At 48.7% G+C, this 56,673-nt stretch carries 69 protein-coding genes and 1 other annotated feature (1 of these 70 only partly in view); of the genes, 1 reads left to right on the top strand and 68 read right to left on the bottom strand.

The window, feature by feature from the left end:
- From A372_RS0110120 to A372_RS0109820, 61 genes are all read right to left on the bottom strand, one after another.
- Nucleotides 1-22: the beginning of a DUF2264 domain-containing protein gene (locus tag A372_RS0110120; RefSeq protein ID WP_019420727.1), read on the bottom strand. 1,199 nt of this gene lie to the left of the window's left edge; 22 of the gene's 1,221 nt are visible here — the first part of the coding sequence; the start codon lies at nt 20-22; its stop codon lies off the left edge, out of view.
- A gap of 156 nt (nt 23-178) precedes the next feature.
- Complete coding sequence (rpsI, locus tag A372_RS0110115) at nt 179-571, bottom strand: 30S ribosomal protein S9 (RefSeq protein ID WP_019420726.1); 393 nt, start codon at nt 569-571, stop codon at nt 179-181.
- Between the two features lie 21 nt (nt 572-592).
- Nucleotides 593-1,030 carry a 50S ribosomal protein L13 gene (gene rplM / locus A372_RS0110110; protein WP_019420725.1) on the bottom strand — a complete coding sequence of 146 codons (438 nt, stop codon included), beginning with the start codon at nt 1,028-1,030 and terminating at the stop codon, nt 593-595.
- A gap of 227 nt (nt 1,031-1,257) precedes the next feature.
- Nucleotides 1,258-2,058, bottom strand: coding sequence for a tRNA pseudouridine(38-40) synthase TruA (gene truA / locus A372_RS33710; protein WP_019420724.1), 801 nt, complete (start codon nt 2,056-2,058; stop codon nt 1,258-1,260).
- Between the two features lie 97 nt (nt 2,059-2,155).
- On the bottom strand, nt 2,156-2,521 hold the full coding sequence (gene rplQ, locus A372_RS0110100; protein ID WP_019420723.1) for a 50S ribosomal protein L17: 366 nt from the start codon (nt 2,519-2,521) through the stop codon (nt 2,156-2,158).
- A gap of 33 nt (nt 2,522-2,554) precedes the next feature.
- Nucleotides 2,555-3,499, bottom strand: a complete 945-nt coding sequence (locus A372_RS0110095) for a DNA-directed RNA polymerase subunit alpha (RefSeq protein ID WP_019420722.1) — start codon at nt 3,497-3,499, stop codon at nt 2,555-2,557.
- 137 nt (nt 3,500-3,636) lie between these two features.
- Nucleotides 3,637-4,032 (bottom strand): 30S ribosomal protein S11, encoded by a 396-nt coding sequence (gene rpsK, locus A372_RS0110090; protein WP_019420721.1) that lies wholly within the window; start codon nt 4,030-4,032, stop codon nt 3,637-3,639.
- 16 nt (nt 4,033-4,048) lie between these two features.
- A complete protein-coding gene (gene rpsM / locus A372_RS0110085; protein ID WP_019420720.1) occupies nt 4,049-4,417 on the bottom strand; it encodes a 30S ribosomal protein S13 in 369 nt (122 codons plus the stop codon).
- A gap of 18 nt (nt 4,418-4,435) precedes the next feature.
- The gene (gene rpmJ / locus A372_RS0110080) at nt 4,436-4,549 is read right to left on the bottom strand and encodes a 50S ribosomal protein L36 (RefSeq protein WP_003333770.1); all 114 of its coding nucleotides are present in this window, start codon (nt 4,547-4,549) and stop codon (nt 4,436-4,438) included.
- Nucleotides 4,550-4,649: 100 nt separating this feature from the next.
- The gene (gene infA / locus A372_RS0110075; protein WP_006676514.1) at nt 4,650-4,865 is read right to left on the bottom strand and encodes a translation initiation factor IF-1; all 216 of its coding nucleotides are present in this window, start codon (nt 4,863-4,865) and stop codon (nt 4,650-4,652) included.
- Between the two features lie 2 nt (nt 4,866-4,867).
- The gene (locus tag A372_RS0110070) at nt 4,868-5,179 is read right to left on the bottom strand and encodes a KOW domain-containing RNA-binding protein (RefSeq protein WP_019420718.1); all 312 of its coding nucleotides are present in this window, start codon (nt 5,177-5,179) and stop codon (nt 4,868-4,870) included.
- Between the two features lie 10 nt (nt 5,180-5,189).
- A complete protein-coding gene (gene map / locus A372_RS0110065; protein ID WP_019420717.1) occupies nt 5,190-5,942 on the bottom strand; it encodes a type I methionyl aminopeptidase in 753 nt (250 codons plus the stop codon).
- A 5-nt stretch (nt 5,943-5,947) separates the two neighbouring features.
- Nucleotides 5,948-6,592 (bottom strand): adenylate kinase, encoded by a 645-nt coding sequence (locus A372_RS0110060; RefSeq protein ID WP_019420716.1) that lies wholly within the window; start codon nt 6,590-6,592, stop codon nt 5,948-5,950.
- A gap of 145 nt (nt 6,593-6,737) precedes the next feature.
- Nucleotides 6,738-8,036, bottom strand: coding sequence for a preprotein translocase subunit SecY (gene secY, locus A372_RS0110055; protein WP_019420715.1), 1,299 nt, complete (start codon nt 8,034-8,036; stop codon nt 6,738-6,740).
- Nucleotides 8,036-8,476, bottom strand: coding sequence for a 50S ribosomal protein L15 (rplO, locus tag A372_RS0110050; RefSeq protein ID WP_019420714.1), 441 nt, complete (start codon nt 8,474-8,476; stop codon nt 8,036-8,038). The genes secY and rplO overlap by 1 nt, the downstream gene beginning before the upstream one ends.
- 91 nt (nt 8,477-8,567) lie before the next feature.
- Nucleotides 8,568-8,753 (bottom strand): 50S ribosomal protein L30, encoded by a 186-nt coding sequence (gene rpmD, locus A372_RS0110045; RefSeq protein WP_019420713.1) that lies wholly within the window; start codon nt 8,751-8,753, stop codon nt 8,568-8,570.
- Nucleotides 8,754-8,766: 13 nt separating this feature from the next.
- Nucleotides 8,767-9,264, bottom strand: a complete 498-nt coding sequence (gene rpsE, locus A372_RS0110040) for a 30S ribosomal protein S5 (RefSeq protein WP_019420712.1) — start codon at nt 9,262-9,264, stop codon at nt 8,767-8,769.
- Nucleotides 9,265-9,291: 27 nt separating this feature from the next.
- Complete coding sequence (gene rplR, locus A372_RS0110035; protein ID WP_019420711.1) at nt 9,292-9,660, bottom strand: 50S ribosomal protein L18; 369 nt, start codon at nt 9,658-9,660, stop codon at nt 9,292-9,294.
- Between the two features lie 64 nt (nt 9,661-9,724).
- Nucleotides 9,725-10,267, bottom strand: a complete 543-nt coding sequence (rplF, locus tag A372_RS0110030; RefSeq protein WP_019420710.1) for a 50S ribosomal protein L6 — start codon at nt 10,265-10,267, stop codon at nt 9,725-9,727.
- A gap of 33 nt (nt 10,268-10,300) precedes the next feature.
- Complete coding sequence (rpsH, locus tag A372_RS0110025) at nt 10,301-10,699, bottom strand: 30S ribosomal protein S8 (RefSeq protein ID WP_019420709.1); 399 nt, start codon at nt 10,697-10,699, stop codon at nt 10,301-10,303.
- A gap of 32 nt (nt 10,700-10,731) precedes the next feature.
- Entirely contained in the window at nt 10,732-10,917 is a 186-nt protein-coding gene (locus A372_RS0110020; RefSeq protein ID WP_005544535.1) for a type Z 30S ribosomal protein S14, read from the bottom strand.
- An 87-nt stretch (nt 10,918-11,004) separates the two neighbouring features.
- Nucleotides 11,005-11,547, bottom strand: a complete 543-nt coding sequence (rplE, locus tag A372_RS0110015; RefSeq protein WP_019420708.1) for a 50S ribosomal protein L5 — start codon at nt 11,545-11,547, stop codon at nt 11,005-11,007.
- Between the two features lie 27 nt (nt 11,548-11,574).
- Complete coding sequence (rplX, locus tag A372_RS0110010; RefSeq protein ID WP_019420707.1) at nt 11,575-11,925, bottom strand: 50S ribosomal protein L24; 351 nt, start codon at nt 11,923-11,925, stop codon at nt 11,575-11,577.
- 39 nt (nt 11,926-11,964) lie between these two features.
- The gene (gene rplN / locus A372_RS0110005; RefSeq protein ID WP_019420706.1) at nt 11,965-12,333 is read right to left on the bottom strand and encodes a 50S ribosomal protein L14; all 369 of its coding nucleotides are present in this window, start codon (nt 12,331-12,333) and stop codon (nt 11,965-11,967) included.
- Between the two features lie 35 nt (nt 12,334-12,368).
- Entirely contained in the window at nt 12,369-12,635 is a 267-nt protein-coding gene (rpsQ, locus tag A372_RS0110000) for a 30S ribosomal protein S17 (protein ID WP_019420705.1), read from the bottom strand.
- A 62-nt stretch (nt 12,636-12,697) separates the two neighbouring features.
- Nucleotides 12,698-12,898, bottom strand: a complete 201-nt coding sequence (gene rpmC / locus A372_RS0109995; protein ID WP_019420704.1) for a 50S ribosomal protein L29 — start codon at nt 12,896-12,898, stop codon at nt 12,698-12,700.
- Nucleotides 12,888-13,322, bottom strand: coding sequence for a 50S ribosomal protein L16 (gene rplP / locus A372_RS0109990; RefSeq protein WP_019420703.1), 435 nt, complete (start codon nt 13,320-13,322; stop codon nt 12,888-12,890). The genes rpmC and rplP overlap by 11 nt, the downstream gene beginning before the upstream one ends.
- Before the next feature lie 2 nt (nt 13,323-13,324).
- Nucleotides 13,325-13,990: a 30S ribosomal protein S3 gene (rpsC, locus tag A372_RS0109985; protein WP_019420702.1), complete on the bottom strand. Its 666-nt coding sequence runs from the start codon at nt 13,988-13,990 to the stop codon at nt 13,325-13,327.
- 13 nt (nt 13,991-14,003) lie between these two features.
- Nucleotides 14,004-14,336, bottom strand: a complete 333-nt coding sequence (gene rplV, locus A372_RS0109980; RefSeq protein WP_019420701.1) for a 50S ribosomal protein L22 — start codon at nt 14,334-14,336, stop codon at nt 14,004-14,006.
- 34 nt (nt 14,337-14,370) lie between these two features.
- Nucleotides 14,371-14,649: a 30S ribosomal protein S19 gene (gene rpsS, locus A372_RS0109975; RefSeq protein WP_019420700.1), complete on the bottom strand. Its 279-nt coding sequence runs from the start codon at nt 14,647-14,649 to the stop codon at nt 14,371-14,373.
- 71 nt (nt 14,650-14,720) lie between these two features.
- Nucleotides 14,721-15,551 carry a 50S ribosomal protein L2 gene (gene rplB, locus A372_RS0109970; RefSeq protein ID WP_019420699.1) on the bottom strand — a complete coding sequence of 277 codons (831 nt, stop codon included), beginning with the start codon at nt 15,549-15,551 and terminating at the stop codon, nt 14,721-14,723.
- A 33-nt stretch (nt 15,552-15,584) separates the two neighbouring features.
- Nucleotides 15,585-15,875, bottom strand: coding sequence for a 50S ribosomal protein L23 (gene rplW, locus A372_RS0109965; RefSeq protein ID WP_019420698.1), 291 nt, complete (start codon nt 15,873-15,875; stop codon nt 15,585-15,587).
- On the bottom strand, nt 15,875-16,498 hold the full coding sequence (gene rplD, locus A372_RS0109960) for a 50S ribosomal protein L4 (RefSeq protein WP_019420697.1): 624 nt from the start codon (nt 16,496-16,498) through the stop codon (nt 15,875-15,877). The genes rplW and rplD overlap by 1 nt, the downstream gene beginning before the upstream one ends.
- Nucleotides 16,499-16,523: 25 nt before the next feature.
- Complete coding sequence (rplC, locus tag A372_RS0109955; RefSeq protein ID WP_019420696.1) at nt 16,524-17,147, bottom strand: 50S ribosomal protein L3; 624 nt, start codon at nt 17,145-17,147, stop codon at nt 16,524-16,526.
- Between the two features lie 84 nt (nt 17,148-17,231).
- The gene (gene rpsJ, locus A372_RS0109950) at nt 17,232-17,540 is read right to left on the bottom strand and encodes a 30S ribosomal protein S10 (protein ID WP_006037947.1); all 309 of its coding nucleotides are present in this window, start codon (nt 17,538-17,540) and stop codon (nt 17,232-17,234) included.
- 830 nt (nt 17,541-18,370) lie between these two features.
- The gene (locus A372_RS0109945) at nt 18,371-19,732 is read right to left on the bottom strand and encodes a globin-coupled sensor protein (protein ID WP_019420695.1); all 1,362 of its coding nucleotides are present in this window, start codon (nt 19,730-19,732) and stop codon (nt 18,371-18,373) included.
- 247 nt (nt 19,733-19,979) lie between these two features.
- Entirely contained in the window at nt 19,980-21,173 is a 1,194-nt protein-coding gene (gene tuf / locus A372_RS0109940) for an elongation factor Tu (protein WP_019420694.1), read from the bottom strand.
- 101 nt (nt 21,174-21,274) lie between these two features.
- Nucleotides 21,275-23,350 carry an elongation factor G gene (gene fusA, locus A372_RS0109935; protein WP_019420693.1) on the bottom strand — a complete coding sequence of 692 codons (2,076 nt, stop codon included), beginning with the start codon at nt 23,348-23,350 and terminating at the stop codon, nt 21,275-21,277.
- A gap of 62 nt (nt 23,351-23,412) precedes the next feature.
- The gene (gene rpsG, locus A372_RS0109930; protein ID WP_019420692.1) at nt 23,413-23,883 is read right to left on the bottom strand and encodes a 30S ribosomal protein S7; all 471 of its coding nucleotides are present in this window, start codon (nt 23,881-23,883) and stop codon (nt 23,413-23,415) included.
- 40 nt (nt 23,884-23,923) lie between these two features.
- Complete coding sequence (rpsL, locus tag A372_RS0109925; protein WP_019420691.1) at nt 23,924-24,343, bottom strand: 30S ribosomal protein S12; 420 nt, start codon at nt 24,341-24,343, stop codon at nt 23,924-23,926.
- 136 nt (nt 24,344-24,479) lie between these two features.
- Nucleotides 24,480-24,737, bottom strand: a complete 258-nt coding sequence (locus A372_RS0109920; protein ID WP_019420690.1) for a ribosomal L7Ae/L30e/S12e/Gadd45 family protein — start codon at nt 24,735-24,737, stop codon at nt 24,480-24,482.
- A 260-nt stretch (nt 24,738-24,997) separates the two neighbouring features.
- Nucleotides 24,998-28,618: a DNA-directed RNA polymerase subunit beta' gene (rpoC, locus tag A372_RS0109915; protein ID WP_019420689.1), complete on the bottom strand. Its 3,621-nt coding sequence runs from the start codon at nt 28,616-28,618 to the stop codon at nt 24,998-25,000.
- Nucleotides 28,619-28,781: 163 nt separating this feature from the next.
- A complete protein-coding gene (gene rpoB, locus A372_RS0109910) occupies nt 28,782-32,324 on the bottom strand; it encodes a DNA-directed RNA polymerase subunit beta (RefSeq protein WP_019420688.1) in 3,543 nt (1,180 codons plus the stop codon).
- A gap of 390 nt (nt 32,325-32,714) precedes the next feature.
- Nucleotides 32,715-33,320: a class I SAM-dependent methyltransferase gene (locus tag A372_RS0109905; protein ID WP_019420687.1), complete on the bottom strand. Its 606-nt coding sequence runs from the start codon at nt 33,318-33,320 to the stop codon at nt 32,715-32,717.
- Between the two features lie 139 nt (nt 33,321-33,459).
- The gene (gene rplL / locus A372_RS0109900) at nt 33,460-33,825 is read right to left on the bottom strand and encodes a 50S ribosomal protein L7/L12 (RefSeq protein ID WP_019420686.1); all 366 of its coding nucleotides are present in this window, start codon (nt 33,823-33,825) and stop codon (nt 33,460-33,462) included.
- Nucleotides 33,826-33,897: 72 nt separating this feature from the next.
- Entirely contained in the window at nt 33,898-34,401 is a 504-nt protein-coding gene (rplJ, locus tag A372_RS0109895; RefSeq protein WP_019420685.1) for a 50S ribosomal protein L10, read from the bottom strand.
- A 60-nt stretch (nt 34,402-34,461) separates the two neighbouring features.
- Nucleotides 34,462-34,628 (bottom strand) — a sequence feature (ribosomal protein L10 leader region).
- Between the two features lie 113 nt (nt 34,629-34,741).
- Entirely contained in the window at nt 34,742-35,434 is a 693-nt protein-coding gene (rplA, locus tag A372_RS0109890) for a 50S ribosomal protein L1 (protein WP_019420684.1), read from the bottom strand.
- A 63-nt stretch (nt 35,435-35,497) separates the two neighbouring features.
- A complete protein-coding gene (gene rplK, locus A372_RS0109885; RefSeq protein ID WP_019420683.1) occupies nt 35,498-35,923 on the bottom strand; it encodes a 50S ribosomal protein L11 in 426 nt (141 codons plus the stop codon).
- A 76-nt stretch (nt 35,924-35,999) separates the two neighbouring features.
- Nucleotides 36,000-36,533 (bottom strand): transcription termination/antitermination protein NusG, encoded by a 534-nt coding sequence (gene nusG / locus A372_RS0109880; RefSeq protein ID WP_019420682.1) that lies wholly within the window; start codon nt 36,531-36,533, stop codon nt 36,000-36,002.
- Between the two features lie 23 nt (nt 36,534-36,556).
- Nucleotides 36,557-36,748: a preprotein translocase subunit SecE gene (gene secE, locus A372_RS0109875; RefSeq protein WP_026010982.1), complete on the bottom strand. Its 192-nt coding sequence runs from the start codon at nt 36,746-36,748 to the stop codon at nt 36,557-36,559.
- A gap of 38 nt (nt 36,749-36,786) precedes the next feature.
- The gene (gene rpmG, locus A372_RS0109870) at nt 36,787-36,936 is read right to left on the bottom strand and encodes a 50S ribosomal protein L33 (RefSeq protein WP_019420680.1); all 150 of its coding nucleotides are present in this window, start codon (nt 36,934-36,936) and stop codon (nt 36,787-36,789) included.
- Nucleotides 36,937-37,389: 453 nt separating this feature from the next.
- Entirely contained in the window at nt 37,390-38,046 is a 657-nt protein-coding gene (gene sigH / locus A372_RS0109865; RefSeq protein ID WP_019420679.1) for an RNA polymerase sporulation sigma factor SigH, read from the bottom strand.
- Between the two features lie 235 nt (nt 38,047-38,281).
- Nucleotides 38,282-38,821: an NYN domain-containing protein gene (locus tag A372_RS0109860; RefSeq protein WP_019420678.1), complete on the bottom strand. Its 540-nt coding sequence runs from the start codon at nt 38,819-38,821 to the stop codon at nt 38,282-38,284.
- Nucleotides 38,822-38,832: 11 nt separating this feature from the next.
- Nucleotides 38,833-39,573: a 23S rRNA (guanosine(2251)-2'-O)-methyltransferase RlmB gene (gene rlmB / locus A372_RS0109855; protein ID WP_019420677.1), complete on the bottom strand. Its 741-nt coding sequence runs from the start codon at nt 39,571-39,573 to the stop codon at nt 38,833-38,835.
- Nucleotides 39,574-39,630: 57 nt separating this feature from the next.
- Entirely contained in the window at nt 39,631-40,167 is a 537-nt protein-coding gene (locus A372_RS33705; protein WP_019420676.1) for a Mini-ribonuclease 3, read from the bottom strand.
- Nucleotides 40,164-41,597 (bottom strand): cysteine--tRNA ligase, encoded by a 1,434-nt coding sequence (gene cysS / locus A372_RS0109845; RefSeq protein ID WP_019420675.1) that lies wholly within the window; start codon nt 41,595-41,597, stop codon nt 40,164-40,166. Before cysS ends, A372_RS33705 begins: the two co-directional genes overlap by 4 nt.
- 36 nt (nt 41,598-41,633) lie before the next feature.
- On the bottom strand, nt 41,634-42,404 hold the full coding sequence (gene cysE / locus A372_RS33700) for a serine O-acetyltransferase (protein ID WP_019420674.1): 771 nt from the start codon (nt 42,402-42,404) through the stop codon (nt 41,634-41,636).
- Nucleotides 42,405-42,886: 482 nt separating this feature from the next.
- Nucleotides 42,887-44,341 carry a glutamate--tRNA ligase gene (gene gltX, locus A372_RS0109835; protein ID WP_019420673.1) on the bottom strand — a complete coding sequence of 485 codons (1,455 nt, stop codon included), beginning with the start codon at nt 44,339-44,341 and terminating at the stop codon, nt 42,887-42,889.
- 81 nt (nt 44,342-44,422) lie between these two features.
- Nucleotides 44,423-44,905, bottom strand: coding sequence for a 2-C-methyl-D-erythritol 2,4-cyclodiphosphate synthase (gene ispF / locus A372_RS0109830; protein ID WP_019420672.1), 483 nt, complete (start codon nt 44,903-44,905; stop codon nt 44,423-44,425).
- 24 nt (nt 44,906-44,929) lie between these two features.
- Nucleotides 44,930-45,625, bottom strand: coding sequence for a 2-C-methyl-D-erythritol 4-phosphate cytidylyltransferase (ispD, locus tag A372_RS0109825; protein WP_019420671.1), 696 nt, complete (start codon nt 45,623-45,625; stop codon nt 44,930-44,932).
- A 43-nt stretch (nt 45,626-45,668) separates the two neighbouring features.
- On the bottom strand, nt 45,669-46,760 hold the full coding sequence (locus A372_RS0109820) for a PIN/TRAM domain-containing protein (RefSeq protein ID WP_019420670.1): 1,092 nt from the start codon (nt 46,758-46,760) through the stop codon (nt 45,669-45,671).
- 211 nt (nt 46,761-46,971) lie between these two features.
- Between A372_RS0109820 and A372_RS0109815 the strand changes: the two genes are divergently transcribed.
- Nucleotides 46,972-47,367, top strand: a complete 396-nt coding sequence (locus A372_RS0109815) for a hypothetical protein (protein WP_019420669.1) — start codon at nt 46,972-46,974, stop codon at nt 47,365-47,367.
- 213 nt (nt 47,368-47,580) lie between these two features.
- Here A372_RS0109815 and pssA read toward each other — a convergent pair whose 3' ends face one another.
- The 7 genes from pssA to A372_RS0109780 all read right to left on the bottom strand — a co-directional run bounded on the left by pssA (nt 47,581) and on the right by A372_RS0109780 (nt 55,863).
- Nucleotides 47,581-48,309, bottom strand: a complete 729-nt coding sequence (gene pssA / locus A372_RS0109810; protein WP_019420668.1) for a CDP-diacylglycerol--serine O-phosphatidyltransferase — start codon at nt 48,307-48,309, stop codon at nt 47,581-47,583.
- 54 nt (nt 48,310-48,363) lie between these two features.
- Nucleotides 48,364-49,437: a DNA integrity scanning diadenylate cyclase DisA gene (disA, locus tag A372_RS0109805; protein WP_019420667.1), complete on the bottom strand. Its 1,074-nt coding sequence runs from the start codon at nt 49,435-49,437 to the stop codon at nt 48,364-48,366.
- Between the two features lie 16 nt (nt 49,438-49,453).
- On the bottom strand, nt 49,454-50,821 hold the full coding sequence (radA, locus tag A372_RS0109800; RefSeq protein ID WP_019420666.1) for a DNA repair protein RadA: 1,368 nt from the start codon (nt 50,819-50,821) through the stop codon (nt 49,454-49,456).
- Between the two features lie 366 nt (nt 50,822-51,187).
- Nucleotides 51,188-53,641: an ATP-dependent protease ATP-binding subunit ClpC gene (clpC, locus tag A372_RS0109795; protein WP_019420665.1), complete on the bottom strand. Its 2,454-nt coding sequence runs from the start codon at nt 53,639-53,641 to the stop codon at nt 51,188-51,190.
- Between the two features lie 22 nt (nt 53,642-53,663).
- Complete coding sequence (locus tag A372_RS0109790) at nt 53,664-54,737, bottom strand: protein arginine kinase (protein WP_019420664.1); 1,074 nt, start codon at nt 54,735-54,737, stop codon at nt 53,664-53,666.
- 55 nt (nt 54,738-54,792) lie between these two features.
- A complete protein-coding gene (locus A372_RS0109785; protein ID WP_019420663.1) occupies nt 54,793-55,344 on the bottom strand; it encodes a UvrB/UvrC motif-containing protein in 552 nt (183 codons plus the stop codon).
- A 57-nt stretch (nt 55,345-55,401) separates the two neighbouring features.
- A complete protein-coding gene (locus tag A372_RS0109780) occupies nt 55,402-55,863 on the bottom strand; it encodes a CtsR family transcriptional regulator (RefSeq protein ID WP_019420662.1) in 462 nt (153 codons plus the stop codon).
- Between the last annotated feature and the right edge of the window lie 810 nt (nt 55,864-56,673).

Here is a 56,673-nt window from a genome sequence, read left to right as displayed (position 1 = left end):
TGTCCTGACCTTCTCGCTTCATTCTCTTCGCCCCCATCCCTCATATCCCCGAAATAAGCTACCTTCGACGTTTATTATATCGGATGATGGCGCGTTGTGAACATGATATCTGTTATACGCAAAAAAACCCTCTTGCGACCGTAGTCGTAAGAGGGTTGATTCCGTTCGTAATCCAATCTTAACGTTTCGAGAACTGAGGCGCACGACGAGCTGCTTTAAGACCGTATTTTTTACGCTCTTTCATACGTGGATCGCGCGTCAGGAAGCCTGCTTTTTTCAAAGCCGGACGAAGCTCTGGATCAGCTTTCAGCAATGCACGGGAAATACCGTGACGAATTGCGCCAGCTTGACCAGTGATACCGCCGCCATGAGCCAGAACCAACACGTCATATTTGCCGAGTGTTTCTGTAAGGTTCAACGGTTGCTTCACGATAAGCTTCAAAGTTTCCAAACCGAAGTATTCATTAAGGTCGCGTTTGTTGATAACGATGCGGCCTTCGCCCGGTACTAGGCGAACGCGCGCTACCGAATGCTTACGACGACCTGTCCCATAGTATTGTACTTGTGCCATGAAACTGTCCTCCCCTTTCTATTATCCGCGAAGTTCGTAAACTTCAGGTTGTTGTGCTTGATGTGGGTGCTCTACGCCGGCATAAACTTTAACACGAAGTTTCATTTTATTGCCCATGCGCGTTTTTGGCAGCATGCCTTGAACAGCGAGTTCCACCATACGCTCAGGTTTTTTGTTCAACATTTCTTGAGCGCTTGTCACTTTCAAACCACCTGGATAGAAGGAGTGACGGTAGTACATTTTGTTTTGCAATTTCTTGCCAGTCAACACGATTTTGTCAGCGTTAACGATGACAACGAAGTCACCTGTATCAACGTGAGGCGTAAATGTTGTTTTGTGTTTGCCGCGAATCAATGCAGCTGCTTCACTTGCCAGACGACCAAGCGTCTTACCTTCAGCGTCAATAATGTGCCATTTGCGCTCAACTTCAGCTGGCTTGGCCATGTATGTGGTACGCATGAAATATCCTCCTCTGATGACATTTGACGCAACAGTAAGTTGCGTTACAAATTCATTGTTAACGTTCATTCCATTGTTGCATGTCTATATTCGTTCAACTCAATGTTATGTCTTGTTAAAAACTGCTACAAGCAGTGTGATTTCTTTATCGGGGCCGTGGGAAGCCTAAAGAAACACAAATGTTATTTTACAATATTAAAGCGATTTTTGCAAGGGATTTTTTCGATTCACTTGGATGCGTTGTTATCCGTGTGAAACTGTTCTTCTCCATTGTAATCCACGTGCCAGAGTGTAAGTCCGTGGGGTACTGCAGTTGGACCGGCGGCTTTTCGACTCTTGGCTTCCAAAATGCGTGGAATATCAGCCGGAATGAGCTTTCGTTCGCCAACCCGCAAGAGTGTCCCTGCAATGATGCGCACCATATTGTATAGAAATCCGTTTCCGGTCAGTTCCAAATGAAGGCGGCCCCTGCCCTCTTCCCCTGTCTCACTTGGCTCAATATCCAACCGAGCGGTGTAAAGGGTACGCACATTGGACGTTTTCGTCGATTTCGGCGAAACGAAAGAAGTAAAGTCATGCTCTCCAACAAAATAGCGGACTGCCTCTTGCATGGCTGTCATATCAAGAGGTCTGTGATAATGGAATTCATAATTCCGGCGGAACACATCCGGTTGCCGTTCTGCACATATGGAGTAACGATACGTCTTGCGTTTCGCCGAGTAGCGAGCGTGGAATGACTGCGGCGCTTCCCAGGCTTCTCGAATGACGATGTCATCAGGTAATCGTGAATTCAACGCCAGACACCAGCGGTCGACAGGAATCATCGATGCGGTCGTAAAGTTGAACACTTGACCGTACGCATGAACTCCTGCGTCTGTGCGGCCAGATGCCATAATGGACGTCTGTTCGTTGGTCAGCATGTATATCGCGCGTTCGATGCGGCCTTGAACCGTATCCAGCTCCGGCTGAGCTTGAAAACCGCAGTAAGCTGTCCCGTCATAGCTTAATACCATTCCAATGTTACGCATTGGTTGTAACCCTCCCGATAAAAAGAAAAGCTCCTCAGGGGGAGCCTTCCTTCACGCCGCAAAATGCGTCGTTATCGTACGTGTGACATCACCGCGATTACGCGCGGTCAACCAGTTCCAAATACACCATAGGCGCGGAGTCGCCACGGCGAGGACCAAGTTTCAAAATGCGCGTATATCCGCCCGGACGCTCAGCATAACGTGGTGCTAGCTCCGAGAACAGCTTTTGAATTGCGTCTTGTTCGCCATTCAACGTTTCGCGGCGCACGAATGCAGCCACTTGACGACGAGCATGCAAATCACCGCGTTTTGCAGACGTGATTAGTTTTTCAGCGATGGAACGAACTTCCTTCGCTTTCGCTTCTGTCGTTTGAATGCGCTCATACAAGAACAAGTCAGTTACCAAGTCGCGGAACAATGCTTTACGGGCACTGGAATCGCGACCTAACTTTTGGTATGCCATTGCTATTTCCCCTCCTTCTAAGCCAAGTCCCGTTTAGTCTTCCATGCGTAAGCCCAATCCGAGTTCTTCGAGCTTCTCTTGAACTTCCTCCAAAGACTTGCGGCCCAAGTTGCGAACCTTCATCATATCTTCTTCGGTCTTCGTAATCAGCTCTTGAACCGTATTGATGCCTGCACGCTTCAAGCAGTTATAGGAACGAACGGAGAGATCGAGCTCTTCGATAGTCATCTCAAGCACTTTCTCTTTCTTGTCTTCCTCTTTTTCGACCATAATTTCTGCGTCTTTCGCTTCATCCGTCAATCCGACGAAGAGCATCAGATGCTCCGTCAAAATTTTCGCGCCGAGGCTCACCGCTTCTTCTGGTCGAATGCTTCCATCCGTCCACACTTCAAGGGTTAACTTGTCGTAGTTGGTTACTTGACCTACACGCGTATTTTCAACGCTGTAGTTTACACGCGAAATCGGTGTGTAAATCGAATCTACCGGGATAACCCCGATAGGTTGGTCTTCCCGTTTGTTTCGATCCGCAGGAACGTAACCACGTCCACGATTTGCGAAGATTCGCATGTGGAGTCTGGAGCCTTGTGCTAATGTCGCAATGCGGAGATCCGGGTTCAAAATTTCCACATCGCTATCCGCTCGAATATCGCCAGCCGTTACAACCCCGTCGCCTTCCGCATCGATTTCGAGAACTTTCTCTTCATCAGAATGGATTTTCAGCGACAAGGACTTCAAATTCAAGATAATTTCAGTAACGTCTTCATAGACGCCTGGAATCGTCGAGAACTCATGTAAGACGCCGTCGATTTGAACAGACGTCACTGCCGCGCCCGGCAACGAGGAGAGCAGAATACGGCGCAGGGAGTTGCCCAGCGTTGTTCCGTATCCTCGCTCTAATGGTTCTACGACAAATTTGCCGTATGTGCCTTCCTCATTGACGTCAACGGTCTCAATTTTCGGCTTTTCGATCTCAATCACTGTATAACCCTCCTTCAAACGTCGCTGGCGTTTATCAACGTCAAACACCTAAGGTCGGTCGATTCATGCAGTATGCCTAAACAACCATTATTCCCAACAGGCGCTAGCTTAATACTACACGCATCGGTGTGCCATCATTAAACGCGACGACGTTTTGGTGGGCGGCAGCCGTTGTGCGGGATTGGCGTTACATCTTTGATCATGCTAACTTCCAAACCTGCAGCTTGCAAGGAACGGATGGCAGCTTCACGACCTGCGCCTGGTCCTTTAACCATAACTTCAACCGACTTCATGCCATGTTCCATTGCTGCTTTAGCAGCGGACTCAGCAGCCATTTGAGCTGCGAATGGCGTCGATTTACGAGAGCCTTTATAGCCCAAACCGCCGGAACTAGCCCAAGAAATTGCGTTGCCGTGTGGATCCGTGATAGTTACGATCGTGTTGTTAAACGTAGAACGGATGTGTGCCACACCGGTCTCAATATTTTTACGGTCACGACGTTTAGTACGTACGACTTTTTTTGGTTTAGCCATTGCTACTTATCCCCCCTTACTTCTTCTTGTTCGCTACCGTACGACGAGGGCCTTTACGTGTACGAGCATTTGTCTTAGTACGTTGTCCACGAACAGGCAATCCGCGACGATGACGGATACCACGATAGCATCCGATTTCAACCAAACGTTTCACGTTCAGAGAGATCTCACGACGAAGGTCACCCTCAACCTTTACCGTTTTGTCAATCAGCTCACGAATTTTGTTCACTTCGTCTTCCGTCAAATCGCGAACGCGAGTATTAGGGTTAACGCCAGCCTCAGTGATTACTTTTTTAGAAGTTGTTTTACCAATACCAAAAATGTATGTCAAGGCGATCTCAACGCGTTTATCCCGTGGCAAGTCTACACCAGCTATACGAGCCATTTACGCTACACCCCCTTCTTATCCTTGTTTTTGTTTGTGCTTTGGATTCTCACAGATTACCATAACATTGCCCTTGCGTCGAATGACTTTGCATTTTTCGCAAATTGGCTTAACAGAAGGTCTTACCTTCATGCTGAATACCTCCCAGTTCTCAAGTTGCACGTCAAACCGTCTTCTGACGCGTCGAACGGTCTGCAAGTGCATGCAAGCGCTGCTCGGAACGAGCCGAGTGCTACTTCCGATAAGTGATGCGACCTTTGCTCAAATCATATGGCGACAGTTGCACGACCACTTTGTCCCCCGTCAGGATACGGATGAAGTGCATCCGCAGCTTTCCGGAAACGTGGGCAAGAATTTGATGACCGTTCTCCAACTCAACCCGAAACGTCGCATTCGGCAACGGCTCAATGACCGTACCTTCCACTTCAATTACGTCTTCTTTGGCCACCGTCATTCTCCTCTCTGTTCAGCATGCTGAGCGGCTTGTTCCTCGGCAAACTTCGATATAACGTAACGAAGCTTGCTATTGGTTACCCGACCGCTTTCATTTAAACTTTGGACAACTTCATGACTCATTGCGGTTTGCAATTCGAGATGAAGCAAGTTTTTTCGTTTAGGCTGGTCAAACTTACGTTTGTCCCCATCCGCTATCTTGACGTAGCGCGATTCTTCAATGCCAATGATGACTGCATACTTGCTGGCATCACGACCTCGAAGCACCTTGACGAATTGGCCGAGACGTGGTTCTCGCACTTCATTCATGTAAGTTCACCTACTCAACCAGCTTCGTCAAAATTTCGCAACCGTCCGGCGTCACAGCTACTGTATGCTCGAAATGAGCGCACAGCGTCCCGTCCACCGTCACGACCGTCCAGTTATCCGCGAGCGTCTTGACGTGTCGTTCTCCGGCAATGACCATCGGCTCAATCGCCAACGTCATGCCCGGTTTGAGCCGCGGGCCGCGATCCGGGATACCGTAGTTCGGGATTTGCGGCTCTTCATGAAGCTCCGCACCGACCCCGTGCCCGACGTACTCCCGCACGACGGAAAAACCTGCATCTTCGATAACGCGTTGAATCGCGTGGGATATCGTGTACAGACGAACGTCTGGCTTTACCAAAGCGAGTCCCGCAAACAGCGATTGCTCGGTTACGTCAAGCAACTGCTGAGCCGACTCCGAAATGGCACCAACCCCGTAGGTCCAAGCCGAGTCGCCATGATACCCGCGGTATTCCGCACCGATATCGATGCTGATGATGTCGCCTTCGTTTAATTTGCGTTTGCCGGGAATGCCGTGTACCAGTTCTTCGTTAACTGATGCGCAAATGCTGCCAGAAAAACCATTATAGCCCTTGAACGAAGGTGTCGCTCCTTGACTGTGAATGAACGTTTCTGCGATTGAATCGAGTTCACGAGTCGTTATGCCCGGCTCAATCGATTTAGCCAGAAGACGATGCGTTTCCGCTACAATTCGTCCAGCTTCCCTCATGAAGCCTAGTTCCACTTCGGACTTACAAATGATCATTTGGTTTAACCTCGCAGTAAAGATACGATTTCAGATGTCACCGTATCAATTTCCTTCTCCCCGTCAACCTGACGCAACAAACCTTTGTTCTCATAATATTCGAGCAAAGGAGCCGTTTTGTTGATATATTCGTCAAGACGCGTGCCAACCTTCTCTTCGGAATCATCAGAACGCTGGTACAATTCGCCCTGGCATTTATCACAAACGCCCTCTTGTTTTGGCGGGTTAAACATGACATGGTACGTCGCGCCGCAAGATTTGCAAATGCGTCGTCCCGTAAGACGTGCCAGCAGCAAATTGCGGTCAACACTCAGGTCGATGACGTGATTCAGCTTGCGATTCAATTGTTCCAAAATTTCATCCAGAGCTTCGGCTTGCGCCAAAGTACGCGGGAATCCATCCAACAGGAAGCCTTGTTCACAATCCGGCTGCGCGAGACGTTCGCGCACGATGCCGACCGTAACGTCATCTGGAACGAGCAGACCTTGATCAATGTATTCTTTCGCTTTCAATCCGATGGGTGTGCCCTCGCGCATTGCTGCACGGAACGCGTCACCGGTCGAAATGTGTGGAATGCCGAATTGTGTAACGATACGTTCGGCCTGCGTTCCTTTTCCTGCCCCAGGAGGCCCCATGAATAGAATGTTCATCGAATGTCACTCCCTTTACTGTAAGCACAGGCTTAACTTCGTCGGAAGTGGGGTGCTTCGATGCCATTCGTTAAGCCTCTGCCCTACAAGAAACAGCACAATAGGTGCCGATGAGCCGTTCTTGGGCTTCATCAGTACCTATCGCCTATTTGTTGATGAAACCTTTGTAATGGCGTTTAATCAATTGGCTCTCAATTTGCTTCATCGTATCCAGCGCAACGCCGACGATGATGAGAATTGAAGTACCACCGATTTGAACGGAACGCGGCAATCCGGCAAGTGCTCCGAAGAACACAGGCAAGATAGAGATAAGCGCCAGGAACAGTGCACCTGCCAACGTAATGCGGGACATAACCCGAGTCAAATACGTAGCAGTCGCTTTCCCAGGACGAATGCCCGGGATGTATCCGCCGTTCTTTTTCATTTGATCCGCCATTTGTTGCGGGTTCAATTGAACGAACGTGTAGAAGAACGTGAACCCGATAATCAACAGCACGTACAAGACCATGCCAAGCGGCTTGTCATAGTACATGTGGGTGATTACCCATTTGGCCCACGGCTTATCCGCCCAGAACTGCGCAATCGTAATTGGGAACATCAACAGCGATACTGCGAAGATGACCGGAATAACGCCAGCGCCATTTACTTTGAGTGGAATATGCGTGTTCTGCCCGCCGTACATTTTGTTACCAACAACACGTTTTGCGTATTGCACCGGGATTTTGCGGTTACCTTGCTGAATGAAGATAACACCGACCACTATCAACACGATGAACAACGCGATTAGAATCATTTTGACGATGTTCAGGAACATTTGTCCGCTGCCATCGATAAATTGCGAACGATAAATCTCGCCGATATGCGTAGGGACTCCCGCAACGATACCCGCAAAGATTAGGATCGAGATGCCGTTCCCGATGCCCTTCTCTGTGATTTGTTCACCAAGCCACATCAAGAAGGCCGTACCGGCAGTCAGTACAATGGCGATTACAATATAATCCGCAAATGTGGCTCCCGGAACCAATTCCATGCCATACATACGGTTAAATCCAATCGCTGTACCGAATGCTTGAATCAATCCCAAAATAATCGTGCCGTAGCGCGTAATCTGGGCTAGCTTACGTTTGCCGACTTCTCCTTCTTTCGCCCATTCCGCAAACTTTGGAATGACGTCCATGGTTAGAAGCTGCACGATAATGGATGCCGTAATGTACGGCATGATACCGAGCGCAAAGATGGAAAACTTGAACAACGCACCACCGGAGAACGTGTTCAGCAGGCTGAACAGGTCCGTTCCTTGGTTTGCTGAAGCAAAGACCGAAGTATCTACGCCAGGAACCGGAATGAAGGAACCGACGCGATATACGATCAAGACCATGAGTGTAAATAAAATCTTACGTCTCAGATCCTCGACTCGCCATATATTCGATACGGTCTTGAACATTAGATCACCTCGGATTTACCGCCGGCAGCCTCGATCTTCTCTACCGCAGATTGAGAGAACTTATTTGCTTTGACCGTCAATTTAACGGACAATTCACCATTACCCAAAATTTTGATTCCGCTCATTGGGTTTTTCACGATGCCTTGTTCCATCAGCAATTCCGGAGTTACTTCCGTGCCTGCTTCAAAGCGGTTCAATTCCGTCACGTTAATAACCGCATACTCTTTGCGAGTAGGGTTGATGAAACCGCGTTTTGGCAAACGACGGTACAGTGGGTTTTGTCCACCCTCGAAGCCTGGACGAACACCACCGCCGGAACGAGAATTTTGACCTTTATGACCACGGCCAGATGTCTTCCCATTTCCTGTCGCGATACCACGGCCAACGCGCTTACGTACGCTGCGGGAACCAGGTGCCGGAGAAAGTTCATTCAACTTCATCGTTCGACGCACCTCCTTAAATATTTATGCATTCATCATTAATTGTTGTACATGTTTCGAGCAGTTGAATAGAAGCATGCAGTAGAGAACCTTATGCTTCGATTTCTTTTACTTCAACCAGATGTTTCACTTGATTGACCATTCCGCGGATCGCATCGTTGTCATTATGAACAACCGTCTGATTCATTTTGCGCAAGCCCAATGTGTTCACCGTGCTACGTTGAGTTTGCGGGCGACCGATCAGACTGCGAACGAGGGTAATTTGCAATTTCGCCATCTTTGTCCCCTCCTTATCCTAACAGTTCTTCAACGGATTTGCCGCGCAATTTCGCTACTTGTTCTGCCGTCTTAAGACGGGACAGACCTTCAAGCGTTGCGTTAACCATGTTCATAGAGTTCGAGGAACCAAGCGATTTCGTCAAGATATCGCCTACACCTGCCAACTCTAACACGGCGCGAACAGGACCGCCAGCGATAACCCCTGTACCTTCGGAAGCTGGTTTCAAGAGAACTTTACCAGCGCCGAACTGACCCATAACTTGGTGAGGGATTGTCGTGTTAACAAACGGAACATGAATCAGATTTTTCTTTGCGTCTTCGATGCCTTTGCGGATAGCGTCAGGTACTTCGGATGCTTTACCGATTCCTGCGCCGACCCAACCATTGCCATCTCCAACAACTACGAGTGCGCTGAAGCTAAAGCGGCGTCCGCCCTTTACGACTTTAGCTACGCGGTTAATTTGAACAACTTTTTCAGAAAGTTCTAACGTGTTTGGATCAACTCGCAAGTCGTCTACCTCCTTCGATTGAATTCATTAGAATTCAAGGCCAGCTTCGCGTGCTGCGTCAGCCAACGCCTGAATACGTCCGTGATACAAGTAACCGCCGCGATCGAATACGACTGTTTCGTAACCTTGTGCTTTTGCACGTTTCGCGATCAATTCTCCCACTTTGCGTGCCGATTCGACGTCACCGCCGTTTTTGATATCGGCATTAAGCTCTTTGTCCATCGTTGATGCAGATGCGATTGTTACACCTTTAACATCATCGATAAGCTGAGCGTAGATATGTTTAGAGGAACGGAATACGTTCAAACGCGGACGTTCTGTCGTTCCTTCAATTTTCTTACGGACACGAAGGTGTCTTTTCAAACGAGCTTTGTTTTTATCGGCTTTCGTAATCATCTGATTGTTTCACTCCCTTCAGTTTGACCGTCAAGCTACTAAGGTAAGTGAGCTAGGCAAGATTTTATTTCTTCTTGCCTGCTTTACCTTCCTTGCGAATAATACGTTCGCCTTCGTACTTAATCCCTTTACCTTTGTAAGGCTCAGGTTCGCGTACAGAACGAATCTTCGCTGCGTATGCACCAACGCGCTCTTTGTCGATGCCTTTAACGATAATTTTTGTTTGAGCAGGCACTTCGAACTCAATGCCAGCTTCCGGTGTAATTTCAACCGGATGGGAGTATCCAACGTTCAAGACGAGCTTGTCGCCGGACTTGTTCGCACGGTAACCTACACCGACCAACTCCAGAGTTTTGGAGAAACCTTCCGTTACTCCATTCACCATGTTGCTGATAACACTGCGAGTAGTTCCGTGCAACGAACGATGAGTTTTATTATCAGAAGGACGTTCTACGGAAATGAGAGTTTCTTCAACGGACACTTTCATGTCTTTATGAAGTTCACGCGTCAATGTTCCTTTCGGTCCTTTTACAGTAATAACGCTGTTATCCAGAGTGACTGTTACGCCACCTGGCACGTTAATTGGCTTGCGACCAATACGAGACATGTGTTGTTGCACCTCCAATCTTATGCGAATGGTTTACCAAACGTAGCAGATTACCTCGCCACCAGATTTTGCTTGGCGAGCTTCTTTGTCTGTCATAACGCCCTTAGACGTCGAAATAATTGCGATACCGAGACCGCCCAATACGCGTGGAACCTCTGTGGATTTCGTGTACACGCGCAAGCCTGGTTTACTGATGCGCTTCAAGCCTGTAATAACACGCTCGTTGTTTGCACCGTATTTCAGGAAAACGCGGATCATACCTTGTTTGTTGTCATCGATATATTCTGCATCGCGGATAAAACCTTCACGCTTCAAGATTTCAGCAATTTGCTTCTTCATCGTCGAAGCTGGCATTTCCACCGTTTCATGACGTACTGTGTTTGCATTGCGAATGCGTGTAAGCATATCTGCAATCGGATCGGACATAACCATTAGTGTAAACCTCCTTCCCGCAACAGGGTTGATTACCAGCTAGCTTTTTTAACGCCAGGAATCTGGCCTTTGTATGCCAATTCGCGGAAACAAATTCTGCAAATTTTGAACTTACGTAATACAGAGTGCGGACGACCACAGCGCTCACAGCGCGTATATGCCCGTACTTCAAACTTCGGTTTGCGTTGTTGCTTGATTTTCATCGAAGTTTTTGCCACGTAGTTGACACCTCCTAGAGATTTGTGTCGATGTATTCGGAACGAATGCTCTCCGTCCGTTTCACAATCTTAACCGTCCTGCGCGAATTACTTCACGAAAGGCATGCCGAGTTGCGTCAACAGTTCGCGGGACTCTTCATCCGTATTCGCCGTCGTTACGATGACGATATCCATACCGCGCACTTTATCTACTTTATCGTACTCGATCTCAGGGAAGATAATTTGCTCCTTCAGACCAAGTGTGTAGTTGCCGCGGCCGTCAAACGCTTTGTTCGAGATACCGCGGAAGTCGCGGACACGAGGGAGCGTGACATTGAACAATTTGTCCAAGAAGTGATACATACGCTCACCGCGCAGTGTCACTTTCACACCAATCGGCATTCCTTCACGAAGTTTAAAGCCTGCGATAGACTTCTTCGCGCGTGTGATAACTGGTTTTTGACCAGCGATTTGTTGCAGTTCAGCAACCGCTGTATCCAATACTTTGGAGTTCTGAACAGCCTCACCCATACCCATGTTGATGACGACTTTCTCCACTTTTGGAACTTTCATAACAGATGTATAGTTGAACTTCTGCATCAACGCAGGAGTAATTTCGTTTAAATAACGTTCTTTCAAACGAGCTGCCATGTAAAAAGGACCTCCTTTCCGTAAGCGTTAGTCGATGATTTCGCCGGAGCGTTTCGCTACGCGCACTTTTTTGTCGTTCACTACTTTGTAACCGATGCGCGTTACTTTACCCGACTTCGGATCCACGTGCATAACGTTCGATGCATGAATTGGCGCTTCTTGCTCGAGAATGCCGCCTTGTGGGTTCATAGCGTTAGGCTTCTGATGCTTCTTCACCATGTTTACGCCTTCTACAAGAACGCGGTTCTCACGAGGGTAAGCTGCGATAACGCGGCCTTTTTTGCCTTTGTCTTTACCCGTGATGACGATAACCGTGTCGTCTTTTTTCACGTGCAATTTATTGTTATGCGACTCGAGAATTTTCTTCAATCGTGGCATGTGTCACACCTCCTGAGTCTTGCCTGGCGGGCAAGTTGATTAAATAACTTCCGGAGCCAGGGAAACGATTTTCATGAAATCTTTTTCGCGAAGCTCGCGAGCAACAGGTCCGAAAATACGAGTCCCGCGAGGGCCCTTGTCTTCTTTCACGATAACCGCTGCGTTCTCGTCAAATGCGATATAAGAACCGTCTTTACGACGAACAGCGCGCTTTGTACGAACAATAACCGCTTTTACAACGTCACCTTTTTTGACAACGCCGCCTGGTGTTGCTTGTTTTACGGAGCATACGATCAAATCACCAACGTGAGCTGCTTTACGTCCAGTACCGCCCAACACGCGAATGCACATCAGTTCCTTCGCACCAGAGTTGTCTGCTACCGCCAAGCGTGAAAATGGCTGAATCATTCGATTGTCCTCCTTTCGGTGAAACTATCCGTCCATTAAACGAGTACTGCTTTTTCTACGACTTCAACGAGTCTCCAGCGCTTGTCTTTCGACAACGGACGCGTCTCCATGATTTTAACTGTATCGCCGATCTTTGCTTCGTTATTCTCGTCATGCGCTTTGAACTTCTTCGTATATTTGATGCGTTTGTGGTACAGGTTATGCTTCTTGTACGTCTCAACCGCAACTACGATTGTTTTGTCCATTTTGTCGCTAACGACTTTTCCGATCTGCACTTTACGAGCGTTACGTTCTTCACTCATGAGTGTAAAGCCTCCTTCCTGGATACAGGATGTCTATATTCCGAAATTGACATCAAGGTCAATTAACTGGTAATCCCAAGTTCTCTTTCACGAACAACCGTTTTTGCACGGGCAATCGCTTTACGTACGTCACGGATGCGAGTTGGGTTGTCAAGCTGTCCGGTAGCCAATTGGAAACGGAGGTTGAAGAGTTCTTCCTTGAATCCGGCAATCTTTTGTTCAAGTTCAGCAGTGGTCAAGTTGCGGAATTCACTAGCTTTCATTTGCTTCACCACCCATTTCTTCGCGTTTCACAAACTTCGTCTTGATCGGCAGCTTATGAGCAGCAAGACGCATTGCTTCGCGTGCTACATCCTCAGGGACACCAGAAAGTTCAAACATGATCTTACCTGGCTTAACTACAGCCACCCATTTCTCGACGTTACCTTTACCGCTACCCATCCGAACCTCAAGCGGCTTCGCCGTTACTGGTTTGTCAGGGAAAATTTTAATCCATACTTTACCGCCACGTTTGATGTAACGAGTCATCGCAATACGGGCAGCTTCGATTTGACGGTTCGTAATCCATGTAGGTTCCATAGCTTGTAAACCGTATTCACCGAAGTTCAACGTCGTGCCACCCTTAGCTTGACCTTTCATGCGGCCTTTTTGATGCTTACGGTGTTTGACACGTTTAGGTACCAACATGATTAGTTGCCTCCTTCCTCAACAGCCTTTTTCTTAGCCGCAGGAAGTACCTCTCCACGATAGATCCATACTTTTACGCCGATGCGGCCGTAAGTTGTATGAGCTTCAGCTGTGCCGTAGTCTATGTCGGCGCGAAGCGTATGAAGTGGCACTGTCCCTTCGCTATATCCTTCCGAACGAGCGATTTCAGCACCGCCCAGACGACCGCTAACTGCAGTTTTAATCCCTTTTGCGCCTGCACGCATGGAACGTTGAATTGCTTGTTTCAATGCACGACGGAATGAAACACGGCGTTCCAACTGTTGTGCAATGCTTTCAGCAACCAGAATAGCGTCCAAATCTGGAGTTTTAATTTCCGAAATGTTGATGTGCACTTTCTTACCGCCAGCAATTTTCGTTACTTCACGGCGAAGAGCTTCAACCTCGGAACCACCTTTACCGATGACCATGCCCGGCTTAGCAGTGTGGATTGTGACGTTAACGCGGTTAGCCGCGCGTTCAATCTCAATCTTGGAAACGGCTGAATCTTTCAATCTATTTTTAAGGAATTCACGAATTTTAACATCTTCGATCAGTAATGCGCCGAAGTCTTTCTCAGCATACCACTTGGATTCCCAGTCACGGATAATACCAACTCGAAGTCCGACTGGATTTACCTTTTGGCCCACACGTTATCCCTCCTTATTTCTCAGATACCACGATTGTAATGTGGCTAGTTCTCTTGTTGATGCGGCTTGCACGTCCCATAGCGCGTGGGCGGAAACGTTTCATCGTTGGCCCTTGGTTCGCATACACTTGCGCAATAACAAGTTTGTTCACGTCCATTTGGTAGTTATGTTCTGCATTGGCAATTGCCGAGTTCAACAATTTCTCCACCACTGGGGACGCCGATTTCGGCGTGTGGCGCAAAATTGCGATTGCTTCGCCCACTTCTTTACCGCGAATCAAGTCGATAACGAGCTTGACTTTGCGTGGAGCAATGCGAACATTATTCGCATGTGCTTTCGCTTGCATGGAAGTACCTCCCCTCAAATGCTATATCTCAAAATTATCGTCTGCCCGTTTTCTTATCGTCATCATGACCTTTGTACGTACGCGTTGGCGCGAATTCGCCAAGCTTGTGTCCGACCATATCTTCCGTTACGTACACAGGCACGTGTTTACGGCCGTCATAGACTCCGAATGTGTGGCCGATGAATTGAGGAAAAATAGTAGAACGACGGGACCAAGTCTTAACAACAACTTTCTTGCTGGACTCGTTCAACTCTTCAACTTTCTTCATCAGATGACCATCGACGAATGGTCCTTTTTTCAAACTGCGACCCATGTGTGAATCCTCCCTTCACGAGACCTTATACTTGCGCATGTTACGCCACTTCGTATTCAATCCGTGAAATATTATTTCGTGCGGTGACGAACAATATATTTATCGGAATGCTTACCTTTTTTACGCGTTTTGTAACCAAGTGTCGGTTTACCCCATGGAGACATAGGAGACTTACGACCGATCGGCGCGCGACCTTCACCACCACCGTGTGGGTGATCAACTGGGTTCATGACGACACCGCGAACGACTGGGCGTTTACCCAACCAACGGCTGCGTCCTGCTTTACCGACTTTGATAAGCTCATGGTCACCGTTACCAACGGAACCAATTGTCGCACGGCAAGTTCTCAAAACTTTACGAACTTCACCAGAAGACAAACGAACCGTTACATACTTTTCTTCTTTACCGAGCAATTGGGCTTCCGTACCAGCGGCGCGAACCAGCTGACCACCTTTACCCGGTTGCAACTCGATATTGTGGATAACTGTACCCACTGGAATGTTCTCAAGCGGCAATGCATTACCGATTTTGATGTCCGAACCCGAACCCGATTCGATAACGTCGCCTACTTTCAAGCCTTTCGGTGCGATGATGTAACGCTTCTCACCGTCAGCATAGTTGATCAAAGCGATGTTGGAAGTACGGTTTGGATCATACTCAACTGTAGCAACGCGGCCTGGAATGCCATCCTTGTTGCGTTTGAAGTCGATAATACGGTATTTACGTTTGTGTCCTCCGCCTTGATGGCGAACCGTAATTTTACCTTGGTTGTTCCGGCCTGCTTGCTTGCTCAAAGGTGCAAGCAACGATTTCTCCGGTGTGCTTGTCGTAATTTCTTCGAACGTAGACACGCTCATACCACGACGAGCCGGGGATGTCGGTTTGTACTTTTTGATTGGCACTAGTTTTCCCTCCTTACTTTACAAGTCGTGTATTTATACCGTTTCGAAGAACTCGAGCGGCTTGCTGTCTTTCGTCAACGTTACGAATGCTTTCTTCCATTCGGAAGTATAACCAGAGTAGCGGCCATAGCGCTTAGGCTTTGCTGGCACGCGAAGCGTGTTCACGTTCGCTACTTTCACTTTGAAAATCTGCTCAACAGCTTGTTTGATTTCCGTCTTATTCGCACGGATATCAACCTCAAATACGTATTTCAGGTCGTTCATCATGTCAGCTGTGCGCTCAGTGATAATGGGACGCTTAATGATATCGCGAGGGTCTTTCATTACGCGAACACCTCCTCTACCTTCTGAACCGCATCTTTCGTAATGATGAGCTTCTCATGGCGAAGAACATCATATACGTTAACACCGTCTGCTGCAACCAACTTCACCGAAGGAATGTTGCGAGCGGAGAGTGCCACGCTGTCATTGTACTCAGGGAGCACAACAAGCGCTTTGCGATCCACTTTCAGATTGTTCAAGATCGCCGCAAATTCTTTAGTCTTCGGCGCGTTCATAGCCAATGCATCCAATACGATGATTTGCTCTGCCAATACTTTAGAAGACAATGCGGATTTAATCGCCAGACGGCGTACTTTCTTAGGAAGCTTAAAGGCATAACTGCGTGGCGTTGGTCCAAATACGACTCCGCCGCCTTTCCATTGTGGCGAACGAATAGAACCTTGACGCGCACGGCCTGTTCCTTTTTGTTTCCAAGGTTTACGACCGCCGCCGCGAACTTCGGAACGGGTTTTAACTTTGTGCGTACCTTGACGCATCGATGCAAGCTGCATAACAACCGCATCATGAAGCACGTGTTTATTCGGTTCGATACCGAATACTGTGTCGGCCAATTCAATCTCGCCGACTTGCGCGCCGCTAATGTTGTATACTGCTACTTTAGGCATTCTGAGCTCCTCCTTTCCTCACCAATTACTTTTTAACTGCTTGTTTCACGTTAACGAAGCTGTTTTTAGGACCTGGAATGGAACCTTTAACGAGGATGATATTACGTTCTGCATCCACTTTAACAACTTCGAGATTTTGAATTGTAACCGTATCTGTACCCATGTGACCTGGAAGGCGTTTGCCTTTAGGTACGCGGTTCGCTTGAATGGAACCCATGGAACCTGGTCCGCGGTGGTAACGGGAACCGTGAGTCATTGGACCGCGGTGTTGTCCCCAACGTTTGATAACGCCGGCGAATCCCTTACCTTTGGAAATACCAGTAACGTCTACGAATTCACCTTCTGCAAAGATGTCGGCTTTCAACTCCTGGCCAACTTCATATTGAGAAAGCTCCACACCACGAAGTTCTTTTACGTAGCGCTTAGGCGTTGCATTTGCTTTTTTAGCGTGACCGATCTCTGGCTTCGTCGAACGCTTTTCCTTCTTATCAGCATAGCCGATTTGGATAGCTTCGTAGCCATCGTTCTCAACGTCTTTCTTCTGAAGAACGACGCAAGGACCAGCTTCGATAACAGTTACCGGCACTACATTACCTTCAGCGGTAAAGATTTGAGTCATGCCGAGCTTTTTACCTAAGATACCTTTCATGTTGACACCTCTTTTCCATCCTTAATCCGTTCATTCTAATAGAAATCAGTTATTCAGTTGTGGATAACTGTTCTCCAATAAAGTTTATAGCTTGATTTCAATATCTACACCGGACGGCAAGTCCAGACGCATCAGCGCATCCACCGTTTGCGGCGTTGGATTCACGATGTCGATCAAGCGCTTATGTGTGCGCATTTCGAACTGCTCGCGGGAATCCTTGTACTTGTGCACCGCACGAAGCACGGTGATGATTTGCTTCTCCGTTGGCAACGGGATTGGCCCGGATACTCCTGCACCGGAACGTTTTGCCGTTTCAACAATTTTCTCAGCGGATTGATCAAGAATTCTGTGATCGTATGCTTTCAAGCGGATACGAATTTTTTGCTTTGCCATTTTAGTCCCTCCTTTTATCGCCCAATTTTGCATCGGACATACTCCGTGAAAATTTTCCTCGCACCGCCATGGCAAAGGGGCCAGGTGTGTCGGTAACCTCTCACTTCATCGCAACGTCGACGAACAACATTCATTATTATATATAAATGTCCCGGTGATTGCAAGTTTTTTTCACAACGATTTTCATCGGCTGCTTGCATCCTACTAGGACATTGTATAATCCGACTCTAGCAAATCTGCTATATGAGTTTAACATGAATACCGCACATATTGTAAGATGCAGGTTTTGGATATGAATTCATCATTCAGTGACTATAAAAGTTGCAGGGCTGCAGGCTTGCCGTCCCCCTATTGTCTGTCCCATCTTACAATGCATGAAAACAGTAGCTATGCCTCTTTAGGGCAGATTTCATTGGAATATGCAGCAGGATGATAGAACGAACTATTTTCATTCTTGGTGGTGGTAACGGAACGTCGACGGGGCGGTTTGTCCAATGTTTTGGTCGCTTGTACCGCAGAAATCACTGAAATAGAGCCCGATCCACTGTACGATATCCAGTCCACATTCTATTCTGTCGACCAATCGATACATTTGACTGTATATTCTACAACTAGGCTCACATCGATTGCAGAAACTTCTACTTATATATAAGCAGCATCGTAATCCGTTTCATCATTATTTTCATCTTAATCCTCCTGCTCTCTATATATGAAGTATGACGATTGCAATCGTATCATGTCCTATGTTCGAAACACAGAAAAAGACTGGCGTAATAGCTCAGCCTTTTCCAATAAAGATATGCCCACCGTTCTCTCAGCGGCTTCCCTCTCTATAAATGCAGCGTCGCTTCATTCAACCGTTCCGCCGAAACGGCAACTTCGTCAGTTGATTGGCCGATGCCTGTAATGATCTGCAGCAGCGTCTTCATTTCATCCTGCATGTGCTCCATGTCCGTCGTGCTCTGCTCCACCTGTTCTACGATGTGGCGGAACGTGTCACCCGTCGCATCCGCTTGTTCTCTGACGGTGCTTACATTGCCCTTCACCTGCGTAATGATATGGACAACCGCATTCGTGACCAGCGTGGAATTCCCAATCAACTCTTCAATATCCGTAACCGTATCCTTTGTATGCGCAGCCAGCTTGTTCACTTCTTTGGCAACGATCGCAAAACCTGCCCCATGCTCGCCGGCACGCGCAGCCTCGATTGAAGCATTGAGCGATAACAAATTCGTCTGGTCCGCAATTTCTTTTACAGCCCCTACAATCGAACGGATACGCAAAGATGTATTTTTCAATTCGTCAATGCTGGATTTCATTTGATGTGTATGCGCAACGATTTGCTGCATACTGCCCGTAAATTGCATTATGAGCCGTTCTCCGTCTTCCGCTCTGGCCTGTGTATGACGGGCTGAATCGCTCGTTTGCACGACCTTTTCATTCAAATTCATACCGCGCGCGATTAAGCTTTGTATCGTCTCATTCGTACTAGCGGTAAGCTCTGCCAAGCGACTGCTTAACTCCGCAATATTACGTTTCAGCTCATCCTTTACCTCTTGATACTGTTGTTCTCGTTCTATACGATGTCGCTCCTCGTAAGATTCCAACACAATTTGCTGTTCCAGATTCATGATCTTCATAATGGCCATCATCATCCGTATTTGCAGCTGCGAGTCACCGATGTGCTGATGAATGATGTCGATTAACCCATGCTGCACATTTTGAAAGGCACCCATGTACCATTTGGAATCCAAGCCGATACGATGGTGCACTTCCGCAATCTTAAAGCGCTTCTTCAAAAAAGCCTCATCGATGACTCCGTCAAATATTTCCGAAATATGCTGTTCCAACGTCTTCTTCAGACGTTCTATTGTACTGTGACTTTGAATCATTTCACTGAGGCTCGCTACATCAAGGATAGTGGCATAAAAAACGTCCGTTATGGAGGCGATATGAGGAAGAAGATGAGGCTTTATCGCTCTAAGCAATGATAAATCGCTATCAGTTATTCCTATCATACCTATTTGCTTATGTATGGGATGACTCTCTGGCAGTCGAATTCCTTGTTCCATCATGAATTCCGTATCGATATCCCAATACTTCACGTGACTTGGTTGGGCAACAGCTCCACCATCGCTCTGTGTCTTTCCAGCTGTATCTCTCCACCGTTTAAGCCATTGCTTTACACGCATGTTTTGCTTCCTTTCTGCTAGTACATTCTAACAACATTCGACACAAAACAGGTCTATAAGCCTATTTAAATTTCAATGAATGCATGATTTAAGCTTTATTATACAAGTCTTGCGTAAAAAACAAAGAGAGAACGATGAACGAACTGTGAATTTCCAATGATGGTTATGTAAAAAAATAATATAAAAAACCCCCTGTCCCGAAGGACAAGGGGTTCTATGAAGCGCCGACTACTGCCGGCGGCTTACATTATTTGATGATGGATGCAACCGCACCAGCACCTACTGTACGGCCACCTTCGCGGATAGCGAAGCGAGTACCTTCTTCAATCGCGATTGGATTGATCAGGTTAACAGTAACTGTGATGTTGTCACCAGGCATAACCATTTCAGTGCCTTCTGGCAAATCGATTACACCAGTTACGTCCGTTGTACGGAAGTAGAACTGTGGACGGTAGCCAGTGAAGAAAGGCTTGTGACGGCCACCTTCTTCTTTAGTCAACACGTACACTTGTGCAGTAAACTCAGTGTGTGGTTTAACCGAAGCTGGTTTAGCCAATACTTGACCGCGCTCGATGTCTTTACGGTCAACACCACGGAGCAATGCGCCGATGTTGTCGCCCGCTTGAGCGGAATCAAGAAGTTTACGGAACATTTCAACGCCCGTAACAACACATTTACGAGTTTCTTCTTGAATACCAACGATTTCAATCTCGTCGCCGACTTTAACTGTACCACGCTCTACACGGCCAGTAGCAACTGTACCGCGGCCTGTGATGGAGAATACGTCCTCGACAGGCATCAAGAAAGGCTTATCAGTGTCGCGCTCTGGAGTTGGGATGTACTCGTCAACTTGGTTGAACAATTCGACGATTTTTTCAGCCCATTCTCCTTCTGGGTTTTGAAGAGCTTCACGAGCAGAACCGCGAATGATTGGAGTATCGTCGCCAGGGAATTCATATTCGCTAAGAAGATCACGAATTTCCATTTCAACCAATTCCAACAACTCTTCATCTTCAACCATGTCGCATTTGTTCATGAATACGACGATGTAAGGTACGCCTACTTGGCGGGAAAGCAAGATGTGCTCACGAGTTTGCGGCATTGGGCCGTCAGCTGCGGATACAACGAGAATCGCGCCGTCCATTTGAGCAGCACCCGTAATCATATTCTTAACGTAGTCGGCGTGACCTGGGCAGTCAACGTGAGCATAGTGACGGTTATCCGTCTCATACTCAACGTGGGAAGTGGAAATTGTGATACCGCGTTCGCGCTCTTCTGGAGCTTTATCGATTTGATCGAATGCGATAGCGGATCCACCGCCGTATTTTTTTGCCAGAACTGTAGTGATTGCAGCAGTCAAAGTTGTTTTACCATGGTCAACGTGACCGATCGTACCGATATTAACGTGCGGTTTCGTACGTTCAAACTTAGCCTTTGCCATTTGAACTAGTTCCTCCTTAATAAGTGGAATGTATGGTTTAATGGCTGGAAGCACATGGGCAAGCCATGCGCTCAGCCGATTGAAAACATTTCAAGGACGAATTACTCGCCTTTGTTCTTAGCAATAATCTCTTCCGAGATGTTGCGTGGAACTTCTTCATAGTGAGAAATCTCCATCGAGAACACACCGCGGCCTTGTGTACCGGAACGAAGTGTTGTCGAGTAACCGAACATTTCTGCAAGAGGCACTTTAGCACGGATAATTTGTGCGCCTGCACGAGAATCCATACCTTCGATGCGACCGCGGCGAGAGTTCAGCATACCCATAACGTCGCCCATGTACTCTTCAGGCACAGTGACTTCGACTTTCATGATTGGCTCGAGCAAGCAAGGATTACACTTCTCTTTTGCTGCTTTAAGCGCCATAGAACCGGCAATCTTAAACGCCATTTCACTGGAGTCGACATCGTGGTAAGAACCATCGAAAATTGTCGCTTTAATATCAACGAGCGGGAAGCCGGCCAAGACACCGTTCTTCATCGACTCTTCGATACCGGCTTGTACCGGTGCGATGTATTCACGCGGAACGACACCACCGACAATTTTGTTCTCGAAGGTAAAGCCAACACCTGGCTCTTGCGGTGCGAATTCGATCCATACGTGCCCGTATTGACCACGGCCACCGGACTGACGTACGAACTTACCTTCAACCTTAGCAGCTGTACGGAATGTTTCACGATAAGCAACCTGAGGTTTACCTACGTTTGTTTCCACTTTGAACTCACGACGCATACGGTCAACGATGACATCAAGGTGAAGCTCACCCATACCGCCAAGAATCGTTTGTCCCGTTTCTTCATCCGTGTGGGCACGCAGTGTTGGATCCTCTTCCGTAAGCTTGGACAAAGCTACACCAAGTTTGTCTTGGTCTGCTTTTGTCTTCGGCTCAACGGCAATGTGGATAACCGGATCAGGGAAGTTCATGGACTCCAAGATTATCGGATTTTTTTCGTCGCACAGCGTGTCGCCTGTACCTGTATCTTTCAAGCCAACTGCAGCCGCAATGTCACCGGAGAAAACTACGGCAATTTCTTCACGGCTGTTCGCGTGCATTTGAAGGATACGACCGATACGCTCGCGCTTGTTCTTCGTTGCATTCAGTACGTAAGAACCGGAGTTCAGTACGCCAGAGTATACGCGGAAGAATGTCAGCTTACCAACATAAGGGTCAGTCATAATCTTGAACGCGAGGGCCGAGAACGGCTCTTCGTCCGAAGAATGACGAATGGCTTCCGTACCATCTTCGAGATGACCTTGAATATCAGGCACATCCAATGGAGACGGCAGGTAGTCAACAACAGCGTCGATCATCATCTGAACGCCTTTGTTGCGGTAGGAAGATCCGCATACAACAGGGAAGATTTGAACGCTGCATACCCCTTTGCGAAGAGCTGCTTTCAGTTCAGGAACTGTAATCTCTTCGCCTTCAAGGTATTTCATCATCAAGTCTTCGTCGAGTTCTGCAATCTTCTCAACCATTTCCATGCGAAGCTCTTCAACTTTGTCTTTCAACTCAGCTGGAACTTCAGCTTCATCTACTTCTTTACCGAGGTCATCTTTAAAGATGTACGCTTTTTCCGTCATCAAATCGATGATACCTACGAAATCATTCTCTGCGCCAATCGGCAATTGAATTGCTACAGCGTTCGCTTTCAAACGATCTTTCATGGAATCAATAACGCCGAGGTAATCAGCGCCGATGATATCCATTTTGTTCACGTAAGCAATACGAGGCACGCCATAACGGTCAGCTTGACGCCATACCGTTTCGGATTGCGGCTCAACGCCTTCTTTTGCAGAGAAAACGCCTACGGCTCCGTCCAATACGCGAAGGGAACGCTCAACCTCTACCGTAAAGTCAACGTGGCCCGGAGTATCGATAATGTTAACGCGGTGACCTTTCCATTGTGCGGTTGTTGCCGCAGATGTAATGGTGATACCACGCTCTTGTTCTTGTTCCATCCAGTCCATTGTTGCAGAACCTTCATGAGTTTCACCGATCTTATGAGTACGACCAGTGTAGAACAAAATACGCTCCGTTGTCGTTGTTTTACCGGCATCGATGTGAGCCATGATCCCGATGTTACGCGTATTTGCCAAGGAGAACTGTCTTGCCATGGAGTGATCTCCCTTCAAAATGGGTTTGGTGACTCGATATTCGAGACCCGAATAGCTTTATTCTACCAACGGTAGTGAGCAAACGCTTTGTTTGCTTCAGCCATTTTATGCGTATCTTCACGTTTCTTAACAGCTGCGCCAGTGTTGTTGGAAGCATCGATAATCTCTGCTGCCAAACGCTCTTGCATTGTTTTTTCACCGCGGTTGCGCGAGTAGTTAACCAACCAGCGCAATCCCAAGGATGTGCGGCGCTCAGGTTTAACCTCGATAGGTACTTGATAGTTAGAACCACCTACACGGCGAGCTTTAACTTCAAGGACCGGCATAATATTTTTCAATGCTGCTTCAAACACTTCCATAGGATCATTCCCTGTACGTTCACGAACGACTTCAAATGCATCGTACAGAATTGTTTGAGCAACACCACGTTTACCGTCGATCATGATGCGATTAATCAGGCGAGTAACCAACTTGCTGTTATACACCGGATCCGGCAACACGTCGCGCTTAGGAACTGGACCTTTGCGTGGCATGTGAATCCCCCTTTCCAAATGACTTCATAAACGCGAACAATTACTTCTTCGCTTTTGGACGCTTCGTACCGTATTTGGAACGAGCTTGCATACGGTTGTTCACACCCGCAGTGTCCAATGCACCGCGAACGACGTGATAACGAACACCCGGAAGGTCTTTAACACGGCCGCCGCGCACAAGCACGACACTGTGCTCTTGCAGGTTATGACCGATACCGCCGATATAAGCATTCACTTCAACTCGGTTCGTCAAACGAACACGTGCATATTTACGAAGCGCGGAGTTCGGTTTCTTCGGAGTCAATGTACCTACACGAGTGCAGACACCGCGTTTTTGAGGCGCGCTCAAATCCGTTTCTTCGCGTTTCAACGCGTTGAACCCTTTTTGCAATGCTGGGGATTTGGATTTTTTGATTTTAGCTTCGCGGCCTTTACGTACCAATTGATTAATTGTTGGCATGTTGCCACCCCCTTCCCATAAAATTAAACACCTTTACAACTCATTCATTTAAGCCCACAGATCCAGGTGGTTCATAAATGAACAAATGAAAAGTTTTTGCCGTAGGACTTCACCCTTAACAAAAACATAGGTTTCCTTATTCATCGCCATCGACGACAGCCACCATGGCAGCGCCCACTTCAATGCCGCATGCTTTGCCGAGATCGCGCATCGTGCTTACATATGTAAGCTTAACGCCCTTCTTCTCGCACAGCGCAATGACCTTGGACGTTACACGCGAGTCTGCGTCTTCTGCAACATACACTTCAATGGCCTTGTCATACTCAACCATCTTTAACGTTTGTTTCGTCCCAATTCTTACATTGCTATCCTGTAACCCTTTATCATTAGACATGAAACATGTTCCTCCAAAAGTACAGGTCATTGTCTCGGGCACACTACGATATAGTAGCACTTCAAAAACCGAGTGTCAAGCAGTTTTTTTACTTTTTATTCAAACTATCACTTCAAAAAAGAAAAAAACGAAGGAAGAGGCTCATACCACAACTGCAGCAAGAATCCTCTGCGCTCGTGAAACAGAAAGCCAGTTGGCACCCTATCTTGCCGGGGTGCCAACTGACACATTCCGCTATCCATTGTACAGCTAAGTTAAGCTTACTCCGAAGCGCCTACACCAGCAGGGTCCAGAGCGTCTTCCGTCACTTCTTCTTCCAGCGGATTGATTAGCTTCACGCTGCGGTAACGGTTCATACCAGTACCTGCAGGAATCAGCTTACCGATAATGACGTTCTCTTTCAAGCCGAGCAATTGGTCGACTTTGCCTTTGATCGCCGCATCGGTCAACACGCGCGTCGTTTCTTGGAACGATGCTGCCGACAGGAAGGAATCTGTCTCAAGAGACGCTTTGGTGATACCGAGCAAAATTGGTTTCGCCACAGCAGGTTCTTTTCCAGCAAGAATCGCATCTTTGTTGGCTGCTTCATATTCATGCATATCTACAAATGATCCTGGCAGAAGAATCGTGTCTCCCGCATCAACAATGCGGATTTTGCGCAGCATCTGCTTGATCATGACTTCAACGTGCTTGTCGTTGATTTCTACCCCTTGGTTCCGGTAAACGCGCTGAACTTCCTGTAAAATATAGTTCTGCACGCCGCGGATACCTTTGATTCGGAGCATTTCTTTCGGATCGATCGAACCATCTGTAATCTCGTCTCCGGCTTCGATCTGCGTGCCTTCGGTTACACGAATACGGGAACCATAGGTGACCGGGTACACTTTCGTCTCGGCTTCACCTTGGACTTCCACTTCACGACGGTCTTTAGCTTCACGAATCTCTTTGACGACACCGTCGATCTCGGAGATAATCGCTTGACCTTTCGGATTCCGCGCTTCGAAGAGTTCTTGGATACGCGGCAAACCTTGTGTAATATCGTCTCCAGCAACCCCACCGGTATGGAACGTACGCATCGTGAGCTGCGTTCCTGGTTCACCGATGGATTGCGCCGCGATAATACCGACGGCTTCCCCGATTTCCACGTGTTTGCCTGTTGCCAAGTTGCGGCCATAACATATCTTACATACGCCATGACGGGCACGGCAGCTAAGCACAGAGCGAATTTGCAGCTTTTTAACACCGGCATTGACAATGGCTTCCGCCTTATCAGTGTCGATCAAATCGTTACGGTGAACGATAATCTCACCTGTTTCCGGATGACGAATCGTTTCAAAGGAATAACGGCCTTCAATTCGGTCGTACAAGCCTTCGATGACTTCTTTACCATCGGAGATATTGCTGACCATGAAGCCCTTGTCCGTACCGCAGTCGTCCTCGCGGACGATAACATCCTGCGCAACGTCAACAAGACGACGGGTCAAGTAACCCGAGTCCGCTGTACGGAGCGCCGTATCTGCGAGACCTTTCCGCGCACCGTGAGTGGAAATAAAGTATTCCAAGACCGTAAGGCCTTCACGGAAATTCGATTTGATTGGCAATTCGATAATCCGACCAGATGGGTTCGCCATCAGACCCCGCATACCGCCGAGCTGAGTAATCTGCGATTTGTTACCCCGTGCTTTCGAGTCTACCATGAGCATGATGTTGTTATAACGATCCATCGACTTCATGAGAATCTCGGTAATTTTATCCTTCGTCATGGACCAGACTTCAATAACACGGTCATAACGCTCGTCATTCGTAATCAGACCACGACGATATTGATTCGTAATGACTTTAACCTTCTCTTCGGATTCCTTCAGGATATCCACTTTCTCCGGAGGTACGATAACATCCGACACCGCAATCGTAATTCCGGCGCGTGTGGAGTACGTAAATCCGATTTGCTTGATACGGTCCAAAATGACCGACGTCTTCGTCGTATGGAATATATCGAAGCAACGGGCAATGATTTGACCGAGATAGTCTTTACCGACTGCCCCGGATTGCGGAATATTCTGAATAATTTCATGAATATTCGCGCCTTTTTCATAAATAAAGTAATGATCCGGAGTTCCCTCGAACAAGTTGCGCTTCGTCGCTTCGTTGATGTACGGGAAATCTTCCGGGAAGATTTCATTGAAAATAATGCGTCCTACCGTCGTAACGATAAACGCCTCTTGTTGCTTATCTGTAAACGATGTCTTCTTCAAAGCTTTCGCCGGAATTGCGACACGCGCGTGCAAGGATGCCGTACCGCGTTGGTATGCGGACACTGCTTCATTGGCAGTAGCGAAAATCATGCCCGAGCCTTCTGCTTCTTTGTTGTCCATCGTCAAGTAGAACGATCCGAGAACCATATCCTGAGATGGCGTAACGACCGGTTTACCGTCTTTCGGGTTCAAGATGTTACCGGATGCCAACATAAGCAAGCGTGCTTCTGCTTGCGCTTCTGCCGACAACGGAACGTGAACAGCCATCTGGTCACCGTCAAAGTCCGCGTTGTACGCCGTACAAACGAGCGGGTGAAGACGGATCGCACGGCCTTCGACCAAGATTGGTTCGAACGCTTGGATACCGAGACGGTGAAGCGTCGGCGCACGGTTCAACAGAACCGGATGCTCGCGGATGACTTCTTCGAGAACGTCCCATACTTCTGGGCTGACGCGCTCCACTTTGCGTTTTGCGCTCTTGATGTTATGTGCCAAACCTTTATTCACGAGCTCTTTCATGACAAAAGGTTTGAACAGCTCAAGCGCCATTTCTTTAGGCAAACCACATTGGTACATCTTCAAGTACGGACCTACAACGATAACGGAACGACCGGAATAGTCAACCCGTTTTCCAAGCAAGTTCTGACGGAAGCGGCCTTGTTTCCCTTTCAGCATATGGCTAAGCGATTTGAGCGGACGGTTCCCTGGTCCGGTTACCGGACGGCCGCGACGGCCATTATCAATCAGGGCGTCTACCGCTTCTTGAAGCATCCGTTTCTCATTCTGTACGATGATATCCGGTGCACCCAAGTCGAGCAAACGCTTCAAACGGTTGTTCCGGTTAATGACACGACGATATAGATCGTTCAAGTCGGACGTAGCAAAACGGCCGCCATCGAGCTGTACCATCGGACGAAGTTCCGGAGGAATGACCGGCAGCACATCAAGAATCATCCAATCCGGACTATTGCCGGAGTTGCGGAATGCCTCGATGACTTCCAGGCGTTTGATAGCCCGGTTACGGCGTTGGCCTTGAGCGGTACGCAGCTCTTCTTTGAGCATATCCAGCTCTTTGTCCAAATCCAAATCTTGAAGCAGCTTCTTTACAGCCTCTGCACCCATACCAGCCTGGAACGCATGACCATATTTCTCACGGTAGCTGCGATATTCTTTTTCAGACAGCAATTGTTTCCTCTCAAGCGGCGTATCTCCTGGGTCCGTTACGACATAGGAAGCGAAGTAAATAATCTCCTCCAATGAACGCGGGGACATATCCAGCGCTAAGCCCATACGGCTCGGAATTCCTTTAAAGTACCAAATGTGCGATACCGGAGCGGCCAATTCAATATGCCCCATCCGTTCACGTCGTACTTTTTGGCGAGTTACTTCAACGCCGCATCGATCACAGACGACGCCTTTATAACGTACACGTTTGTATTTACCGCAATGACACTCCCAATCCTTCGTCGGCCCGAAAATCTTCTCGCAGAACAAGCCCTCTTTCTCCGGCTTCAGCGTGCGATAGTTAATCGTTTCTGGCTTCTTGACTTCGCCGCGAGACCACGAGCGAATTTTGTCGGGAGAGGCAAGCCCGATTTTCATAAATTCAAAATTGTTGACGTCCATCAAGGAGCGACCCTCCTTAATCTGTACTTGAGTTCACCGCTTTTGTTTTCACACAGGAAGCGGTCTTCTGTGTTCGAATCTATATGGATTGACGATGGCCGGAACGGCAAAGGAGCCGCCGACCATCGTCCGAACCAACAACGCTATCCTATTTGGGGAATTGTTACTCTACCACGTATTCGCCTTCCGCACCAAGATTCAACTTGTCTTGGGAGGCATCGTCGTCTTCGTCCAATTCACGCATTTCAATTTCTTCTTCGTTCTCTGTCAAAATCTTGACGTCCATACCTAAGCTTTGCAACTCTTTGATCAAGACTTTGAATGACTCTGGAACGCCCGGCTCCGGTACATTTTCGCCTTTGACAATCGATTCGTACGTCTTCACGCGGCCGACAACATCGTCAGACTTGACGGTAAGAATCTCTTGCAAGGTGTATGCCGCACCGTAAGCCTCGAGTGCCCATACTTCCATCTCACCGAAACGCTGACCACCGAACTGTGCTTTACCACCGAGCGGCTGCTGCGTAACGAGGGAGTAAGGACCCGTGGAACGGGCATGAATTTTGTCGTCGACCATGTGCGCGAGCTTAATCATGTACATGACGCCGACCGTTACTTCACGTTCAAACTGTTCGCCCGTACGGCCGTCATACAACCGCGTCTTACCGTTGCGCTGCATACCAGCTTCTTCCATCGTATCGAACACGTCATACTCGGTCGCACCGTCAAATACCGGGGTTGACATATGCATGCCGAGATAGCGCGCTGCCATACCCAAGTGAACTTCAAGCACCTGACCGATATTCATCCGAGATGGAACGCCGAGTGGGTTCAAGACGACCTGAACCGGCGTGCCGTCCGGCAAGAATGGCATATCTTCTTCCGGGAGGATACGTGCGATGACACCCTTGTTACCGTGGCGCCCCGCCATTTTGTCACCCTCGGAAATTTTGCGTTTTTGGGCAATATATACTCGAACGAGCTGATTGACGCCTGGTGGAAGCTCATCGCCATTCTCTCGCGTGAACACCTTAACGTCAACGACGATACCGTCGGTACCATGCGGTACGCGCAGGGACGTGTCACGAACTTCACGAGCTTTCTCACCGAAGATGGCGTGCAGCAAGCGTTCCTCTGCCGTCAATTCCGTAACCCCTTTTGGCGTTACTTTACCGACCAGAATGTCACCTGCTTTAATCTCAGCACCGACGCGGATAATGCCGCGCTCGTCAAGGTTCTTGAGCGCTTCTTCGCCGACGTTCGGAATGTCACGAGTAATTTCTTCCGGTCCGAGCTTCGTATCACGTGCTTCGGATTCGTATTCTTCAATGTGAATGGACGTGTAGACGTCCTCTTTCACCAACTTCTCGGACAACAGAATCGCATCCTCGTAGTTGTAACCTTCCCACGTCATAAACGCAACGACGACGTTGCGTCCGAGGGCCAACTCGCCCACTTCGGTGGAAGGGCCGTCCGCCAAGATATCGCCTTTTTTGACGATTTCGCCTTTTCTGGCAAGCGGACGTTGGTTAATGCATGTTCCTTGGTTGGAACGCATAAACTTCTGCAATTTATATTTCACGAGGTCGCCTTTGACCTCTTTGCCGTCCACTACTTCGACGCGACGCACTTGCACTTCATTAGCCGTTACGCGTTCAACGTAGCCGTCTACTTTGGATACGATACATACGCCGGAATCCTTCGCGGACTTATGTTCCATTCCCGTACCGACAAACGGCGCCTCCGGAATAAGCAAAGGCACAGCCTGCCGCTGCATGTTCGAACCCATGAGCGCACGGTTGGAGTCATCGTTTTCCAAGAACGGAATGAGCGCAGTCGCTACCGACACAACCTGCTTCGGCGAGACGTCCATGTAGTCCACACGTTCGCTCGGCATCGTCAAGATGTTGTCAGATTGCTTGTTGTAACGAACAATGATCATATCGTCCTGGAACGATCCATCATCATTCAACAGCGCATTCGCTTGGGCAATGACGTAATTGTCCTCTTCGTCCGCTGTCATGTAATCGATCTGTTCGGATACTTTGCCTGTCTTCGGATCCACCCAACGGTATGGCGCTTCAATGAAGCCGTACTCGTTGACACGGGCGAATGTAGACAAGGAGTTGATCAAACCGATATTCGGTCCCTCCGGCGTCTCAATTGGACACATACGGCCATAGTGAGAGTGGTGAACGTCTCGAACTTCAAAGCCCGCACGTTCACGTGTCAAACCACCGGGTCCGAGTGCAGACAAGCGGCGCTTATGCGTCAGCTCTGCAAGCGGGTTCGTCTGGTCCATAAACTGCGACAACTGTGAACTACCGAAGAACTCTTTAATCGATGCAATAACAGGTCGGATGTTAATCAGAGCCTGTGGTGTAATGACATTCGCGTCTTGTATCGACATCCGCTCACGAACAACACGCTCCATACGGGACAAGCCGATACGGAACTGGTTCTGAAGCAGTTCACCTACCGAACGCAGACGACGGTTGCCCAAATGGTCGATGTCATCCGTGCTGCCAATGCCATGCAGCAAGTTCATAAAGTAGTTGATAGACGAGATAATGTCCGCCGGCGTAATATTTTTAACGGTTTTGTCGATGATACCATTGGCGATGACTTTGATGACCTTGCCCTCTTCAATCGGCGAGAACACCTCAATCACCTGCATCGGAATATCGTCGCTTTCCAATACGCCACCCGCAACATGATAGGTTTTAAATCCAACGTTGCTTTCGAGACGAGGCAAAATTTCATCTAATAGACGACGGTCAATCATTTGACCTGCTTCTGCGATAATCTCACCCGTATCCGGATCGACCAGCGTCTCAGCCAAGCGGTGGTTAAACAAGCGGTTCTTAATGTGAAGCTTCTTATTCATCTTATAGCGACCAACATTCGCTAAATCATAGCGTTTAGGATCGAAGAAACGTGCGATCAGCAAGCTTCTCGCATTATCCAATGTCGGCGGCTCACCCGGACGCAAGCGTTCATAAATTTCAATCAGCGCTTTCTCCGTCGAATCTGTATTGTCTTTATCCAGCGTGTTGCGGATATATTCGTCATGACCAAGCAAGTCTAAGATTTGTTCATCGGTACCAAAGCCCAAGGCACGAAGCAATACCGTCACCGGAATCTTCCGTGTACGGTCGATACGAACGTAAATAATATCTTTTGCGTCCGTCTCCAGTTCCAACCATGCCCCACGGTTCGGAATGACCGTCGCCGTGTAGGTTTTCTTCCCGTTCTTGTCAACTTTAGTACTAAAATAGACACTTGGGGATCGAACCAACTGGCTGACAATAACGCGTTCCGCACCATTGATGATGAACGTACCCGTTTCGGTCATAAGCGGGAAATCACCCATGAACACTTCCTGCTCTTTGACTTCTCCGGTCTCTTTGTTGAGTAGACGCACCTTTACCCGAAGCGGCGCCGCGTATGTTACATCGCGTTCCTTTGAATCATCGACCGAGTATTTTGGTTCGCCCAAGCTGTAATCAATAAATTCCAGAACTAAATTGCCTGTGAAATCCTGAATTGGCGAAATGTCTTGGAACATTTCACGCAATCCCTCGTCCAAAAACCATTCGTACGATTTCTGTTGGATTTCAATCAAGTTCGGAACTTCGAGTACCTCTTTGATTCGCGCGTAGCTGCGCCGAGTGCGTCGTCCATACTGAACAAGATGTCCTGCCAACTTTAACTCACCCCTCATGTCTACTACAAAAATGGATTGCGAATCCTTTTCGGTATCCTTTATAATAAAGTCCACGAAAGAGACTCTGAAACAAGTTGAAAATGTAGAAAATAAAGCAAAAAGAAAAACGCACGTTCACGGCAAAAATGCGAATTGCGATGGACGCCGTTTCCCCGTGCCGCCGTTTCATGTTGTCGTTTGTCCTTCATATCGATAGACTTGCCCAAAATGTAAACATTATACGTCAATTCCTAAAAAAGTATGCACTGTTTTAAAAAAAGACTTGACATTTTGGTCATGTAAAGACATGAAGGCCATCCTAATACTGACATTTTATAATAATATCACATTGGGCATATGAAGTCAACTTGGAAATTGTGTTATCGTCTATTATCGTTTCGTTGCCCGATAGACGCGATATCCTTTATCCTTCGTTACCAACTCCACATTCTCTTCTCCGAACAACGTGTGCAGCTTCGCCTCAGCTGACGGCGCCCCCTGCTTCTTCTGAATCACGATCCAGAGTGCTCCTTGTTCGTTTAATTGTTCATAGGACTGTTCGAAAATGCGATGGACGACTTCTTTGCCGGCCCGGATCGGAGGATTGGTCAAAATGACATCAAAACGCTCGCCGGCAAGTGCGGCCAAGCCGTCACTTTCTTGAACCGTGACATTATGAATGCCGTTTTGCGCGGCATTTTCCTGTGCCAGCTGCAAGGCGCGTTCATTGACGTCCACCATCTTAACACATCCCTGCTGTGCCAAGCGAGCAGCCGTTAAACCAATAGGACCGTACCCGCAACCAACGTCAAGCACTTGTGCTCGTACGGGAATATTCATGCTATCAATCAATACGCGGCTTCCGTAGTCAACTCCGCCCTTCGAGAATACGCCTGCATCAGAAACGAACTGGAAGTTCATCCCGCGAAGCATCGCCCGCCACTGCTGACGGTCATGCGACGCATCCGGCTGTTTGCTGTAATAGTGTCCGTTCATTCCCTTACCTCCTAGCGAGTTACGCTCCAGCAGGTCAAAATCGCTGCCGTTCATTGGCTAAGATGCGCACCGAGGTCGTATCCTAGACAACAAACCCCTTGAATGGTCTTCAAGGGGTTCGCACTTCACAGAGCTGAAATTACTTCACTTCTACAGATGCGCCTGCTTCTTCGAGCTTCGCTTTCACAGCTTCTGCTTCTTCTTTGCTTACTTTTTCTTTCAATGGTTTCGGGCAGTTGTCTACCAAGTCTTTCGCTTCTTTCAGGCCAAGACCTGTGATTTCGCGAACTACTTTGATAACGTTGATTTTGGCAGCGCCAGGGCCGTTCAAAATTACGTCGAATTCTGTTTGCTCAGCTGCACCAGCATCGCCAGCGCCACCAGCCATAACTGCTACAGGAGCTGCAGCTGTTACGCCGAATTCTTCTTCGATTGCTTTAACAAGGTCGTTCAGTTCCAATACGGACATGCCTTTAATGGCTTCCAAGATTTGATCTTTGCTCATTGTTAAACCTCCATATTCGTGATTAATTATTAGATACTCGCGCAATACCCCATCTCGGGAACGCGATCATGATTACGCTTCGGCTTCGTTCTTCTCTGCGACTGCTTTGACAGCAAGTGCGAAGTTGCGCATTGGCGCTTGAAGCACGCTGAGCAACATGGACAGCAAACCTTCGCGGGATGGCAATTCTGCCAACGCTTTGATTTGAGCCACATCGACGACGCGGCCTTCTACCACGCCACCTTTGATCTCAAGAGCTTCGTTCTTCTTCGCAAAGTCGTTCAAAATCTTCGCAGGAGCTACTGCGTCTTCGCGGCTGAATGCGATTGCCGTTGGACCGGACAATACTTCGTCAAGTTCCGACAATTCCGCTGCTGCTGTCGCACGGCGAACCAATGTATTTTTCAATACTTGGAATTCAATGCCTGCTTCACGCAGTTGTTTGCGGAGCTCGGTAACTTGAGACACGTTCAAGCCACGGTAGTCGGCAACAACCGTTGTTGCGCTGCCACGCAATTTCTCAGCGATCACTTGCACTTCTTGCTGCTTCGCTTCGATTATTTTTGCGTTTGCCACTCAATCCACCTCCTACAAGTATCATTACTAACCGCATCCCGACCGTTCTGTTCTACCTACTTCAGCATAAGAAAAGCCTCTGCAGTTTACTACAGAGGCATCACGAAAAGGTCAGGTGCGCAGCCGCGTCAACGACGCACACCTTCGCACTCATTCTATTTCGAACACCTCGGTAGGAGATTAAGCCTTCCGGCACCTACTGTCTACGGTACGATTATTCAAATTTAGTTGCACACTGTCTCTCAGCAACTCTATCAGGATAGCACGAACGGTCGAATCATGTCAACCTCTTCCGTTACTTTCCAACAGAGGCCAGATTCTTCCCCTGAGGGAATCTATCTTAGCGGAATGTTGCAGTTTCAACGCGTGCTGCAGGTCCCATCGTCGAAGAAACAGCGATGTTTTTCATGTATACGCCTTTTGCCGCTGCCGGCTTAGCACGATTCAATGCATCGATGAGAGCTTTAAAGTTATCATGCAACTTATCTGCATCGAAGGACACTTTACCGATTGGCGCATGAATTTGGCCTGCTTTGTCCAGACGGTATTCGATTTTACCCGCTTTGATCTCTTGGATCGCTTTAGATACATCGAATGTAACCGTACCGGCTTTAGGGTTAGGCATCAGACCTTTACCACCGAGGATACGGCCCAATTTACCGACTTCGCTCATCATGTCTGGTGTTGCTACGCAGACATCGAATTCGAACCAGCCTTGTTGAATTTTGTTGATCATATCTTGATCGCCTACAAAATCAGCGCCAGCTGCTTCTGCTTCTTTCGCTTTTTCGCCTTTTGCAAAGACGAGAACGCGTTTAGTCTTACCTGTACCGTGAGGAAGTACAACAACCCCACGAACGTTTTGGTCTTGTTTACGAGGGTCTACGCCCAGGCGAACAGCCACTTCAATCGTTTCGTCAAATTTAGCCGTAGCCGATTTTTTCACTAACTCAATAGCTTCCATCGGCTGGTAAGTTGTGTCTTTATCGAACAACTTAGCGGCTTCAACGTATTTCTTGCCACGTTTTGCCATGTTATGTTTCCTCCTTTGTGGTATTAACGGTTAAACCTCCCACATGCGTCCAGAAAACTTGAATTAGTCTTCTACGACGATACCCATGCTGCGAGCCGTACCTTCAACCATACGCATAGCTGATTCAACAGATGCTGCGTTCAGGTCAGGCATTTTTTGTTCTGCGATTTGACGAACAACGTCGCGTTTTACAGTCGCAACTTTGTTCTTGTTCGGTTCGCCAGAACCTTTTTCTACTTTCGTCGCTACTTTCAACAATACAGCAGCCGGCGGCGTCTTCGTAATGAACGTAAAGGAACGATCTTCGAACACAGTGATTTCGACAGGAATGATAAGACCTGCTTGGTCAGCTGTCTTCGCGTTGAACTCTTTACAGAACGCCATGATGTTAACCCCTGCTTGACCCAAAGCTGGACCTACCGGAGGCGCAGGATTTGCCTTTCCCGCTGGTATTTGCAACTTAACGATTTTAATGACTTTTTTCGCCACGTAGTACACCTCCTTGCGCTAATATGTGAGTTCAAAGCTTGCGCCCTCCCTCACAGCAGAAACCTGAAAAGATGTATTAAATCTTCTCCACTTGGTGGTAATCCAACTCAAGCGGGGTTTCTCTTCCAAACATGTTAACATGGACCTTCAACTTCTGCTTGTCCGTAATGATTTCTTCAACCGTACCGACAAAGTTAGCAAAAGGTCCGACCTTAATACGCACCGATTCCTTCAAGTCGAAATCGACTTTTGGCTTCGGCGCTTCCATTCCCATTGTCTTCAAGATTTGTTCAACCTCATCAGGCAACAGCGGGATAGGCTTTGAACCAGAACCAGTAGAACCGACAAAACCAGTGACCCCTGGCGTATTGCGAACAACATACCAAGACTCATCCGTCTGGATCATCTCTACCAAAACATAGCCAGGGTAAACCTTGCGCATGACGATCTTTTTCTTGCCGTCTTTGTTTACCACTTCTTCTTCCATTGGAACAAGAACTCGGAAAATTTTGTCTTCCATGCCCATGGATTCGACGCGCTTTTCCAAATTGGCCTTAACTTTGTTTTCATACCCCGAATAGGTATGAACAACGTACCATCTCTTTTCCATAACCAAGCCACCTTGGGACTTTATTAAATAATCGCTTCGACGATCGCGCTAATTCCGATGTCAAGGACCCAAAAATAAAGCGTCATAAAGACAACCGTGGCTAATACGACGATCGTATAGCTTGTCAATTCTTTACGATTGGGCCAGCGAACTTTTTTCAATTCGCCCCAGCTGTCGGCAAAGAAGGAAAACATTGAACCGAAACTACGTTTCAGATTCCCGAAGAAAGCCACGGACTACACCTCCATCTGACTTATCTTGTTTCGCGATGAGAAGTATGCTCGTTGCAGAACTTGCAGAATTTCTTCAACTCAATGCGGTCTGGGTGATTGCGTTTGTTCTTTGTTGTCGTGTAGTTGCGTTGTTTGCAGTTCGTGCAAGCCATCGTAACGATTACCCGCATATAGTACACCTCCTGAAGACACCTTAATGATAAGAAGCGTCGAATTTATCCCAAGGGGAAACAGTTTGTTCCCAATCCATAAGGAATAAAAACCGCCTCTCGAGCTGAATAAGACAGACTTATTCAGTAAAAACGTACGCATATTTAGGGCTACCTAAAACACTTTATCATAAGGGTCAAATCATGTCAACGAAAAGTATTGACGCTAGGGGGGTTACGACCTCCACTCTATCATAACCGACAGCTGCATGCAAAAGGAATAATCTCGAATGTCGAAGTCTATACCAGTATGGTAGATTTTCAATCAATCTAAACCTGCGCCCTATCATCACCTTTTCACGATCGCGGCATTCCCACTCCTTCACCAGTCAGAACCATTCCTTAATAGTAAAAAAAGCTTATTCCCTCACTCGTGAGGTGGATAAGCTCTTCATGGCATCTCTCTATCGTTCGCTATTCCTCATGTGCGCCATCGCGCAATTCCAAATACCGCTCCAGCTTGCGCTTCACACGCTGCAGAGCATTATCAATGGATTTGACATGACGATCTAGATCGACGGCAATCTCCTGATAGGATCGTCCGTCCAAATAAAGCATTAACACTTTGCGTTCCAAATCGCTCAGTATCTCGGACATCTTGTCTTCAAGTCCGACAAACTCTTCTTGATTAATAATGAGCTCTTCCGGGTCCGATACACGCGAACCCCCGATAATGTCCAGCAACGTCCGGTCCGAATCTTCATCGTAAATCGGCTTGTCCAAGGAAACGTATGAATTTAAAGGGATATGTTTCTGACGCGTCGCGGTCTTGATCGCGGTAATGATCTGTCTTGTGATGCACAGTTCGGCAAACGCCTTGAATGAAGCCAACTTGTCACCTTTAAAATCCCGAATCGACTTGTATAGGCCGATCATACCCTCTTGTACAATATCTTCACGGTCAGCCCCGATCAAAAAATAAGAGCGTGCCTTCGCCCGTACGAAATTGCGGTATTTGTTAATTAAGTATTCAAGCGCTTCACTGTCCCCATCACGAACCGCGTCGACTAGCTGTTCATCCGTCAACCGATCGTATGAGGAGGCGCTTAATACTCTGAGGTCAACACTCACTAGCAATCCCTCCGGCCTGCAACGCAATCCACTGTTACATCACAAATGATAGATTCAGTATATATGAATCTATCTAACACCGTCAACCAAGTGAAGCCTTATCCAGAGCGGAATCCAAGGTATTTCACAAATAAAGAGACAATCGCTTGGAAAAAAGATACCAAAATCCGTACTGGGCGAACATCTCTTCTCTCGATTCTAGCGCGTGTTCAAAAAAACTGCTTTTCAACCTCTGCTAGTCTTTCTCGCCGCGGCGCATCCGTTCCAGCTTCAACAGTTGATCCAGACTCAGCTTCCCTTCCAACGGATTACGTTTGATCGGCTGCGATGCATGCTCCCGAATACGAGACTGCACTTCTTGTCTTGCCTGCTCAATGATGAGCCGAAGCTCCCGCGCAGAGACACGAAGCGCACCCTGCCCGAAGGTGACGCGCTGCTCCGTCATGTCGGAGGTGGCAACATAGATTTGACGGCGGCGATGCGTCAGTTCCTTTACGAGACGTTCAATGCATTCATCCGCCGTTTCTTTTTCTTTTGTAAAATAAACCGTCATATTCCCCTGCTTGTATTTCATCCCGAGACCGGGAACGCGATACGCGTCGAACACGGCAATGACTTTTCGCCCCGAATAAGCTTGATAATCCGCAAGCATGTGCAGCAGCCGATCCCGCGCTTCTTCCAATCGGTTATCCGCAAGCTGCGACAATTCCGGCCATGCCCCAATCATATTGTAACCATCGACCAAGAGCACATCGCGCCAATCCTGCCGTTCCATGTTCCGCAGCCTCAGCCGCGGCGCCGGCGCACAACCTCATACATAAAGATGCCAGCGGCTACCGACGCGTTTAGCGAATTGATTTGCCCTGCCATTGGCAATGTACAGAGAACATCACACGTTTCACGGATAAGACGACCCATGCCTTTGTTCTCGTTGCCAATTACAAGCGCAACCGGAAGTGTGAACACATCCGCATCGTATATTTCCTGCGTCGCCGATACGTCTGTACCGACAATCCACACGCCGCGCTCTTTCAGCTGTTCCATTGTCTGTGTCAAGTTCGTGACGCGGGCAACCGGCACATATTCGACTGCCCCTGCCGATGTCTTCGATACCGTAGCGGTAAGTCCAACCGAGCGACGCTTCGGAATGATAACACCGTGAACTCCCGTACAATCCGCCGTACGCAAAATCGAGCCCAAGTTATGCGGGTCTTCGATTTCGTCCAGCAACAGCAAAAAAGGAACTTCCCCTTTGGCCTCGGCCCGGGCGAGAATATCTTCCACTTCCACATAATCATAAGCAGCGACTTGTGCGACAACACCTTGATGCTGTACGCCTTCGACCATCTGGTCCAGCTTACGCTTGTCCACCGTCTGAATGACGACTCCCACTTTCTTCGCCTCGGCGATGATAGGCAGGGTCAAATGCTTCTGCGCATTATCCGCAATCCATATCTTGTTGATGGTGCGCCCAGATTTGAGCGCTTCGGTAACCGAGTGCTTCCCGGCGATAAATTCTTCATGCATGCGTGTAATGGCCTCCCGTTATGTGTAGCTTCGTGTATTGCATCCGTGCTCCACCCGTTATTTATTGTCGTGCTCCGCTTCATGGACGTGAACGATCATATTCACCAGTTGGCGCATGCGATCATGCTGCCCGCTGAAATATAAATAGCCGAACAACGCTTCCAGCGCTGTTGCCTGTCGGTATTCGCTCACATCGGCACTTTTCGGCACGCTCGACTTCGTATTCCGCCCTTGGCGCACGACATCGGCTTCCTCTTCCGTCAAGAAGGAGGCGATGCTGCCGAGAAAGCGAGCCTGTGCTTTCGCAGACACATAGCTTATTACTTCTCGGTGCAAATGATTAGGGCGATGATTCGGCTTCGATATTAAATATTGACGTATCGCTGCTTCGTAGATGGCATCGCCCATATAAGCGAGCACGATCGGGTTCAAATGCTTCGCTTGCTTGGATGGAGCGAAGGGGAAGAGCAAATGTTGCGGCTCCCCTTGTCCCGTGCTCGCTTCGTCTATCTCATGCCGTGCTTGTTCATCCTTGTTCATGGCGCTGTTATTCGCTCCTTTGCCTCCGGACGCCGGTTGTTCGTCTCTCTTCATTTGCGACGCCAACGTACGCCTTGCGGCGTGTCCTCCAGCAATATTCCTTGAGCTGTCAGCAAATCGCGAATCTCATCGGCGCGCGCCCAGTTTTTAGCTTTGCGCGCATCATTGCGTTCTTGAATGAGTTGGTCCACTTCTTCGTCAAGCAGCTCATCCTCCTGATCCATCACGAGGCCGAGCACATCATTCATCGCTTCGAACGCATCGAGCAGCGCTTGCAAATTGCCGGTCTGCTGCGCTCCTTGGGCACCCTGCTGCAAGTAGGTGTTAGCCTCGCTTGCCCATTCGAACATGGCCGTAATGGCATCAGCCGTGTTGAAGTCATCCCGCAGCTTCGCATCGAACGTGTCAAGGATGCCGGCCAGCTTCGCCTGCAGCGTGTCATCGGGCTCCTGTTCATGCACCGCTTCCGCACCCGCTCCGTTCGTCACCATCTGCAGAGCATGCTGCACATTCGCCATCGCATTGGCAATCCGGCTCACGCTCTTCTCCGCCTGCACCATTGCCTCTTCGCTGAAGTTAAGCGGATTGCGATAGTGCGTCGCCAGCATGAAATAGCGGAGCGCCGCCGGTTGATACTGCTTGCGCAAATCTTTGACAAGCACGCCGTTGCCGAGCGACTTCGACATTTTCTCATTATTAATATGAATATACCCGTTATGCATCCATACATTCGCCAGTGGCTTGCCGGTGATGGACTCCGATTGCGCCACCTCGCACTCGTGGTGCGGGAATTGTAAATCCTGGCCCCCGCCGTGTATATCCAGCGTCTCACCCAAATATTTGCGCGCCATCGCGGAGCATTCGATATGCCAGCCTGGACGGCCATCGCCCCACGGACTCGGCCAGGAGATTTCTCCAGGCTTTGCCGCCTTCCAGAGTACGAAATCTTCAGGGTTCTCTTTGCGCTCATCCACTTCAATTCGAATGCCGAGTTGAAGTTCTTCAATATTTTGATGAGACAGCTTCCCATAATCATGAAATTTCTTCGTGTGGAAATAGACGTCTCCGCCGGATTCATATGCGAAGCCACGCTCCACCAATTCAGCGATGTAGGCGGTGATTTCCGACATATTGTCCATTACGCGAGGGTTCTGCGAAGCACGGCGGACGCCAATCCCGTCGATATCTTCATAAAAGGCTTGGATAAAGCGATCAGCGACCTCCGGCACGGTAGATCCAAGTTCCGCCGCTTTGCGAATTAGCCTATCGTCCACATCCGTGAAGTTGACGACATAGTTCACATTATAGCCAAGCGTCTCCAAATAACGACGGACCACGTCAAAGAAAATCTGCGGACGCGCATTGCCGATATGAATATAATCGTATACGGTCGGACCGCATACATACATGTTCACCTTATCCGGGTGTATCGAGATGAACGGCTCTTTGCGGCGCGTCATCGTATTATAAATGTGCAGCGTCATGGGTGCGCTAACCTCCTACATTAATCTCGTTTCGCTTTATTTTTTGATTACATTGGCTTCAACAAGCCGTTCCGCGGCGTCTTCGTTTTCTTTTGGCTGTTTACTGGCTGCGTCCGGGTCTCCTGCTTGATCATCGACTTGATCACCAGCAATATTTCTTGGCTTGGAAGGCTTGCATAGTTGCAATTCGGCTTTCAGCACATCGATCTCGCCTTGCAAGCTGCGCAGCATATCGATGACTGGGTCAGGCAATTGGGCATGATTCAGACGGTCAATGCGAATGCCGTCCTGCTTCACGATTCGCCCTGGTATACCGACTACGGTACAGTTCGGCGGAACTTCCCGCAATACGACTGAATTGGCCCCAATGCTGGAATTGTCTCCAACCTTGAACGAGCCGAGCACCTTGGCACCGGAAGAAATGACTACGTTGTTCCCGATCGTGGGGTGCCGCTTTCCTTTTTCTTTCCCTGTCCCTCCAAGGGTAACCCCTTGGTAGATGACGACATCGTCTCCGATTTCACACGTTTCACCGATTACGACCCCCATCCCATGGTCGATGAACAGACGGTCCCCTATGCGGGCACCTGGATGTATCTCAATTCCGGTCACAAAGCGGCTCGCCTGCGAAATGATACGGGCCACCGTAAACCAACGGTACCGGTACAACCAATGAGCGATTAGATGCGCCCATATCGCATGCAGTCCAGAATAAGTGAAAATGACTTCAAACCGGCTTCTTGCCGCAGGGTCGTTATCGAACACCGCTCGCACATCAGATTGCATTCGTCGAATGATACGCCACATGACCCGTCCCCCCCGGAACTTCCTAAAAGTGGTGAACCTCTAAAATAAAAACGCCTCTGCAGCATGATGCTGCAGAGGCGCGGTGCGCGGTTCCACTCTGCTTGGATAACGTTACATCCAGACCAGACAGCCTCATTCCCTCGAATTCACCTGGAATCTGGCCGCAATCGCGGTCTGTAAACTGTAACAGCTATCCCACTCAACGTTCAGTAACGCGAACGACACGTCATCTCCTACCCATACTCTTCAAGCACGCTCAGAGACAAAGCTTCCGGGTGCAACGCATCAGCATCGAACCGGAACGACTCTCAGCCTGCAAGAACATGATGCGCATGTCCTTGACCGTTCGTTCTCTCTGTACGCTTCTTAATTGCCAATGCTTTCCCGTTCAACGCTTTTCCTTACTCGTATTATATCGTCTAGTATAGCGGATGTGCAGCGCAGCTGACAATAAGGGCTTCTCGTCCGATGTTGCCAGACTGCTACGCCAGCTGACGCAGACGTTTGAATACTTTGGCTTGGCCAAGCAGGACAATCGTCTCGTTCAGGTCGCGGCCATGCATTTGGCCCGATACCGCCACACGGACAGGCATGAACAATCCTTTGCCTTTGGCGCCCGTTTCTTTCTGAACTTCCTTCATCGCCGCTTTGACCGTATCGACATCCCATGATGCGGCGGCTTCCAGCTTCTGAAGCAAAGCGCTCAGCACGGCGGGAACTTGCGGTTCTTCCAGGACTGGCTTCGCTTCTTCGTCGACGACAAGCTCGTCACGGAAGAACAGTTCAGACAGTTCCACGATGTCGGAAGCGCAGTTCATCTGCTCTTGATACAGCTTGATAAGGGATGTCGCCCACGCGAGCTGCTCTTCGTTCAAGCTCTCCGGCAGTCGACCCGCTTGCTGCAGATGCGGTATAGAGAGTGCCGCGATGCGCTCTATGTCTGCTGTCTTCATATACATATTATTGATATGCGTCAATTTATTCGTATCGAATACCGCAGGACTCTTCGATAAGCGATTCGCATCAAAAATCGAAATCAGCTCATCGAGCGAGAACAGCTCTTCTTCACCTTTCGGAGACCAGCCGAGAAGTGCAATGAAGTTGCAGATGGCTTCCGGCAGATAGCCGAGCTGCTCGTACTGTTCGATAAACTGGATAATCGACTCGTCGCGCTTGCTGAGCTTCTTGTGGTTCTCATTGACGATAAGCGTCATATGACCAAATACCGGCGCTTCCCAGCCGAACGCCTCGTAAACCATCAGTTGGCGCAATGTATTCGTAATATGATCTTCACCGCGCAGGACGTGCGATATACGCATTAAATAATCGTCGAGCACGACCGCGAAGTTGTACGTCGGAATACCGTCCTTCTTCACGATGACCCAATCACCCGTCGTGTCGGACTCGAAGGTAATATCGCCCTTTACAAGGTCGTCAAACGTATAAGAGCGGCCTTCCGGAACGCGGAAACGAATGCTCGCTTGGCGGCCTTCCGCTTCAAGACGCGCATGGTCCTCTGCGGATAATCCACAGCATTTGCCCGAATATTTCGGTGTTTCCCCGCGGGCGGTTTGCGCCTCCCGCTCCGCTTCAAGCTCCTGCTCCGTGCAGTAACAGCGATAAGCCCAATCGCGTTCAAGCAGCTCATTCACATATTTATTGTATATATCCAGACGCTCGGTCTGACGATATGGGCCGTAATCGCCACCCACATCGATGCTTTCATCCCAATCCATGCCAAGCCATTTCATGTACTTGAATTGATTCTCTTCTCCGCCTTCCACGTTGCGCTTCACGTCCGTGTCTTCGATACGAACGATGAATTTCCCGCCATGGTGACGTGCGAACAAATAATTGAACAGTGCTGTACGTGCATTTCCGATATGTAAGTGTCCCGTTGGACTTGGTGCATAACGAACACGAATGTCTTTATTCATGATAGCTTCCCTCACACCGATTATTTTAGTCTACCTTTTAGAGGTGGTTCAAAAATTCCCCTTTTGAATACTCACTTTTAGTTATACCATATCTTTAAAGAGGCAGACAACCGCCTGAGCGGCAATTCCCTCGCTTCTTCCCGTAAAGCCAAGCTGTTCCGTCGTTGTCGCTTTCACGTTCACCTGCGACTCATCCGCTTCCAATATGCGTGCGATATTCGCAACCATGGCCGGTATGTGCGGCAGCATCTTCGGCTTCTGCGCAATAATGGTGCAATCCACGTTGCCAAGCCGGTAGCCCCGCTCCTTCGCGAACGCCCAGACATGTTCCATCAGCTTCACGCTGTCCGCGTCTTTGTATGCCGGATCCGTGTCTGGGAAATGCTTCCCAATGTCGCCGAGACCCAAGGCTCCGAGGACGGCGTCACTTACCGTATGCAGAAGCACGTCGGCGTCCGAATGCCCCAACAGACCTTTTTCATATGGAATATGTACGCCGCCGATGATGCACGGACGTCCTTCCACCAATTGATGCACATCGAATCCCTGTCCTACTCGTATCACGAATTCTCCCTCTCCCTTACCGTGTTATTGATTCCGCAACATCCACCAGGCCGCCCAATCCAGATCGTCCGGTGTCGTAAGCTTGATGTTCGTGTAATCCCCTTCCACGACATGAACTGGAACGCCCATGCGCTCCACGAGCATCGCGTCGTCCGTCCCGATGAATCCCTCTAGCTCCGCCTGCTCATGGGCGGACATACATATGGAAAGACGAAAAGCCTGTGGGGTCTGAATCGCCCACAAGCTGCGTCGGTCCGGCGTTGCCGTTATGACGCCATCCCCATTCACCTGCTTTATCGTATCTTTCACCGGTACGGCCAATACGCACGCCTCATGCTCCCGGGCCGTGGTAAAGCATGCCTTCACCTTGCCTGGGTCCACAAAAGGCCGTACGCCATCGTGAATCAATACATAATCCAAGCCGCGTGCCTGCAGCGCCTGCAGCCCTGCATACACCGAGTGCTGCCGTTCCTTGCCGCCGGCTACGATATCGCGGACTTTATCCAGTCCATATTCACGTACCCAATCTTCACAGCGGGGCATGTCCTGCGCTGACGTCACCCAAGCGATCGTCTCGCATTCAGGCATCGCTTGAAACCGCTCCACCGTATGTACAATTACCGGCTTGTCCAGCAGCCGTAAATATTGCTTACTCTCCTCGGTGCCCATACGCGTGCCTTTGCCGGCAGCCACGATCACCACTCCAAAGCCTTGTTCCATCCCTGTTAACCCTCCATGATGGTGCTACCCCCATCATACCTGTTTATTGGGCTTTTTCCAACAGTTTTGGCTTGGCAAAAATCATGCGTCCCGCTGACGTCTGCAGCACGCTCGTTACGAGCACTTCCATCGTCATGCCGATGTAGTCGCGCCCGCCCTCAACCACGATCATCGTACCATCATCCAGATAGGCGACACCCTGACCGTGTTCCTTGCCGTCTTTGATTACTTGCACGACAATCTCTTCGCCAGGCAGTACGACCGGCTTCACCGCATTGGCAAGGTCGTTAATGTTCAACACAGACACGCCCTGCAGCTCGCACACTTTATTCAAGTTGAAGTCATTGGTGACGACTTTGCCCTTCAACAGCTTGGCAAGCTTGACGAGCTTGCTGTCCACTTCGGAGATCTCATCGAAGTCACCTTCATAAATCAGCACCTTGACCTCAAGTTCCTTCTGAATCTTATTTAAAATATCCAATCCCCGACGTCCGCGATTTCGTTTTAACAAATCCGAAGAGTCCGCGATATGCTGAAGCTCTTCAAGCACGAATTCTGGAATGACAATCGTCCCTTCGATAAATCCCGTCTTGCAAATATCCGCTATACGGCCGTCAATAATGACGCTCGTGTCCAATATTTTGTGTTCCTCATAACGGTATTCAGATTCTTCTTCACTGCTGCGTTCCAACCATTTGAACGAAGAGAGCCACAATCCCATATCTTCCTGTTTGAGCAGCGCAATTTGCATGCCTGCACACCCGCTCGCTATCGCGATAATAACCGATGCCATATGCCCCACGCTCCCGAATTGCCCCAAGAGTGGTGTGATGAGCGAAGCAAAACATAGACCGAGCAGTGTACCTGCTGCACCCGTCACCAATATTCCCGTGGACATCTCCGCAATTCGTTCTCGCCCTGTATTCCAAATACGTGACAATGGCATAAAGAGTGCACGACCTACTACATAAAAGCAAAATGCCCCGCCAAACGCCCATAACAAGCGGACAGAAGAGAACCCTTGATTCATTACCGCGGCAAATTCCATCGTCTGTGTATACCAATAATGTTGCAGCTCCAACCCGCTCCAAGCGCCAATCAGTCCAGCCAATCCTAGAAATATTCGTTTAAACACAAACGTCCACCTCCTTACTCTATTTGGATTTCCTTACAATTATGGCCCAACGAAATGGCTCCTAATCCTCGAATTCTGAATTTTATCGCGGTGCCGAGTTGATAAATGGGAATTCCTAGTCGTATAATGTTCTTGAAAACGTTATGCGTAACAAGCGTTCTCGTGCGACGCTTGCACCGTTGCACTATTCCAAGAATAGAGGTGGATGGAAATGAGCACTCCCAGTTTGCAAGCGCTTCAAGATCAGGTAGCTGATTTACTGCTAAGACACCGGAGCCTATTGGACATTCTCTCCAAATACGGTCAGTCCGACGCCTCGGTGAACCGCGCCGTGACCAAAGCCATTACCGAATGCGGATGCTTGGAGCTGCATGCCACGCGGCAGCCATATTGCGCTGATATGGATGTTGATCAAGCGAAGCAGAGCATGGAAAGCCACGTCCAAGGATATTTGTGCGACAATTGCAAAGACGTCGTGAAGAGCGAGCTTGGTAAGCACCTTTTCTACATGTCCGCCCTTTGCAACCTGCTCGACATCGAGCTGGATGATGTCGTGAAGCAGGAATCGAGCAAATGCTCTACGCTTGGTATTTTTAATTTGTCTTAACGTCAGGGGGCAACAATACTTGCTACTAAGCTATTATAGAGCCGAGGGCGGGTATCTGCGCTGCACACAGGGCAGCTTGGATAACCGTTCTCGGCTTTTTTATGCCAAAAAGCCGGTATCCCTGTTGGATACCGGCTCAGTATAAACAACAACAGCACTTGACGCTAAAGGGATACTGTCCCTTTAGCGTTAAGTGCTGTATCGTTAATTAGGTTAAGAATGTTTCGATTGGTACCATTCTTCCGCATCTCTTTGCTTCTTGCGACGTCTATTCAGCATTCTAACGTTTTTTTTTAAGCCAAGGAGAGCATATAGCACCAAGGGAACAAATATGAGCTTCGGTGTCTGCTCTGGCTTCCAAAATGCAATCGCAGCGGATCCCGCGATGACGATAGGCGTAATCCAAATCGCTTTCTTCGGAATGCCAACCTTCTTGAAATTCGGATATTTCACAGTGCTTACCATCAAATAAGACAAAAGGAGCATGGCGATAATCAAGTAAGCTCCGGGAATGGTCTCATGAAATAGCGCAAGCGTACAAGCAACGCCGCCTGCAGCCGGAATAGGCAAACCGATGAAATAGCCCGGAATCCCATCCTTAACGTTAAATCGAGCCAAGCGAAGCGCACCGCAAATTGGAAATATGGCCGTTACAATCCAGGCAAGCGCCGAGTTCATTTCGCTAAATGCCACCACATACATAATGAATGCCGGGGCCACGCCGAACGAAATAACGTCGGACAAAGAGTCCAGCTCTTTGCCGAATTCACTCTGCGCATTCAATGCCCGTGCTACCCGACCATCAAGACCGTCAAGCAGCATGGCGATAATAACCATAAGAGCGGCTTTGCTGTAGTCGTCGTGAAACGCAAGCATAATGGATATAATTCCGAGAAACAAGTTGCCGATCGTAAACAAGCTCGGAATAGACTTTATAATCATAGGTTCACCTCTAATTTTACTATGCCCAACGTTCGTGTTTTCATTGTTGGAAAATCAAATCTGCCTGTCAATGAAAACCTGCTCTTGAATGCGTTTAAGTCCTTCCTTAATAGTGCGTGCACGCACTTCACCGATGCCGTCCACTTCATCCAGTTCCTCAATGGTAGCCATCATGACGTGCGGCAGGAACTCGAATGTCTCCACTAAGTTATGAGTGATGACGTTCGGGAGTCTCGGGATTTTACTTAAGACGCGATAGCCGCGCGGTGAAATGGACTCATCTTGAATCGCGCTTGTCGTCGGATACCCCAACACGCGAATCAGGTGATGGGTATCGAGCAGTTCATCCGCGGTGCATTTTTTCAGTTGGGCAAAAATTTCGCGGATCTTCTCATCACTCTCATCCCGGGCGTAATCCTTCACGAGCAGCCAAGCATCTTCTTCGGTGTTGCTTACCAGTTCCTCCAGCTGCATGCTAATGAGACGTCCTTCGGTACCCAATTCATTGATGTAACGCTTTATCTCCATTTTAATACGTAATACCATTTCAATACGTTGCACAACGTTAACAACATCGGCCAAAGTCACCAGTTCTTCGAACTCGGAAGCCGTCAAATTGGTCATGCCTTGTACGAGTACCGCCTTATATTTCTCCAGCGTCTGAATCGCTTGGTTCGCTTTCGTCAATATGACGCCAATCTCCTTCAGCGCATAGCGAAGGCTGCCTTGGTATAGCGTAATGATGTTGCGGCGCTGGGAGATAGACACGACGAGCTTACCGGTCTGCTTCGCAACACGCTCCGCGGTACGGTGCCGAATCCCCGTCTCTGTCGACGGTATGGATGAATCCGGAATGAGCTGTGTATTTGCATAAAGGATTCGCTTAATGTCCTCGCTTAAAATGATGGCGCCGTCCATCTTGGCAAGCTCATACAAATAGCTGGGCGAAAAATCGCAATTAATTGAAAATCCGCCATCAACGACTTCCATTACTTCTGGACTGTAGCCGACGACAATAAGAGCGCCTGTCTTTGCACGCAATACGTTCTCTAACCCTTCACGGAATGGGGTCCCCGGCGCAACCATCCGCAGTAGGTCATTCATTATATCTAGCTGGCTTTCCTTCATTCTTTGTCTATGCCCCCTAACCTAGCGCCGCAGTTAATGCTTCAGCAACCGTATTTACACCGATAATATCAATATGATCAGGCGGTTTCCACCCCCGCAAACTACTCTCTGGTAAAATAATTCGCTTAAATCCGAGTTTCTCTGCTTCTTTCACCCTTTGTTCCGCGCGCGAGACGGCGCGCACTTCTCCTGTCAAGCCAACTTCACCGAATACGACATCATACGGCTGTGTCGGCATATCGCGAAAGCTTGAAGCAATGGCGACGGCCATAGCCAAATCCACCGCCGGCTCATCCAGCTTCAAGCCACCCGCTACATTCACATATGCATCTTGATTCTGCAAAAACATTCCCATGCGCTTCTCCAGCACCGCAATGATAAGCGACAGCCGCTGATGATCAATCCCCGTCGACATGCGACGCGGGGAAGGGAAATTGGTAGCTGATACGAGAGCCTGCATCTCCACCAGCACCGGCCGCGTCCCCTCCAAGCTGGCCACGACCGTAGAGCCGGCTACACCGAGCGGCCGTTCCTGCAGGAACATTTCGGAAGGATTCTTCACTTCCACCAATCCGCCTTCGGTCATCTCGAATATGCCGATTTCATTCGTGGAGCCGAACCGATTCTTGACCGCACGCAATATACGATAAGAATGGTGCCGCTCCCCTTCAAAGTAGAGCACGCAATCCACCATATGCTCCAGAAGGCGAGGGCCTGCAATAGCCCCTTCCTTCGTCACGTGGCCGACCAGCACCGTTGCAATTCCTCTACCTTTAGCGATGCGCATAAAAGTGCTTGTGCATTCGCGCACTTGTGCCACGCTGCCCGGAGCGGATTCAACTGACGGCTGAAACACCGTCTGAATCGAGTCGATGACGAGAAAGTCGGGCTTCATTGTGTCAATCGCTTCTTCGATATATTGTAGATTCGTCTCGCTTAAGACGAACAAACGCTCAGACAGCACACCTAACCGATCTGCTCTAAGCTTCGTCTGCCGCATCGATTCCTCGCCAGACACGTACAATACCTTCAGCCCGCTGGTCGCGAGCGCATTTGAGGTCTGCAAGAGCAGTGTGGATTTCCCGATACCCGGGTCCCCGCCGACTAAGATAAGGGAACCCGGAACGACTCCGCCGCCCAAGACACGATTCAGTTCGCTTAGTGTCGTCGTTAATCGAGGTTCGCGTCCACTCTCTATATGTATGATCGATTGCGGCTTTTCTTTCGTTTGAATCAAGGAAGTATGGACTCCTGCAGTCTTCACGACGGTTTCACGTTCCTCGACCATCGTATTCCACTCGCTGCAGCCCGGACACTTCCCCATCCACTTTGGAGACTCATAGCCGCACTCGCTACAATAAAATTTCGTTTTTACTTTGGCCATGTCAGCCGACACTCCTAATTGATAATCACGGACTCAATCCATGGTCTACTAAAGTTCGTTGTTGATACTCATTGTATCGGAGTAAACCAATTGATTTATTACCCACCTCGTTCAAGTTTACCATTTTTAAGGAGCGGGATAAAGGGATTTAGCAATTGAGGTAGGAAAGATGAGGAAAATGTACGAATAGCCTGAGTATTCACTCTTGTTAACGTGGTTCCCCCCTTTATGAGGCGACATATTATCCCATAAGAAAACCAGACCATGAAGCGGAAGCCTGACATCATGTTCTTTGTCTAAGAACAAAACCGCATAAAAAAACGCACCCCTTGCTTATCGCAAGAGATGCGCCTGTGGCATTACCGATTATGCATTCGTTGTTGCAGCCGGAGTTTCCGTATTGCGCAGTACAACAAGTTCGCCGTCCTTCTCGTCTATAAGCACTGCATCGCCCTTGATGATTTGACCTCTCAGCAGCTCCTCGGACAATCTGTCCTCAATGTGCTTCTGAATGGCACGGCGCAGCGGACGCGCTCCATAAGCCGGGTCGTAGCCCTCTTTTGCCAAGAATGCTTTGGCGTTGTCAGTAAGTTGAAAATCGATGTCTTGTTCCTTCAGACGCTTGCGCAGTTCATCTGCCATCAGTGTGACGATTTCGGCAATGTGCTTCTCATCAAGCGAATGGAAGACGATAATTTCGTCGATCCGGTTCAAAAATTCCGGACGGAAGCTCTTCTTCAATTCCGCCATCACTTTATCTTTCATGTTGTTGTAATCACGGCTCGTGTCGTTCGCAGCTGTGAATCCGAGCGTTGAATTGCGCTTAATTGCTTCGGCGCCGACGTTCGACGTCAATATAATGAGTGTGTTGCGGAAGTCCACCACGCGTCCTTTGGAATCGGTCAGACGGCCGTCTTCCAACACTTGCAGCAAAATATTGAACACTTCTGGGTGAGCCTTCTCAATCTCATCCAACAGGACGACCGAGTATGGCTTACGGCGTACTTTCTCAGTCAGCTGGCCGCCTTCCTCGTAGCCGACGTATCCTGGAGGCGCCCCTACCAGACGCGCTGTTGAGTGTTTCTCCATATATTCGGACATATCGATGCGGATAACCGCATTATCATCACCGAAGAGCGATTCCGCAAGCGCACGCGCCAGCTCCGTCTTCCCTACCCCAGTAGGGCCGAGGAAGATGAAGGAGCCCATTGGACGCTTCGGATCTTTCAGACCTGCACGAGCGCGGCGAATAGCACGGCTGACCGCCTTGACTGCTTCGTCTTGCCCGATAACACGTTCATGCAATATTTCTTCCATATTGAGCAGGCGTTCGCTTTCCTCCTCTTTCAGCTTCAACACCGGTATGCCGGTCCAGCTGGCTACGATCTGAGCGATGTCTTCCGGCGTAACCTCGGAGTCCATGCGTCCCTGCTTCTCTTTCCATTGATTGCGTACCGTCTCCAGCTCTTCGCGCATCTTCTGCTCTGTATCGCGCAGCGCGGCTGCTTTCTCGAATTCCTGGCTCTGAACAGACGCATCCTTCTCTTTGCGGATGTCCTCCAAGCGGGCTTCGAGCTCTTTCAAGTTAGGCGGTACCGTGTATGAATGAAGGCGTACTTTCGAACTGGCCTCATCAATCAGGTCAATCGCTTTATCCGGCAGGAAGCGGTCGGTAATGTAGCGGTCTGACAGCTTCACTGCTTGGTCAATCGCTTCGTCCGTAATTTTGACGCGATGGTGCGCTTCGTAACGATCGCGCAGCCCTTTTAGAATTTGAACCGTTTCTTCCGGCGTCGGCTGATCAACCGTAATTGGCTGGAAGCGGCGTTCTAAGGCAGCATCTTTTTCAATATATTTGCGGTATTCATCCAACGTCGTCGCACCGATACATTGCAGCTCCCCTCGTGCCAGCGCCGGCTTCAAGATGTTTGAAGCGTCAATTGCTCCTTCGGCACCGCCAGCGCCAATCAGCGTATGCAGTTCATCAATGAACAGGATGATATTCCCGGCTTGGCGAATTTCGTCCATAATCTTTTTCAGCCGATCCTCGAACTCACCACGGTATTTCGTGCCAGCGACGACCGAGCCCATATCAAGTGTCATGACGCGCTTGTCACGGAGCGTCTCTGGAATTTCATTATTAATAATCTTCTGGGCCAAGCCTTCGGCAACGGCCGTCTTCCCGACGCCTGGTTCTCCGATTAATACCGGATTATTCTTCGTCCGGCGGCTTAGCACTTGAATGACGCGTTCAATCTCCTTGCTGCGGCCAATGACCGGGTCTAGGTTGCCTTCCTTCGCAATCGCCGTCAAATCGCGTGCCAAGCTGTCCAGCGTCGGTGTGCTCACATTCTGCGATTGGCCGTGATGGCTCGATACCGCTTCGCTGCTGCCGAGCAACTGCAGCACTTGCTGACGCGCTTTGTTCAGGCTGATGCCCAAGTTGTTCAACACGCGTGCTGCTACCCCCTCGCCCTCACGAATCAGGCCGAGCAAAATATGCTCTGTTCCGACATACGTGTGGCCAAGCTTGCGCGCTTCGTCCATGGACAGCTCAATGACTTTCTTTGCCCGAGGCGTATAGGCGATATTGGTCGGCTGTTCTTGACCGCGCCCGATTAGCGATTCGACTTCGTCTTGAATCTTCTCCAGACCAAGGCCGAGCGCAACTAAAGCTTTTGCGGCAATGCCTTCCCCTTCACGAATGAGGCCGAGCAAAATATGCTCTGTTCCGATATTATTGTGTCCTAAGCGGACCGCTTCTTCCTGTGCCAAAGCCAATACTTTTTGTGCACGTTCTGTAAATCTTCCGAACATCATCGTCTAAGCACCTCCATAAACTTTATGATTTGGATTTGGATTTCGATAACGTCTCCCGAATCAATCTCGCCCGATACACGTCCCGTTCATCGGTTGGCAGCGATTTGTTGTATATATGCTGCAAAAATCCCGGTTGTGTCATGACAAGCAATTCGTTTAATTCAGATGAGTGAATATGGTTTAGAATGTTCAAATCCGAGCCGAGACGAATATCGGACAGCCGTTGCGCCGCTTCCTTCGAATCCATGATAGCCGCGTGCTTCATAATGCCGTAAGACCGGCATACACGGTCTGTCAGTCGTGTCCGACTATCCGTCAGCAGGAGCTCACGCGCCGCCTTCTCATGCTCGATAATTTGCTTCACTACGCTGTACAGATTATCGATAATCTCGGTTTCAGATTGACCGAGCGTAATCTGGTTCGAGATCTGGAACAGGTTGCCGATCGCTTCGCTTCCTTCCCCGTATATACCCCGAACAGCCAAGCCTACTTGTGTAACCGCCTGAAGGATGCGGTTAATTTGCTGTGTCATCACAAGAGCTGGCAAATGCATCATGACCGACGCCCGAATTCCGGTACCGACATTCGTCGGACACGAGGTAAGGTAACCGCGCTTCTCGTCGAAGGCATAATCGACATGTGATTCGAACACGTCATCGATGCGGCTCGCTTGTTCCCACGCCTCACGAATTTGTAACCCCGGATACAGGCATTGAATCCGCAGATGGTCTTCTTCATTAATCATAATGCTAATCGATTCGTCATCGCTTAATATGACGACTCCGTTACGCGACTCGTTAGCCAGACTCGGAGAGATTAAATGTTTCTCCACCAGCACCTGCTTCTCGGTGTCGTTCATTTCCACAAGCGAAAACTTCTGAAAATGATTGATCGCTGCAAATTCAGGTTCATCCACAACCGCCGTCAAATGGGTATGCACTTCAGCCGACTGCTGGTTCGTCGCCAGCAGCGGGAACGGCAGTCCGCTCAAGTTCCGTGCTACACGGATACGACTGCTGATGACGATATCGGAGTCTGGACCCGTACCGCGCATCCAGTCACTAAGCGCTTGCTCCATAAATCGTCTCCCTGCCATCTCGCCATCTCCTTCCATTTCATTCGTTCAATTCCCATTATTTATGTGCACGAGGCTAACCGTTATGTTCCGCAGCACCAGGCGGATTCTTCTCCAAGTCCCGGATGCGATCACGCAGCTTGGCCGCTTGTTCGAATTCCTCATTCATGATGCTGAGCTGCAGCTGCTTCTTTAAATCTTCTAATTCGCGCTTACGTTGAATTCTTCCTCCGCCACGCTTCGGAATTTTGCCGATGTGAACAGTATTGCCGTGAACTCGCTTCAGCAATGGATCCAAGCGGTCGCCAAAGAAGGAGTAGCATTCATCACACCCGAAACGGCCGAGCTTGCTGAATTGCGAATAAGTAAGTCCGCATTTCTCACATCGCGTCGCCTGTGGCTTGTTAGCATGAGCAGTACCGCTTGTACCCGAATCACCGCCTGACAGATCAAAGTCAAGCAATCCAGAAAGCAAGTTATGAATGGAGAAGCCGTTAGACGTGCCAGGAATCCATTCGCCCTTCTCCCGGGCACATGATTCGCAAATATGGAATTCCGTCTTTTGCCCGTTAATGATTTTGGTAAAATGCAAGGTGGCTGGTTTCTGACCGCATTGTTGACAGATCATATCCGTTTCTCCTCCTTTATAGGTGACATATTCAACCTTATATATACATCGGTCGATCTATTTGCTAAGCAGAGCCAGCAGCATGGCCCGCAGCAGCCTAGCACGCAATTCATCGCGGTAAGGAAGCTTAATCGGCAAGTTGTCGCGCGATACGGCAGCCCTCAATAAATTCGCTTCCCGGCGGGAGATAAATTCTGCTTCTTCCAGTTGATAAATGAGCCCCTCTGCCGCCGACTGACTGATTAGCTCTCCAATAGATTCGCACAGATGATTGTGGATACCTTCATGTTCCGGCAAATCGACGCGTTGAATGCGGATGTATCCGCCGCCTCCCCGTTTGCTTTCCACGACGTAACCTTTTTCCAAGGTGAACCTTGTGCTGATAACGTAATTGATTTGCGAAGGCACACATGAAAATTGCTCCGCCAAATCATTTCGTTGAATTTCTACAGCGCCTTCCGTGCTCTCCACTAACATATGCTTTAAATAATGTTCAATCAAGTCGGAAATATTGCGCATCTTCTCCCTCCTTTCCGCACGCTTCTATATTAGGTTTAACCAATTTTGACGGTACCTTATTCGACTTTTCCTAACTATTTGACTTTTTGTGCTTTATTCTGACTTTGACTTTCTTTGACTTTACGTTTATTATAGCGGAATTTTTTTGCTTTGCCAATACTTTATTTTCATTTTTTTGTCCATTGTATGCTGCGTGCGGAAAGAGTTCAGGTGCATATACCGATCATTTTTAATTCATGCTGCAAAAGTCAAAGATGTGTATATTTCGTGACTTTTCCACAGAGCGTGGATAAGCTGGGGATGAATATGTATATAAAGATATATTTTTTGTATATCTTATCTAGATAGATTGTTGATAAATACTTTATAGTGTATACGATTTGCGCAGTTAATACTTTTTTGTGATAGATTGTGGATAGATATAATATAATGCGAGAGCTCTTATACGCTTACTGATTGAATCGATGGTCAGTAGTACATAATTGTTCATAAGTAGGCAAAAAAGTGGGGATTGACGAGGTAAAGACAATGGAGTCAGTAACCTCTAACACAGTCTATAGCTCTATGATCAGGTCAGTTTGTTAGTTATGCGAGTGGAGAATGTGGTCATTGTTGATATCATTAAATACAATGTGGATAGAATGGCATAAATCAGAGGGATATCATATGGGGAAGGCATTGGCTCTGTGGATAAGTTGTGGACAAGACAAAAAACCACTAACATAATGTCAGTGGTTTGTCTGCTTGGCAACGTCCTACTCTCCCGGGACCCTGCGGTCCAAGTACCATCGGCGCTGGAGGGCTTAACGG

The sequence above is a fragment of the Paenibacillus sp. OSY-SE genome (genome assembly GCF_000283315.1).
Lineage (GTDB): Bacteria > Bacillota > Bacilli > Paenibacillales > Paenibacillaceae > Paenibacillus_B > Paenibacillus_B profundus.
Note: the sequence above shows the minus strand (reverse complement) of the source record. Positions and strands in the feature narration are given on the sequence as shown.

Excerpts from the sequence above, each read along its gene's own strand:
- A372_RS0109945 (WP_019420695.1), bottom strand. The coding sequence starts at position 19,732 with ATGCGTGTAAAGCAATGGCTTAAACGGTGGAGAGATACAGCTGGAAAG.
- rplA (WP_019420684.1), bottom strand. The coding sequence starts at position 35,434 with ATGGCAAAACGTGGCAAGAAATACGTTGAAGCCGCTAAGTTGTTCGAT.
- cysS (WP_019420675.1), bottom strand. The coding sequence starts at position 41,597 with ATGACGCTGCACATTTATAATACGATGACGCGCCGCAAAGAGCCGTTC.
- rplV (WP_019420701.1), bottom strand. The coding sequence starts at position 14,336 with ATGCAAGCGAAAGCACATGCGAATAATGTTCGCATTGCTCCACGCAAA.
- rplW (WP_019420698.1), bottom strand. The coding sequence starts at position 15,875 with ATGAAAGACCCTCGCGATATCATTAAGCGTCCCATTATCACTGAGCGC.
- rplD (WP_019420697.1), bottom strand. The coding sequence starts at position 16,498 with ATGCCTAAAGTAGCAGTATACAACATTAGCGGCGCGCAAGTCGGCGAG.
- rplQ (WP_019420723.1), bottom strand. The coding sequence starts at position 2,521 with ATGGCATACCAAAAGTTAGGTCGCGATTCCAGTGCCCGTAAAGCATTG.
- nusG (WP_019420682.1), bottom strand. The coding sequence starts at position 36,533 with ATGGAAAAGAGATGGTACGTTGTTCATACCTATTCGGGGTATGAAAAC.
- rpsG (WP_019420692.1), bottom strand. The coding sequence starts at position 23,883 with ATGCCACGCAAAGGTCCAGTTCCTAAGCGCGACGTGTTGCCGGATCCG.
- rpmJ (WP_003333770.1), bottom strand. The coding sequence starts at position 4,549 with ATGAAGGTAAGACCTTCTGTTAAGCCAATTTGCGAAAAATGCAAAGTC.
- rpsJ (WP_006037947.1), bottom strand. The coding sequence starts at position 17,540 with ATGGCAAAGCAAAAAATTCGTATCCGCTTGAAAGCATACGATCACAGA.
- rplX (WP_019420707.1), bottom strand. The coding sequence starts at position 11,925 with ATGCCACGATTGAAGAAAATTCTCGAGTCGCATAACAATAAATTGCAC.
- rpsM (WP_019420720.1), bottom strand. The coding sequence starts at position 4,417 with ATGGCTCGTATAGCTGGTGTAGACTTGCCACGGGATAAACGCGTTGAG.
- rpsH (WP_019420709.1), bottom strand. The coding sequence starts at position 10,699 with ATGGTTATGTCCGATCCGATTGCAGATATGCTTACACGCATTCGCAAT.
- A372_RS0109790 (WP_019420664.1), bottom strand. The coding sequence starts at position 54,737 with ATGGCAGGGAGACGATTTATGGAGCAAGCGCTTAGTGACTGGATGCGC.
- rlmB (WP_019420677.1), bottom strand. The coding sequence starts at position 39,573 with ATGCATGAAGAATTTATCGCCGGGAAGCACTCGGTTACCGAAGCGCTC.
- A372_RS0109905 (WP_019420687.1), bottom strand. The coding sequence starts at position 33,320 with ATGAACGGACACTATTACAGCAAACAGCCGGATGCGTCGCATGACCGT.
- rpsK (WP_019420721.1), bottom strand. The coding sequence starts at position 4,032 with ATGGCTAAACCAAAAAAAGTCGTACGTACTAAACGTCGTGACCGTAAA.
- rpmD (WP_019420713.1), bottom strand. The coding sequence starts at position 8,753 with ATGGCGAAATTGCAAATTACCCTCGTTCGCAGTCTGATCGGTCGCCCG.
- A372_RS0109785 (WP_019420663.1), bottom strand. The coding sequence starts at position 55,344 with ATGATCTGTCAACAATGCGGTCAGAAACCAGCCACCTTGCATTTTACC.
- radA (WP_019420666.1), bottom strand. The coding sequence starts at position 50,821 with ATGGCCAAAGTAAAAACGAAATTTTATTGTAGCGAGTGCGGCTATGAG.
- clpC (WP_019420665.1), bottom strand. The coding sequence starts at position 53,641 with ATGATGTTCGGAAGATTTACAGAACGTGCACAAAAAGTATTGGCTTTG.
- rpmG (WP_019420680.1), bottom strand. The coding sequence starts at position 36,936 with ATGCGGGTAATCGTTACGATGGCTTGCACGAACTGCAAACAACGCAAC.
- secY (WP_019420715.1), bottom strand. The coding sequence starts at position 8,036 with ATGTTCAAGACCGTATCGAATATATGGCGAGTCGAGGATCTGAGACGT.
- map (WP_019420717.1), bottom strand. The coding sequence starts at position 5,942 with ATGATCATTTGTAAGTCCGAAGTGGAACTAGGCTTCATGAGGGAAGCT.
- A372_RS0109780 (WP_019420662.1), bottom strand. The coding sequence starts at position 55,863 with ATGCGCAATATTTCCGACTTGATTGAACATTATTTAAAGCATATGTTA.
- rplE (WP_019420708.1), bottom strand. The coding sequence starts at position 11,547 with ATGGCAGCTCGTTTGAAAGAACGTTATTTAAACGAAATTACTCCTGCG.
- rpsI (WP_019420726.1), bottom strand. The coding sequence starts at position 571 with ATGGCACAAGTACAATACTATGGGACAGGTCGTCGTAAGCATTCGGTA.
- disA (WP_019420667.1), bottom strand. The coding sequence starts at position 49,437 with ATGAAGGAAAGCCAGCTAGATATAATGAATGACCTACTGCGGATGGTT.
- rplF (WP_019420710.1), bottom strand. The coding sequence starts at position 10,267 with ATGTCTCGTATTGGTCGCAAGCCAATTAACGTGCCAGGTGGCGTAACA.
- A372_RS0110060 (WP_019420716.1), bottom strand. The coding sequence starts at position 6,592 with ATGAACATTCTATTCATGGGGCCTCCTGGGGCAGGAAAAGGAACGCAG.
- ispD (WP_019420671.1), bottom strand. The coding sequence starts at position 45,625 with ATGGAACAAGGCTTTGGAGTGGTGATCGTGGCTGCCGGCAAAGGCACG.
- rplL (WP_019420686.1), bottom strand. The coding sequence starts at position 33,825 with ATGAGCAAAGATCAAATCTTGGAAGCCATTAAAGGCATGTCCGTATTG.
- A372_RS0109860 (WP_019420678.1), bottom strand. The coding sequence starts at position 38,821 with ATGGAACGGCAGGATTGGCGCGATGTGCTCTTGGTCGATGGTTACAAT.
- rpmC (WP_019420704.1), bottom strand. The coding sequence starts at position 12,898 with ATGAAAGCTAGTGAATTCCGCAACTTGACCACTGCTGAACTTGAACAA.
- gltX (WP_019420673.1), bottom strand. The coding sequence starts at position 44,341 with ATGAATAAAGACATTCGTGTTCGTTATGCACCAAGTCCAACGGGACAC.
- rplP (WP_019420703.1), bottom strand. The coding sequence starts at position 13,322 with ATGTTGGTACCTAAACGTGTCAAACACCGTAAGCATCAAAAAGGCCGC.
- A372_RS0109920 (WP_019420690.1), bottom strand. The coding sequence starts at position 24,737 with ATGTCTAATGATAAAGGGTTACAGGATAGCAATGTAAGAATTGGGACG.
- cysE (WP_019420674.1), bottom strand. The coding sequence starts at position 42,404 with ATGTGGCGTATCATTCGACGAATGCAATCTGATGTGCGAGCGGTGTTC.
- A372_RS0110070 (WP_019420718.1), bottom strand. The coding sequence starts at position 5,179 with ATGAATGAAGTGCGAGAACCACGTCTCGGCCAATTCGTCAAGGTGCTT.
- tuf (WP_019420694.1), bottom strand. The coding sequence starts at position 21,173 with ATGGCAAAGGCTAAGTTTGAACGTACGAAACCGCACGTTAATATCGGT.
- rplO (WP_019420714.1), bottom strand. The coding sequence starts at position 8,476 with ATGAAGTTGAATGAACTTTCTCCGGCACCTGGTTCCCGCAGCGTACGT.
- rpsL (WP_019420691.1), bottom strand. The coding sequence starts at position 24,343 with ATGCCAACAATTAATCAATTGGTACGTAAAGGCCGCGAAGCTAAAATC.
- fusA (WP_019420693.1), bottom strand. The coding sequence starts at position 23,350 with ATGGCAAGACAGTTCTCCTTGGCAAATACGCGTAACATCGGGATCATG.
- rpsS (WP_019420700.1), bottom strand. The coding sequence starts at position 14,649 with ATGGGTCGCAGTTTGAAAAAAGGACCATTCGTCGATGGTCATCTGATG.
- pssA (WP_019420668.1), bottom strand. The coding sequence starts at position 48,309 with ATGATTATAAAGTCTATTCCGAGCTTGTTTACGATCGGCAACTTGTTT.
- A372_RS33705 (WP_019420676.1), bottom strand. The coding sequence starts at position 40,167 with ATGAAGAGAGACGAACAACCGGCGTCCGGAGGCAAAGGAGCGAATAAC.
- truA (WP_019420724.1), bottom strand. The coding sequence starts at position 2,058 with ATGCGTAACATTGGAATGGTATTAAGCTATGACGGGACAGCTTACTGC.
- rplN (WP_019420706.1), bottom strand. The coding sequence starts at position 12,333 with ATGATTCAGCCATTTTCACGCTTGGCGGTAGCAGACAACTCTGGTGCG.
- rplR (WP_019420711.1), bottom strand. The coding sequence starts at position 9,660 with ATGATTACGAAAGCCGATAAAAACAAAGCTCGTTTGAAAAGACACCTT.
- rpsQ (WP_019420705.1), bottom strand. The coding sequence starts at position 12,635 with ATGAGTGAAGAACGTAACGCTCGTAAAGTGCAGATCGGAAAAGTCGTT.
- rplM (WP_019420725.1), bottom strand. The coding sequence starts at position 1,030 with ATGCGTACCACATACATGGCCAAGCCAGCTGAAGTTGAGCGCAAATGG.
- rplC (WP_019420696.1), bottom strand. The coding sequence starts at position 17,147 with ATGAAAGGTATCTTAGGTAAAAAGCTCGGCATGACTCAAATCTTTACC.
- rpoC (WP_019420689.1), bottom strand. The coding sequence starts at position 28,618 with ATGGACGTCAACAATTTTGAATTTATGAAAATCGGGCTTGCCTCTCCC.
- A372_RS0109815 (WP_019420669.1), top strand. The coding sequence starts at position 46,972 with ATGAGCACTCCCAGTTTGCAAGCGCTTCAAGATCAGGTAGCTGATTTA.